The sequence below is a fragment of the Paenochrobactrum sp. BZR 201-1 genome, from assembly GCF_044987585.2.
Classification (GTDB): Bacteria; Pseudomonadota; Alphaproteobacteria; order Rhizobiales; family Rhizobiaceae; genus Paenochrobactrum; species Paenochrobactrum pullorum.
In genome coordinates, this window is the sequence record NZ_JBJDRZ020000019.1 from 57,296 (window position 1) to 107,921 (window position 50,626).

42 protein-coding genes and 3 tRNA genes (1 of these 45 only partly in view) are annotated in these 50,626 nt (G+C 47.3%); 17 read left to right on the forward strand and 28 right to left on the reverse strand.

All coding sequences use genetic code 11. The features are described 5' to 3' along the window. Nucleotides 1-371: the start of a methyltransferase domain-containing protein gene (locus ACI0FR_RS12160; RefSeq protein WP_404907861.1), read on the reverse strand. The gene continues 466 nt to the left of window position 1, outside the view; 371 of the gene's 837 nt are visible here — the first part of the coding sequence; it begins with the start codon at nucleotides 369-371; its stop codon lies beyond the left edge, outside the window. A 48-nt stretch (nucleotides 372-419) separates the two neighbouring features. Then, nucleotides 420-1,427 (reverse strand): UDP-glucose 4-epimerase GalE, encoded by a 1,008-nt coding sequence (gene galE / locus ACI0FR_RS12165; RefSeq protein ID WP_404907863.1) that lies wholly within the window; start codon nucleotides 1,425-1,427, stop codon nucleotides 420-422. A 163-nt stretch (nucleotides 1,428-1,590) separates the two neighbouring features. Here galE and mazG point away from each other — a divergent pair, with 163 nt between their 5' ends. The 3 genes from mazG (at nucleotide 1,591) to ACI0FR_RS12180 (ending at nucleotide 3,280) form a co-directional block, all read left to right on the forward strand. After that, nucleotides 1,591-2,415 (forward strand): nucleoside triphosphate pyrophosphohydrolase, encoded by an 825-nt coding sequence (mazG, locus tag ACI0FR_RS12170; protein WP_404907922.1) that lies wholly within the window; start codon nucleotides 1,591-1,593, stop codon nucleotides 2,413-2,415. A gap of 74 nt (nucleotides 2,416-2,489) precedes the next feature. Beyond that, the gene (locus tag ACI0FR_RS12175; RefSeq protein WP_374832854.1) at nucleotides 2,490-2,933 is read left to right on the forward strand and encodes a universal stress protein; all 444 of its coding nucleotides are present in this window, start codon (nucleotides 2,490-2,492) and stop codon (nucleotides 2,931-2,933) included. A gap of 270 nt (nucleotides 2,934-3,203) precedes the next feature. Next, nucleotides 3,204-3,280: transfer RNA gene (locus ACI0FR_RS12180), tRNA-Asp, on the forward strand. A 205-nt stretch (nucleotides 3,281-3,485) separates the two neighbouring features. Here ACI0FR_RS12180 and ACI0FR_RS12185 read toward each other — a convergent pair. The 4 genes from ACI0FR_RS12185 to ACI0FR_RS12200 all read right to left on the reverse strand — a co-directional run bounded on the left by ACI0FR_RS12185 (nucleotide 3,486) and on the right by ACI0FR_RS12200 (nucleotide 7,281). Then, entirely contained in the window at nucleotides 3,486-4,100 is a 615-nt protein-coding gene (locus ACI0FR_RS12185; protein ID WP_404907867.1) for an ABC-type transport auxiliary lipoprotein family protein, read from the reverse strand. Then, a complete protein-coding gene (locus tag ACI0FR_RS12190; RefSeq protein WP_374832858.1) occupies nucleotides 4,097-5,092 on the reverse strand; it encodes an MlaD family protein in 996 nt (331 codons plus the stop codon). Before ACI0FR_RS12190 ends, ACI0FR_RS12185 begins: the two co-directional genes overlap by 4 nt. A 3-nt stretch (nucleotides 5,093-5,095) precedes the next feature. Beyond that, nucleotides 5,096-5,977 (reverse strand): ABC transporter ATP-binding protein, encoded by an 882-nt coding sequence (locus ACI0FR_RS12195; RefSeq protein ID WP_404907869.1) that lies wholly within the window; start codon nucleotides 5,975-5,977, stop codon nucleotides 5,096-5,098. Nucleotides 5,978-6,105: 128 nt separating this feature from the next. After that, nucleotides 6,106-7,281, reverse strand: coding sequence for an ABC transporter permease (locus ACI0FR_RS12200; protein ID WP_404907871.1), 1,176 nt, complete (start codon nucleotides 7,279-7,281; stop codon nucleotides 6,106-6,108). Between the two features lie 494 nt (nucleotides 7,282-7,775). Between ACI0FR_RS12200 and ACI0FR_RS12205 the strand changes: the two genes are divergently transcribed. Together ACI0FR_RS12205 and ACI0FR_RS12210 are read left to right on the forward strand one after the other, a co-directional pair. Beyond that, the gene (locus ACI0FR_RS12205; protein WP_404907876.1) at nucleotides 7,776-10,079 is read left to right on the forward strand and encodes an NADP-dependent malic enzyme; all 2,304 of its coding nucleotides are present in this window, start codon (nucleotides 7,776-7,778) and stop codon (nucleotides 10,077-10,079) included. A gap of 95 nt (nucleotides 10,080-10,174) precedes the next feature. Next, nucleotides 10,175-10,996, forward strand: coding sequence for a hypothetical protein (locus ACI0FR_RS12210; RefSeq protein ID WP_404907879.1), 822 nt, complete (start codon nucleotides 10,175-10,177; stop codon nucleotides 10,994-10,996). Here the strand turns inward: ACI0FR_RS12210 and gltX are convergent. The 5 genes from gltX to gor form a co-directional block, all read right to left on the reverse strand. Next, complete coding sequence (gene gltX, locus ACI0FR_RS12215) at nucleotides 10,920-12,293, reverse strand: glutamate--tRNA ligase (RefSeq protein ID WP_404907881.1); 1,374 nt, start codon at nucleotides 12,291-12,293, stop codon at nucleotides 10,920-10,922. The genes ACI0FR_RS12210 and gltX overlap by 77 nt on opposite strands. A gap of 5 nt (nucleotides 12,294-12,298) precedes the next feature. Further along, nucleotides 12,299-13,960: an NAD+ synthase gene (locus tag ACI0FR_RS12220; RefSeq protein ID WP_374832986.1), complete on the reverse strand. Its 1,662-nt coding sequence runs from the start codon at nucleotides 13,958-13,960 to the stop codon at nucleotides 12,299-12,301. A gap of 107 nt (nucleotides 13,961-14,067) precedes the next feature. Next, the gene (locus tag ACI0FR_RS12225; RefSeq protein ID WP_404907883.1) at nucleotides 14,068-14,421 is read right to left on the reverse strand and encodes a diacylglycerol kinase; all 354 of its coding nucleotides are present in this window, start codon (nucleotides 14,419-14,421) and stop codon (nucleotides 14,068-14,070) included. A 154-nt stretch (nucleotides 14,422-14,575) separates the two neighbouring features. Continuing rightward, nucleotides 14,576-15,955, reverse strand: coding sequence for a class II 3-deoxy-7-phosphoheptulonate synthase (locus ACI0FR_RS12230; protein ID WP_374832872.1), 1,380 nt, complete (start codon nucleotides 15,953-15,955; stop codon nucleotides 14,576-14,578). Between the two features lie 169 nt (nucleotides 15,956-16,124). Further along, a complete protein-coding gene (gene gor / locus ACI0FR_RS12235; RefSeq protein WP_404907925.1) occupies nucleotides 16,125-17,516 on the reverse strand; it encodes a glutathione-disulfide reductase in 1,392 nt (463 codons plus the stop codon). Nucleotides 17,517-17,846: 330 nt separating this feature from the next. Between gor and ACI0FR_RS12240 the strand changes: the two genes are divergently transcribed. Together ACI0FR_RS12240 and ACI0FR_RS12245 are read left to right on the forward strand one after the other, a co-directional pair. Next, on the forward strand, nucleotides 17,847-18,344 hold the full coding sequence (locus ACI0FR_RS12240) for an NUDIX hydrolase (protein WP_374832876.1): 498 nt from the start codon (nucleotides 17,847-17,849) through the stop codon (nucleotides 18,342-18,344). Between the two features lie 724 nt (nucleotides 18,345-19,068). After that, on the forward strand, nucleotides 19,069-22,869 hold the full coding sequence (locus tag ACI0FR_RS12245; protein ID WP_404907886.1) for a vitamin B12-dependent ribonucleotide reductase: 3,801 nt from the start codon (nucleotides 19,069-19,071) through the stop codon (nucleotides 22,867-22,869). A 120-nt stretch (nucleotides 22,870-22,989) separates the two neighbouring features. On the opposite strand, the gene ilvA is transcribed toward ACI0FR_RS12245, so the two are convergent. The 8 genes from ilvA to ACI0FR_RS12285 form a co-directional block, all read right to left on the reverse strand. Beyond that, nucleotides 22,990-24,246 carry a threonine ammonia-lyase IlvA gene (gene ilvA / locus ACI0FR_RS12250; protein ID WP_404907888.1) on the reverse strand — a complete coding sequence of 419 codons (1,257 nt, stop codon included), beginning with the start codon at nucleotides 24,244-24,246 and terminating at the stop codon, nucleotides 22,990-22,992. A gap of 167 nt (nucleotides 24,247-24,413) precedes the next feature. Next, on the reverse strand, nucleotides 24,414-27,908 hold the full coding sequence (dnaE, locus tag ACI0FR_RS12255; RefSeq protein WP_404907891.1) for a DNA polymerase III subunit alpha: 3,495 nt from the start codon (nucleotides 27,906-27,908) through the stop codon (nucleotides 24,414-24,416). A gap of 568 nt (nucleotides 27,909-28,476) precedes the next feature. Then, nucleotides 28,477-29,160, reverse strand: coding sequence for an ABC transporter ATP-binding protein (locus ACI0FR_RS12260; protein ID WP_374832882.1), 684 nt, complete (start codon nucleotides 29,158-29,160; stop codon nucleotides 28,477-28,479). Next, nucleotides 29,160-30,473 (reverse strand): lipoprotein-releasing ABC transporter permease subunit, encoded by a 1,314-nt coding sequence (locus ACI0FR_RS12265; protein ID WP_374832884.1) that lies wholly within the window; start codon nucleotides 30,471-30,473, stop codon nucleotides 29,160-29,162. The genes ACI0FR_RS12260 and ACI0FR_RS12265 overlap by 1 nt, the downstream gene beginning before the upstream one ends. Further along, entirely contained in the window at nucleotides 30,473-31,798 is a 1,326-nt protein-coding gene (proS, locus tag ACI0FR_RS12270; protein WP_374832886.1) for a proline--tRNA ligase, read from the reverse strand. Before proS ends, ACI0FR_RS12265 begins: the two co-directional genes overlap by 1 nt. Nucleotides 31,799-32,119: 321 nt before the next feature. Then, entirely contained in the window at nucleotides 32,120-34,099 is a 1,980-nt protein-coding gene (gene thrS / locus ACI0FR_RS12275) for a threonine--tRNA ligase (RefSeq protein WP_374832888.1), read from the reverse strand. Between the two features lie 160 nt (nucleotides 34,100-34,259). Beyond that, nucleotides 34,260-34,637, reverse strand: a complete 378-nt coding sequence (yidD, locus tag ACI0FR_RS12280) for a membrane protein insertion efficiency factor YidD (RefSeq protein WP_374832890.1) — start codon at nucleotides 34,635-34,637, stop codon at nucleotides 34,260-34,262. After that, nucleotides 34,637-35,086 carry an iron-sulfur cluster assembly scaffold protein gene (locus tag ACI0FR_RS12285; RefSeq protein WP_404907895.1) on the reverse strand — a complete coding sequence of 150 codons (450 nt, stop codon included), beginning with the start codon at nucleotides 35,084-35,086 and terminating at the stop codon, nucleotides 34,637-34,639. Before ACI0FR_RS12285 ends, yidD begins: the two co-directional genes overlap by 1 nt. A gap of 362 nt (nucleotides 35,087-35,448) precedes the next feature. Between ACI0FR_RS12285 and folE the strand changes: the two genes are divergently transcribed. The 5 genes from folE to ACI0FR_RS12310 all read left to right on the forward strand — a co-directional run bounded on the left by folE (nucleotide 35,449) and on the right by ACI0FR_RS12310 (nucleotide 38,985). Continuing rightward, on the forward strand, nucleotides 35,449-36,033 hold the full coding sequence (folE, locus tag ACI0FR_RS12290) for a GTP cyclohydrolase I FolE (protein ID WP_374832990.1): 585 nt from the start codon (nucleotides 35,449-35,451) through the stop codon (nucleotides 36,031-36,033). A gap of 24 nt (nucleotides 36,034-36,057) precedes the next feature. After that, a complete protein-coding gene (gene hisI / locus ACI0FR_RS12295) occupies nucleotides 36,058-36,474 on the forward strand; it encodes a phosphoribosyl-AMP cyclohydrolase (RefSeq protein WP_404907896.1) in 417 nt (138 codons plus the stop codon). Between the two features lie 349 nt (nucleotides 36,475-36,823). Further along, nucleotides 36,824-36,908, forward strand: a tRNA-Leu gene (locus ACI0FR_RS12300). A gap of 466 nt (nucleotides 36,909-37,374) precedes the next feature. Then, on the forward strand, nucleotides 37,375-37,626 hold the full coding sequence (locus tag ACI0FR_RS12305) for a hypothetical protein (protein WP_374832896.1): 252 nt from the start codon (nucleotides 37,375-37,377) through the stop codon (nucleotides 37,624-37,626). A gap of 84 nt (nucleotides 37,627-37,710) precedes the next feature. Then, nucleotides 37,711-38,985, forward strand: a complete 1,275-nt coding sequence (locus tag ACI0FR_RS12310; protein WP_404907898.1) for a Y-family DNA polymerase — start codon at nucleotides 37,711-37,713, stop codon at nucleotides 38,983-38,985. A 326-nt stretch (nucleotides 38,986-39,311) separates the two neighbouring features. Here the strand turns inward: ACI0FR_RS12310 and ACI0FR_RS12315 are convergent, their stop codons facing one another. After that, on the reverse strand, nucleotides 39,312-39,914 hold the full coding sequence (locus ACI0FR_RS12315; RefSeq protein ID WP_374832900.1) for a nitroreductase family protein: 603 nt from the start codon (nucleotides 39,912-39,914) through the stop codon (nucleotides 39,312-39,314). A 301-nt stretch (nucleotides 39,915-40,215) separates the two neighbouring features. On the opposite strand from ACI0FR_RS12315, the gene ACI0FR_RS12320 reads away from it, so the two are divergent. Both ACI0FR_RS12320 and ACI0FR_RS12325 read left to right on the forward strand, forming a co-directional pair. Then, on the forward strand, nucleotides 40,216-40,464 hold the full coding sequence (locus ACI0FR_RS12320; RefSeq protein ID WP_374832902.1) for a hypothetical protein: 249 nt from the start codon (nucleotides 40,216-40,218) through the stop codon (nucleotides 40,462-40,464). 172 nt (nucleotides 40,465-40,636) lie between these two features. After that, on the forward strand, nucleotides 40,637-41,110 hold the full coding sequence (locus tag ACI0FR_RS12325; protein WP_404907900.1) for a GNAT family N-acetyltransferase: 474 nt from the start codon (nucleotides 40,637-40,639) through the stop codon (nucleotides 41,108-41,110). Nucleotides 41,111-41,227: 117 nt separating this feature from the next. Here the strand turns inward: ACI0FR_RS12325 and ACI0FR_RS12330 are convergent, their stop codons facing one another. The 5 genes from ACI0FR_RS12330 to ACI0FR_RS12350 form a co-directional block, all read right to left on the reverse strand. After that, on the reverse strand, nucleotides 41,228-42,283 hold the full coding sequence (locus ACI0FR_RS12330; RefSeq protein WP_374832906.1) for a linear amide C-N hydrolase: 1,056 nt from the start codon (nucleotides 42,281-42,283) through the stop codon (nucleotides 41,228-41,230). Between the two features lie 112 nt (nucleotides 42,284-42,395). Then, the gene (locus ACI0FR_RS12335) at nucleotides 42,396-42,737 is read right to left on the reverse strand and encodes a DUF6616 family protein (protein ID WP_374832908.1); all 342 of its coding nucleotides are present in this window, start codon (nucleotides 42,735-42,737) and stop codon (nucleotides 42,396-42,398) included. Between the two features lie 26 nt (nucleotides 42,738-42,763). After that, on the reverse strand, nucleotides 42,764-43,534 hold the full coding sequence (locus tag ACI0FR_RS12340) for a DNA alkylation repair protein (protein WP_404907904.1): 771 nt from the start codon (nucleotides 43,532-43,534) through the stop codon (nucleotides 42,764-42,766). Next, nucleotides 43,531-44,028 (reverse strand): MarR family winged helix-turn-helix transcriptional regulator, encoded by a 498-nt coding sequence (locus ACI0FR_RS12345; protein ID WP_404907907.1) that lies wholly within the window; start codon nucleotides 44,026-44,028, stop codon nucleotides 43,531-43,533. Before ACI0FR_RS12345 ends, ACI0FR_RS12340 begins: the two co-directional genes overlap by 4 nt. A 111-nt stretch (nucleotides 44,029-44,139) precedes the next feature. Then, nucleotides 44,140-44,724 carry a nitroreductase family protein gene (locus ACI0FR_RS12350; protein WP_374832914.1) on the reverse strand — a complete coding sequence of 195 codons (585 nt, stop codon included), beginning with the start codon at nucleotides 44,722-44,724 and terminating at the stop codon, nucleotides 44,140-44,142. 294 nt (nucleotides 44,725-45,018) lie between these two features. Between ACI0FR_RS12350 and ACI0FR_RS12355 the strand changes: the two genes are divergently transcribed. The 3 genes from ACI0FR_RS12355 to ACI0FR_RS12365 all read left to right on the forward strand — a co-directional run bounded on the left by ACI0FR_RS12355 (nucleotide 45,019) and on the right by ACI0FR_RS12365 (nucleotide 47,734). Then, the gene (locus tag ACI0FR_RS12355; protein WP_374832916.1) at nucleotides 45,019-46,032 is read left to right on the forward strand and encodes a hypothetical protein; all 1,014 of its coding nucleotides are present in this window, start codon (nucleotides 45,019-45,021) and stop codon (nucleotides 46,030-46,032) included. Nucleotides 46,033-46,092: 60 nt separating this feature from the next. After that, the gene (locus ACI0FR_RS12360; RefSeq protein WP_404907927.1) at nucleotides 46,093-46,815 is read left to right on the forward strand and encodes a competence/damage-inducible protein A; all 723 of its coding nucleotides are present in this window, start codon (nucleotides 46,093-46,095) and stop codon (nucleotides 46,813-46,815) included. A 70-nt stretch (nucleotides 46,816-46,885) separates the two neighbouring features. Next, nucleotides 46,886-47,734, forward strand: coding sequence for a universal stress protein (locus ACI0FR_RS12365; RefSeq protein ID WP_374832918.1), 849 nt, complete (start codon nucleotides 46,886-46,888; stop codon nucleotides 47,732-47,734). Between the two features lie 171 nt (nucleotides 47,735-47,905). Here ACI0FR_RS12365 and ACI0FR_RS12370 read toward each other — a convergent pair whose 3' ends face one another. From ACI0FR_RS12370 to ACI0FR_RS12380, 3 genes are all read right to left on the reverse strand, one after another. Continuing rightward, nucleotides 47,906-49,294 carry a TolC family outer membrane protein gene (locus ACI0FR_RS12370; protein ID WP_374832920.1) on the reverse strand — a complete coding sequence of 463 codons (1,389 nt, stop codon included), beginning with the start codon at nucleotides 49,292-49,294 and terminating at the stop codon, nucleotides 47,906-47,908. Between the two features lie 139 nt (nucleotides 49,295-49,433). Beyond that, nucleotides 49,434-50,096 (reverse strand): protein-L-isoaspartate O-methyltransferase family protein, encoded by a 663-nt coding sequence (locus ACI0FR_RS12375; protein WP_374832922.1) that lies wholly within the window; start codon nucleotides 50,094-50,096, stop codon nucleotides 49,434-49,436. 319 nt (nucleotides 50,097-50,415) lie between these two features. Further along, nucleotides 50,416-50,490 (reverse strand) — tRNA-Asn (locus ACI0FR_RS12380). Nucleotides 50,491-50,626 lie beyond the last annotated feature (136 nt).

The window sequence follows — 50,626 nt, forward strand, 5'->3', positions numbered from 1 at the left end:
GTGCCACAACCAAGATCAAGCATACGCTCAAACTGGCAATCTTCGTCCAACTTCAAAAGTACTTCACGCAATTGCAGCGGCACATCATAACCAAGCTGATCGACCAAAATCGTATCAAACATATCTGCATGCTGATCAAACAACGTTGCCACATAAGCATCCGGCGCTTTAGGCGGCACATCCCCTTTGCCCATACTGGCAAGTCTGACAGCAGCACCGGCATGATCAGAAGGATCGATTTGCAAAACTTCCTTATAAGCTAAGCTGGCAGCTTCAAAATCACCGGCTTTTTCAAGGCTTAACGCGCGCTCATAAGCTTCTTCCAAGGCTTCTTCATCAAAAGCTGCCGGTGTTTCATTATTCAAAGTCATTCTTTTTCCTTCGGCGAGCAAGTAGCGCATCAGCACACTTACAGCTTTTTATTGATATCCGTTTGGATTTTTACACTGCCAGTTCCACATGTCCTGACACATATCATTGAGTGTTTTTTGCGCCGACCAGTTCAATATCTCTTTTGCCCGTGCTGGATCGGCATAATATTCAGCAATATCACCAGCTCGACGCTGAGCAATCTCGTAAGGAACCGATTTTCCAGTCACTTTTTCATAAGCCCTGATTACTTCAAAAACACTATATCCCTGCCCTGTACCCAGATTGAGTGTCAAACATTGCGGCTCATCCAACATTTTCAAGGCTCGCACATGACCTTTAGCCACATCTTCCACATGGATATAATCACGCACACCCGTGCCGTCATGGGTCGGATAATCATTACCCCATATGGTCAATTTTTCACGTTTGCCGCTTACAACTTGCGCAATTAATGGCATCAGATTATTAGGCACACCTTTCGGATTTTCACCTATTAACCCGCTTTCATGCGCACCAACAGGATTGAAATAACGTAAAATAGCAATTTGCCAACTCGGATTACCACGATAAATATCGCGTAAAATATCTTCCACCATCAGTTTGCTGCGCCCATAAGTATTGGCGGGCAGCAACCGGTGATCCTCGGTAAATGGCAACTGCTCCGGCTCGCCATAAACTGTTGCCGATGAACTAAATACAATCCTTTTGACATCCACCGCACGCATAGCTTCCAGCAAACGAATAGTGCCGACTACGTTGCAATCATAATAATGCAACGGTTTTTGCGTTGATTCCGTCACAGATTTAAGGCCGGCAAAATGCATCACTGCATCACATTTATGACGCTTTAAAACTTGCTCCAGAAATATACGGTCACGCACATCACCTGCTTCGCGAAACAGCTTCCGTCCTGTAATTTCTTCCACCCGACGCAGAATTTCCGGATAACTATTATCAAAATTATCAACGACCACGACATCATAGCCAGCCTGCAACAGCTCAACACATGTGTGCGATCCGATATAACCGGCACCTCCGGTCACCATAACAGCCATGTTTCTGCCTTCCTGAAATGCCTTATCCGCTGCGCCTTCATATTATATCGGTCAATCTCACAAAATTGAAAGGAATGATCAAAAAATAGATGAGGCAACGCTCAACCATGATAGACATATTGAGAATCGCATAGCATCGCAACGGATAGATTTGGAGACTATTTTGCAACCTTCCGGCAAAATTGAAAGACTGCTTGAAATCATGGCAGCACTTCGCAATCCTGAAACTGGCTGCCCTTGGGATGTAGAGCAAAGCTATGAAACTATTGCTCCTTATACTTTGGAAGAAGTCTATGAAGTGCTGGATGCTATCGAGCGTCAGGACAAAGATGATTTACGCGAAGAATTAGGCGATTTGCTGTTGCAAGTCGTGTTCCATGCGCGCATCGCCGAGGAAGAAGGCGCATTTGACTTTGAAGATGTCGTACATGCCATCACCCATAAAATGATCCGTCGCCATCCGCATGTGTTTGGCGATGAAGAAGCCCGTAATGCCGGTATGGCTAAAGGGGCTTGGGGGCGCATTAAGCAGGAAGAAAAAGCCGAACGTGAACAGCGCCGTGCTAACGCGGGATTGCCTACGTTGGGGAAGAACGGTTATCTCGATGATATTCCACGTGCTTTTCCTGCATTATTGCGCGCTTTAAAGCTCCAATTAAAGGCTGCCAAAGTTGGCTTTGACTGGAGCGAGCCGGAACCGATTCTCGCAAAGATCGAAGAAGAAATAGCAGAACTCAAACAAGCGAAACTATCGGCTGATCAGAAGCATATTGAAGAAGAATATGGTGATTTGCTCTTTGCTATGGTCAATCTGGGACGACATATGAATATCGACCCGGAAATTGCTCTGATGCGTGCCAATGATAAGTTTCTCAACCGGTTCCACTATATCGAGAAAAGCCTCAAGCAAAACGGTTCATCACCGGAACAATCCAATTTGGAAGAAATGGAAACGCTCTGGCAAAAAGCCAAAGCAAGCGGTTTGTGATGGTTTCTTGATCACAATCAATGCATCTGCGGCTCCAGCATTTAATATCCAAATATCACACCAAAGGGGATTTCATGTTCAAGCATATTCTAGTCGCAGCCGATGGCTCCGAAACCTCCATCAAAAGCATCAAATATGCTGTTGAACTGGCCAAAAAACATGAAAGCAAGCTCACGGTTCTGACCGTCAGCATTCCCTATTCCCTCTCAAGTTTCACGGTAGCATGGCAAAATGCACCAATCGACAGCGATGATTACGACAAAACCATCGAAGAAGCCGCCTCCCGCATTCTGCAAGAGGCAAATGATATTGCCACTGTTTCCGGCGTTGTGATGGCTACGCGTCATATTTCGGAAGTGTCTGCCGCCACAGCGATTGTCGACACTGCCGATCAATTGGATTGTGATCTGATCATCATGGCCTCACACGGACGACGCGGCGTCGTAAGAAGGCTTTTAGGCAGCCAGACCAACGAAGTTTTACAAATGAGCCGGATACCAGTGCTGGTCTATCGCTGATAGAAAATAAGATTCGTACTATTTTTCATATATTTATCTTCGGTTTTTGATATTTTGATGCGACTGATTATATCCGCCGCATCATTTTTCTAACGATCCAAAGCCGATAATCGTTTTTTTAAATTTTAGCCTGTGGGTAATGAAAACTTTTGTCATATTCTGCAAAATACAGCATTGACGAATGCAATATATAACATTAAACAACCACTCATGTTCAGCAGCAATGCTAAACAGCTAAGGCCTTCAAATAGAAAGCCTCTTTTAAAATGCGCGGGTGTAGCTCAGTTGGTTAGAGTGCCGGCCTGTCACGCCGGAGGTCGCGGGTTCGAGCCCCGTCACTCGCGCCATTTTAAAAACAACAGTTGAGAATTCTCCTGCATTTCCTTCCGGTCTTTAAACTACCCATTCATGGTTATGACTTTGATAATCATTGCTCTGCTTTGGTAAAAACGCCTTTGCATGATGATCTTTTAAAATAATATTTTTTGACTTTAGAAATAAAAAGCCACCCATTAAGGGTGGCTTTTAACTGAGCAAAATTGAACGCTTAACTCACATCACAAGGAAAGACCAGCTGACGATTTCAGCTGCGGTTTTCTCAAATGCTTGGTCCAAAGCAGCAAGATAAGCATTATTACCGCTACCACGAACCTGCACGACATTACGGAATACTTTCGTTGATCGTATATGTCCGTTCTTATCATCCATAACCCGTACAGCAAGCTCAACGACTGCCGTTTGCGGTGATGTGGATGCACGAATGCCGAATTCACGAATATCTGTCAGTATCTGATAATTGATCGCCAGACCATCACCCGGACGCCCTACGCCACCGAGCAAGCCGGTATTTTCGTAAGCCTGCACAAGACGCGACTGGATAATATTCGGCAGACGATCCCCCCATTGGGCACCGCTCAGATATGCAATTGATCCCGATGCCGGATTGACCACAATATTCTGACTATCTAGTGCCTTGAGTGCGGCAGGAGCTGCCACCAAGATTTGTACAGATTTACGGCTTTTTGCTGTAACTGCGGAGTTTGGCGCACTCAAACTATAGGTATCAAGCGGCGCGGTGGTGCCGCAGGATGCCATTAAACCGGCAAGTCCAGCAATCATCAAGCCAAAACGGGCTCGCTTCAGGAGCTTGACATCAAATTGACTCATCGACGTGATCTCCCGTCATATTGCGGCACATTACCCTGACCGCCAAAGATAATACGTTGCGGATTCTTCTCAAGATCGGTGATGGCCTGCTCGATACGCTGGATCGCACGTCTGCTCTCATTGACCGCAGTCTCCACATCACGCAATCCCTGCCCCGAGAAACGCTGTATATTATCGGTAATCGGTGCCATACGATTATTAAGATTATCGGAGGTTTTACGGATTGATTCGAGCGTTGCATTAAGCTGTGCAACAACACCGTTTTTATCATCAGCAGACAACATATTATCTGCTTTTTGCATAATATCTTCCACACGCATCGAAGCATTATTCAGTCGTGACATCATTTCACGCGCATCCTTGATCATCAGCTGAATGTCTTCTGCATTTGAACCAAGTTTCTCAACAATGTCGGAATTTTTGGCCAAAGCATCTGTGAAGGTGCGCGTGTTTTTCACTGTATCTGTCAGTGGCTCACGTACATCGCGGATAAAACCTTCCAAAGCACCGATAGCACTGTTGGCACGGGCAAAAATATCCTGTGCCGTGGCAAGCAAATTGTTCACAATCGACGGATCGGCATTGATACGGGCAACATAGCCCCCTTCATTAGCTGTGGTCAGCAAATTCGGCTCATCCAGACGGCCACCTTTAAGCTCGACATAAGCCTGTCCGGTCAAACCCTGGAAGCCAAGAGTTGCAACCGTTGAACGCGTGATCGGCGTTGTTGCATTCACCTGCGTCAACACAATCACCATATCAGGATTGGTTTCATCCAGATGGAGACGGCGTACATCGCCGACTTTAATCCCGTTGAACAGCACCTGACTGCCCTGCGCAAGGCCTGTGACAGAGCCCGGAATTCTGATTTCGAGCGGCAGTGAATCGCGTGCCTCACCATAGCGCGCAATCCAATACACAAATCCGAAAGCAATGAGGCTGACGATCAGTGTAAAAACGCCCACCAGAACGTAATTGGCTTTCGTTTCCATAATTTACCCTGCCTGCGAGCGGAAAGTGCCGGGTCTGCGCCGGCTCGGTGCGGAAAGATCAATCTGCCGCGCCCGCTTGCCACGAAAATAAGATTTAACCCAAGGATCATCAAACTCCAGCATTTCTTCCATACTGCCGCTGACGAGTACTTTTTTATTGCCCAATACCGCTATCCGGTCACAAATTGCAAACAAACTGTCAAGATCGTGGGTCACCATATAAACGGTCAATCCCATCGTATCGCGCAAATTAGCGATCAGATCATCAAATTCTGCTGCACCAATCGGATCAAGTCCGGAAGTCGGCTCATCAAGAAACACCACATCCGGATCAAGCGCCAAAGAACGGGCCAAAGCTGCACGTTTGATCATACCGCCGGAAAGTTCAGACGGAAACTTTTCGGCCGTATCAGGTTTCAGCCCCACCAAATCAATTTTCAATCTGGCCAGCTCATCCATCAGCTTTGGCGAAAGATCGAGATATTCGCGCATTGGTACCTGAATATTTTCCAAGACATTCAGCGCAGAAAACAGCGCACCATGCTGGAACAATACCCCCATACGCATATCAACGGCCATTTTTGAACGTTCATTCAAACCATCAAGATTTTGTCCGAACACTTCGATTTTGCCGGTTTTCTTAGGGGTCAGGCCTAAGATTGCACGCATCAAAACAGATTTTCCGGAACCTGACGGCCCGATAAAACCCAAGACTTCACCGGGGTAAATATCAAGATTGAGCTTGTCCAGCACAGTGTTTTTGCCAAAAGCCACAGTGACATCACGAACAGAAATAATCGGTTCATGTTCATTATTGCCCATTGTCTCATGCTCACCGTTGCTCAAGACATGTGCTTTCTGGTTATCTTGATACTGCTGCTCCATATATACTCTTTAACTCAATCTGACGTATTTTACGAATATCAATAATATTCTAAAATGATTATTCTTTAGACCTGTGATCATTTAGTCATGGCAATGATTGTTATAACCACTTTTATTGCTGTACCTCATTAAAAATCAATCGCAGCATAGAACATTGCAAACAAACCATCGATCACAATCACCACAAAAATGGATTTGACCACCGAAGCTGTTACACGCCGACCCAAAGATTCTGCACTGCCGCCAACTTTCAAACCTTCGACTGAAGCCATAATACCGATAATCATCGCCATGAACGGCGCTTTGATCAATCCTGCAAAATAAGTATTCAATGCTACCGCATCATGCAGACGCGCAATAAATGCCTCTGGTGAAATATTGGAATAAAACCATGCAACGCCACCGGCACCCAAAAGGGCTGCCACATCGGCCAGAATAGTCAACAATGGCAACACAATCACCAAAGCGACCAAACGCGGAAAAACCAATACACCGACAGGGTTGAGCCCCATAACCTTCAAAGCGTCAGTTTCCTCACGCATTTTCATCGAACCGATTTCTGCGGTAATCGCACTGCCTGACCGGCCGGCAATCATAATGGCCGTCAGCAAAACCCCCAGTTCGCGCAATACCAAAATACCGACAAGGTCAACGACAAAGATTTCAGCACCGAAATAACGTAACTGGAACGCGCCCTGCTGCGCAATAATTGCTCCGACAATCATCGACATCAACATGACGATGGGTATTGCACCCACGCCCATCCGGTGCATTTGATGCACGATTGCCGGCATACTGATACCAGTACCGCGCCCCTGCTTCATTTGCGACCCGCGAATAGTGGATCCTAAAATATACATCGACATTTTAAAGTCTTTGTACATCGAGAAGACACCTTCGCCGATTGCGGCAAAAAATGTCGTCAAGAAGAAGTCTTTTTTGTCTTTTTTGCGCTGCGTAACAGGTTCGACTGCCTTGCCGACCTCTTGCATCAATGGCTGCCAACTAGCCTTCAAGCCGATGATCTCAACCTGAACATCAGTCCGCTCAAATGATTGACGCAGACGCTCGATCAACCAAGCACCTGCTGTATCCAACCCCTGCACATCGCTCATATCAATCTGGATGAAACCGGAACGATGCGAACGCTCAAGCTTGCGCATCTGCATATCGATCTGGTTGACACAATGCGTCGTCCAACGACCGCTCAAGCAAAGCAGTTCGCCGTTTTCCTGTTTCGTGACGCTGATTTGGGGGGCGGCACGCATTTGTTTTTTTGCATCACTTACAGTGTCGGTCAACATGCAGCTTTCTATATACGAGTCGCACAAACCTTAACAGCCTATTAAAATTGGCTTTATTTCGATCAATATACAACCGTTTAGTTAAGCGCATTTAGCAGACGAATGACAGAAAAGCGATAATCCTATAATAAAGATATTATTATAACATCTGGATGCTTGCTGCATGTCGATTTAAGCTTTAATGCAGAAGGAGAAGTTTGCCAATGATACCGGAGCACTCCTGATGCCACCGCCTGCGCCATATCATCATAAGCCAGCCACATATCTTGATATGTGTTTAAAAGCGGGCGCATTCAGCGGCGACAAATCATCACCTTTAAGTGACATGAATATTCGTTAAAGGTGATTATCAATTCTGGCTCTAATCACCAAACCAATCCCTGATATATTGCTTTGACCGTAACAGAGGAAAATACTGTCAAGGCAGAAAGCGGAAAAATCACGCTGATGAAACAGGATGGCTGCCAGAGTAATATTATGAAAGCGAGACGAACATGACGACTAAAACCCCTTCGGGCCGTTCAGATTTCGACGAAGCAGCGCTTTATTTCCATCGCTACCCGAAGCCGGGCAAACTGGAAATTCAAGCGACCAAACCTTTAGGCAACCAGCGTGACCTTGCACTCGCTTATTCGCCAGGTGTTGCAGCGCCTTGCCTTGCCATTCAGGAAGATCCGGCATTGGCTGCCGATTTTACTGCTCGTGCTAATCTTGTGGCAGTCGTCTCCAACGGTACCGCGGTTTTAGGCCTCGGCAATATCGGCCCGCTTGCTTCCAAACCAGTGATGGAAGGTAAAGCAGTTCTCTTCAAAAAATTTGCTGATATTGATGTTTTCGATATCGAAATTGATGCTCTCAAAGTCGAGCAAATGGTTGATACCATTAGCGCGCTGGAGCCGACCTTCGGCGGTATCAATCTCGAAGACATCAAAGCACCGGAATGTTTTGAAGTTGAAGAGCAGCTTCGTGAAAAGATGAATATTCCAGTATTCCATGACGATCAGCACGGCACGGCGATTATAGTTGCAGCCGCTGTCATGAATGGTCTGGAACTTGCCGGTAAAAAATTGAGCGATGTCAAAATCGTCACCTCCGGTGCGGGTGCTGCCGCAATCGCGTGTCTTAACCTTCTCGTCTCGATGGGTGCAAAACGCGAAAATATCTGGGTCAATGATATTGATGGTCTGGTTTACGACGGTCGCAACACATTGATGGATCGCTGGAAATCCGTTTATGCGCAAAAAACCGACCATCGCGCATTGGCAGATGTCATTGGTGGCGCAGATGTATTCCTCGGCCTTTCCGCCGCTGGCGTTCTCAAGCCTGAACTCTTGAGCCAGATGGCACCAAATCCGCTCATCATGGCACTGGCCAATCCGACACCCGAAATTATGCCGGAAGCTGCACGCGCTGTTCGCGCCGATGCAATCATCTGCACCGGTCGCTCCGACTATCCAAATCAGGTCAATAACGTTCTTTGTTTCCCTTACATCTTCCGCGGTGCATTGGATGTTGGCGCAACCGCCATCAACGAAGAAATGAAGATGGCAACTGTGATGGCGATTGCTGGTCTGGCACGTGAAGAAGTGTCGGATGTTGCAGCCAAAGCCTATTCGGGCGATACGCCAAGCTTCGGCCCTGACTATATCATTCCATCACCATTTGACCCTCGCCTCATTTTGCGCATTGCACCAGCCGTTGCAAAAGCTGCAATGGACACCGGCGTTGCCACTCGCCCAATTGAAGATATGGAAGCTTATATTGATAAGCTTAACCGTTATGTCTTCCGCTCCGGTCTTATTATGAAACCGGTTTTTGCCGCATCCCGTTCGGCCAGCAAAAAGCGTGTTATTTATGCTAATGGTGAAGATGAACGTGTGCTGCGTGCAGCACAAGTGGTGTTGGAAGAAGGCATTGCTATTCCAACCCTTATTGGCCGCCCAAGTGTAATCGAAACACGCTTGAAACGTTTTGCCCTCAAAATCCGTCCCGGAGTTGATTTTGAAATCATCAACCCGGAAGATGATCCGCGCTACCGTGACTATGTCGAGCTGATGCACAAGCTGACTGGTCGCCAAGGCATCACACCGGAAGCGGCGCGTGCGCTGGTTCGCACCAACCCGACTGTGATTGCGGCTTTGGCAGTGGTGCGTGATGAAGCCGATGCGCTTATCTGTGGCTTGGAAGGTCGTTTTGAACGCCAGCTAACATTGGTTAAACAGATATTGGGCATTGAAGCACCATTGCGTGATCTTTCAACGCTCAGCCTGCTGATTTCTCCGCGTCAGACTTTATTCTTCACCGACACCTATGTGAATATTGATCCGACCGCAGAAGAAATCGCCGAAATGACTATTCTGGCTGCGAAAGAAATTCGCCGCTTTGGTATTGAACCGAAGGCGGCACTTCTCTCGCATTCCAACTTCGGCTCGCGCGATTCCGAAAGTGCAGCCAAAATGCGCAAAGCCTGCAACATCTTACAACAGATTTCGCCCGAACTTGAAGTTGATGGCGAAATGCATGGCGATGCGGCTCTGTCGCAAATCCAGCGTGATCGTGTCTTCCCGAATTCACGCCTCAAAGGCGAAGCCAACTTGCTGGTGTTCCCGAATTTGGATGCTGCCAACATCACCATGAATGTGGTGAAGATGATGACAGATGCACTGCATGTCGGCCCGATCCTGCTGGGTGCAGCCCGTCCGGCGCATATTCTGACCCCATCGGTAACCTCGCGCGGTATCGTCAACATGACAGCTTTGGCTGTTGTGGAAGCTTCACAACGTGCAGTTCAAAAATAAACTCAAGGTTGCAAAATGCAACTATTAGTAGTTAGTTAACTATAATATGCAAATATTCCCCCAGATTTCATTCATCGTTCTGGGGGAATATCGACGTGCAATATACTTCACGACTTTCAGTACGCATTTTTACTTTTTTTATATTTTTGACATTAACCTTGATTTTAGCTGGCTGTTCACAAACAAGCCAACCTAATAGCTGCACGGCAGATCAAAAAAACAAACTAATCAAAGAATATAATTTACTCAGCTATCAAATAATTAAAAAACGAAGTGAACTTATCACTGCGCATGAGAATATATTAAACTCCAATTGCCGAAGATCACCATTTTCTACTCGCGGGAAATCTAAATTCTGTGACTGGCAAGTTGCGAAAATTGCTGCACTTCAGTCAGATATGCAAACATTGCAAAATCAGGCAGAGATCTATCACGCCGTGATCAATGGCAACTCAATTACACATCCTTCATTACGTGATGACGGATGCACTATTCGCGATAGCCATCGATATAAGCAGAAAATCAATGCTTCACGAAAAACAGATAAAACATCGGCTCGAGCAAAAGCTGCAAAATATTCAAAGCTGAACAACGCGGAAAATTCCGTTAAAGAATTGTCTGGAAAACTAGAAAGACACCCGTTGGAGGATGAGGAATATAAGGTCTACACACCGCCGGCATCGGTGAAAATTACCCATGAAATAATGCCGGAAACACTGGATAAAAAAGACAGCGAGCTAAAAAACGAACCGGTTAAAGCTTTGTCCTTTTCACCGGTTTCACAGGAGCTAAAAAACGTGGCAGCAGGGGCAGAGCGCCCCTATCAGCCCGATCCAAAAATTAGGGTAGTCGGTTCAAAGTTCTTTCCCGACCAAGAAGCGGTAACATCTCAGCCAGTTCCGGACCAGACTCCTTAAGTGTCAATGCCAAACGCAAGGGCATGAACAAAGATTTGCCCTTGCGTCCTGTGGCAGCCTGCACTTGCTTCGTCCATGTTTTCCATGTGGTATTGTCCCATGGTTCAGCTGGCAAAAGTGCAAAAGCTTCACGAACAAAATCACGGTCTTCGTCAGAAAGTTCGGGCTTGTCGCGCAAATCGCCAAACACAATCGGCCACCAAAGAGCCGCATCGGCCACACGTTCCAGATTGCCGCGAACCAGCAGCCAGAAACTTTCGGCTTTGTCACCTTGAATGCCCTGCTCTGCCAAACGGTCAGCAACATCGGCATAGCTATATTGATGGATCAATGCACGATTTAATGCATCCAAATCAGACGGATCAAACTTGGCAGCAGATTTGGATGTAGCCGCGGCATCAACTTTTGTCGCAAGCTCCGCCATTGTTGCAACAGGTACCACATTTTCAGAGGTACCAATCAGCACAGCCAAAGATGCAACCGCCATAGGCTCATAACCACTGTCACGTAGGCTCCCGATAGACAATGCACCACTGCGCTTCGACAGCCCCTCACCTGAAACGGTGGTCAGCAGATTATGATGCCCAAACACTGGCGGCTTTGCACCAAGCGCTTCAAAAATTGCAATCTGCACACCGGTATTGGTGACATGGTCATCGCCGCGAATAATATGGGTGATGCCCATATCAATATCATCAACTACGGATGGCAGCGTATAAAGATAAGTTCCATCCTCGCGCACCAGCACCGGATCAGACATTGAAGCCAGATCGACAGTTTGTGGGCCACGCACCAGATCATCCCAATGCACTTCGGTACGCTGGGTTTCAAATGGATTTTCAGCAAAATTTGGCAGCAGGAAGCGCCAATGCGGCTTGCGGCCTTCAGCTTCAAAAGCCGCTTTTTCTTCTTCCGTAAGTTTCAGTGCTTCACGACCATAAACCGGCGGTAGGCGACGGGTCAGGCGAATTTTACGGCGACGCTCCAGCTCTTCTGCTGTTTCATAGCAATCATAAAGTAGCCCTGCTTCTTTCAGTTTATCAACTGCCCGCTGATAAACATCAAAACGCTTTGACTGATATTCAACGCGCGAAGGTTTGATACCCAGCCAATCAAGATCGGTAGCGATGGCTTCCGAATATTCTTGTTTGGAGCGTTCAACATCGGTATCGTCATAACGTAAAACATAATTGCCGCCATTTTTAAGGGCAAACAACCAGTTAAACAAAGCAGGACGGGTATTGCCGATATGGATATATCCCGTTGGTGACGGAGCAAAACGCACTGTAACAGTCATCTGATTTACTTTTCTAAAATGTCTCTATAGCGATTGGTGATCGGATAACGCCGATCACGACCAAAATTTTTCGTGGTAATTTTTACCCCCGGTGCAGATTGTCGGCGTTTATATTCAGCAATATACACCAAATGCTCAATGCGTTTAACCACAGCCCGATCATGCCCGCGCGCAACGATTTCGCTTACACTCATGTCACCCTCAACGAGACATTGCAGCATGTCATCCAGTTCCGGATATGGTGGCAGGCTGTCCTGATCAGTTTGATTTTCACGCAGTTCTGCGGTTGGCACCTTGGTGATGATATTGGCCGGTATCACCTCGCCTGCATGCCCCAAGGATGTGGCAGGAACATGCTTGTTTCGCCATTCACACAAAGCATAGACGCGGGTTTTATAAACATCCTTTATCGGATTGAAACCGCCATTCATGTCACCGTATAGCGTCGCATAACCAACAGCCATTTCCGACTTATTACCGGTGGTCATCACCATTGAGCCAAACTTATTCGACAGTGCCATCAAAATGGTACCGCGCGCGCGGCTTTGCAGGTTTTCCTCCGTAACATCGCTTTCTGTTCCAGCAAAGAGCGGAGAAAGCGCGCTTAAGAAACCTTCAACCGGTTCGGCAATCGGCACAATATCATAACGGCAGCCCAACGCCTTGGCGCAATCGGCAGCATCTTTTAAGGATTCTTCCGTGGTATAACGATAGGGAAGCATAATACCGCGCACACGATCAGCCCCAAGCGCATCAACTGCAATGGCAGCACAAATGGCTGAATCGACACCACCGGAAAGCCCGAGGATCACATCCTTGAAACCATTTTTATTGACGTAATCGCGCAAGCCCAGCATACAAGCTGTGTAATCAGCTTCCAAATCATCCGGCAGCGTTGCAATGTTATTGCTTGTACAAACCCAGCCATCTTCGCCGCGTGCCCATTCTGTCACGGTTATTTGCTCTTCAAACTGCGGCATTTGCAATACTAGCGAGCGATCAGCATTGAAGATAAACGAGCCGCCATCATAAACCAGCTCATCTTGTCCACCAACCTGATTGGCATAAATCAGTGGCAGACCGGTCTCGATCACCTGGCGCAACACAACCTGATGACGCATTTCTAATTTATCACGCTGATAAGGCGAACCATTGGGCACCAGCAGCAGTTCTGCGCCACTTTCACACAAGGTTTCGGCCACGCCGAGATCACCCCAAATATCCTCGCAAATCGGAATACCAATGCGGATACCGCGGAAATTGACCGGCCCCGGCAGTTCACCACTGGCAAAAACGCGTTCTTCGTCAAATTCGTCGTAATTAGGCAAATCAACCTTAAACCGTTCGGCAATGATTTCGCCACCATCCAACACAACAACCGCATTATAAAGTTTGCCATCACGCAAAAGCGGCATGCCAATGATAACACCAGCGCCTTGATCGGCGGTATCTGCGGCAAGTTCTTTAACCGCCTTCTCACAAGCAGCAACAAAGCTTGGGCGCAACACCAAATCTTCCGGCGAATAGCCACTGATGAACATTTCAGTAAACAGCACAAGATCAGCACCGGCAGAGACAGCTTGTGCCCGTGCAGCACGCGCTTTTGCCAAATTTCCGGCAATATCACCCAAAACAGGATTGAGCTGTGCAATCGCAATTCGCATCATGGCAGGATTCTCATCAATGTGACTCATGAGAAAGCTTTACCCTGCGCGTGCTATGGATGCAATTGTCAGCAACCGCCATTAGCCCAAAAGACGATATGTGCCGTCTTTCAGTTCAACCAATAGGTATTGATCAACACATAGCCCCAAATGGTTGCTGCAGCGATAATCACAATCAGCACAGCCAGCGAACCGGCATCTTTGGCAATCTGGATATTCTTGTTAAAATCGGTAGTGACAGCATCGCAGGCAGCTTCAATAGCTGTATTGATAATTTCAACCAGCAACACCAAAACCACAGCGCCAATCAATACCAAAAAACTTAAAAAACTTGGCGCCAGAAAAAACGCCACTGGTAAAGCGATCAACAATAAAACCAATTCCTGTTGCACAGCCTTTTCATGGCGCGCCATATGGCTCAGTGCTCTGATTGAATTGATAAAGGCCAGATAAATACGACGCATTGCTCATCCGTTTTGCGAAATTTAAACTGGTCTTTAGCCGAAAGAACCCGATCAAGCCAAGTTGATAATCTGGGTTTGAAGCGAATATGTCAGGAAACCAAGATTTTTACATAGAAAAAAGGCGGAAAACTCATTTTCCGCCTTTCCAGATATTTTAAGCAGTTGCTGCTCTGGCAACCGGATTGGCGTCGCGTTCATTTTTCAGAAGCTCTGCGAGCAAGAATGCCAGTTCAATGGCCTGATCTGCATTGAGGCGCGGGTCGCAATGGGTGTGATAGCGGTCAGACAGATCATCAGCAGAAATCGCGCGCGCACCACCGGTGCATTCAGTTACATTCTTACCGGTCATTTCGATATGAATACCACCCGGATGAGTACCTTCTGCCTGATGGATGGCAAAGAAGTTTTCCACTTCTTTGAGAACACGATCAAACGGACGGGTCTTGTAACCGCCGGCACTGATTGTATTGCCATGCATCGGATCACAAGACCAAACAACCTTGCGGCCTTCACGCTCGACAGCACGGATAAGGTTTGGCAAATGGTCACCCACTTTATCATAACCAAAACGGGCAATCAGTGTCAGACGACCAGCTTCGTTTTCCGGATTGAGAAGATCAATCAGACGCAACAAATCATCCGGCTGCAAGGAAGGCCCGCATTTCAGACCGAGCGGGTTTTTAATGCCGCGGCAATATTCAATATGGGCATGATCGGCCTGACGGGTACGATCACCAATCCAGATCATATGGCCGGATGTGCCATACCAATCACCGGAGGTAGAATCGACACGGGTCAATGCTTCTTCATAGCCCAGAAGCAGTGCTTCATGGCTGGTATAGAAATCAGTTTCACGAAGGTTACGCTGAGCATCGGCATTAATACCGATAGCCTTCATGAAGTTCATCGTATCAGAAATACGATTAGCCAGAGCCGCATAACGCTCGCCTTGCGGGCTGTTGCCGACAAAACCAAGCATCCATTGATGTACGTTTTCCAGATTGGCATAACCGCCTTGTGCGAAAGCACGAAGCAGGTTGAGTGTCGCAGCTGACTGGCGGTATGCCATGTCCTGACGCATTGGATCAGGGATACGCGATGCACTGTCAAAACCGATACCATTGATAATGTCGCCGCGGTATGAAGGCAGCTCAACATCATTCAATGTTTCGAAATCGGATGAACGCGGCTTGGCAAATTGACCGGCAATACGGCCAACTTTTACAACCGGCTTGGAAGCACCAAAAGTAAGCACGACAGCCATTTGCAAAAAGACGCGGAAAAAGTCACGGATATTATCCGCGCCATGTTCAGCAAAACTTTCTGCGCAATCGCCACCCTGCAATAGAAATGCACGTCCCTCGGCAACATCTGCCAACTGGTCTTTTAGCTTACGTGCTTCGCCTGCAAAAACTAAGGGTGGATAACTACGAAGACGGTTTTCGACATCAGCCAAAGCCTGTGCATCCGGATAAGACGGCACTTGCTTGATTGGCATGTTTCTCCAGGAATGTGGGGTCCAGTTCTTCGTCATGTTAACACCTGTTATAAAAATTCGTAAACTTTTACGAACTCAAGTCCTCCTTTCACGAAAGCCCGAAGCTCTTCTCCGGGCGCGCGTGATTGTGCTGATATAGTCTAAAGACACAACATATACCAGCGCAATTCGTAACAGCTTGATATTTTGAGGCGTGAGCTTTGCCTTAAATACGTTTGCCGTTTACTACCCGATAAGTCGGGCTATACATGGTAACAAACTCTTCGGCGGCTGACGGGTGTACAGCCATAGTACGATCAAAATCATCCTTTGAAGCTCCCGCTTTCAAAGCAATGCCGATGAGCTGCGCCATTTCACCGGCATCCGACCCCAAAATATGAGCGCCGAGCACTTTGCGGCTCTTACCATCCACCACCAGCTTCATCAGCATTTTATCAGCGCGCCCCGACAAAGTGTTCTTCATCGGACGGAAATGCGCGCGGTAAATTTCAACCTCTTCGCAATGCTTGATCGCCTCGTCTTCCGACATGCCCACTGTGCCGATTTCCGGCTGCGAAAAAACAACCGTCGGGATCAATTCATGATCCGGCCGTGTCGGATTGTCCTTATAGACCGTCTCAAGGAAACACATCGCTTCATGAATGGCGACAGGTGTCAGCTGAACACGGTCAGTCACATCGCCCACAGCATAAATATGTGGCTGCGTTGTGCTTGAATATTCATCAACAATCACCGCACCATGATCACCCTTGGCTAACTTCACGCCAGCTTTATCAAGGCCGATGCCCTCGCTATTGGGCAGGCGGCCAATCGCAAGCATTGCCTGATCGACACTCAGTGTTTCGCCATTAGACAATTCAACAGCCAAGCGATCACCTTCTTTGCGTACCGCATCGAAGACGGTTTCCGTCACAATGCGGATGCCTTTGGCAGTCATTGCCTCAGCCAAAAGGACACGCAGATCATGATCGAAGCGCGAAAGAATTTCTTTGCCGCGATAAACAAGCGTTGTTTCAACACCTAACCCATGGAAGATATTGGCAAATTCGACCGCAATATATCCGCCACCCGCAATCACAATGGATTTCGGCAGTTCGGCCAAATCAAAAGCTTCATCGGAGCTGATGCAATATTCATGCCCCGGCATTGATGTGTTACCGTTTACACGCCCACCGGTCGCAACCAAAATACGCTCAGCCGTCACACGCTGACCGGTGCTTTTCAGCTCAATCGTATGTGCATCAACCAGTACTGCCCGGCTTTCGAAAATATCGACTTTGGAGCCTTCCAAGCCTTTACGATAAAGACCTTCCAGACGGGTGATCTCTTTTTCCTTGGCATCCACAAGCTTGCGCCAATCAAATGTGCTTTTTCCCACGCTCCAGCCATAGCCGACAGCATCTTCAAAGCTTTCAGCAAATTGTGAGGCATAAACATAGAGTTTTTTCGGCACGCAACCGCGTATCACGCAGGTACCGCCCATGCGATATTCTTCTGCAAGACCAACCCGCTTGCCCATAGCCCCTGCCAATCGCCCTGCCCGCACACCGCCGGAACCGCCGCCGATAACAAACAGATCATAATCATAGGTCGCCATAGTCAAACTCCACATTTTTTTGCTCATTGCTGCATATATAATAATGTTGCATTCAGCAAATTACATCACCAGCCTTTTTTGTTGTCAAAACGCGGACTTCCGCCACCGCCCACCGTTATAATTTAGCCATATTAATGACTTAACTGTAATAATATCTGATTTGAAGATATTATTCTTCGATGATATTCGCATTCATTAAAAGGTCGTGATGCAATTGCATATTCATTTGCAATAGCGGAAAATCGGCCAGTCAGGTTACAGTAACGGAACGAGCAGACTATTGTTATTTTAGCGAATCGTCCCACTATAAAAATAAAGAGAATATTCGCCATGAACATATTTGCTCCCGATAGTGTGGTTACCCAAAAAAAAATAATGCTGCCAAATGGCCGCTTGCAACAAGTGGCGGCTTTGGTATGGCGCATTGAAAATGGTGAATTGCAATTGCTCACCATTACCAGCCGTGGCACAGGTCGCTGGATCATACCTAAGGGCTGGCCGCAAACAGGGCGCACTTTAGCTCGCACCGCCATGCGCGAGGCTTTTGAAGAAGCCGGCATTCGCGGCGTGATTGATCCCATCCCTGTCGGCACTTATGATTATCAAAAATATGATATGCCACCCGAAGCTATCAGCAGCTTTACAGTTGCTGTTTATGCCGTTGCTTTCACTGAACAGCTGGATAAATGGCCGGAGCGTGGCGAACGCATATTAGATTGGGTTTCGCCAGACGTGGCAGCTGATCGGGTTGAAGAGCCGGAATTGAAGAAATTGATCCTTGGTTTTGCGCCACAATTATCGCCCTCGATCACCTCAGGCGAACAATAATAACAGTAGGATTATATCAATGAAGCTGGTTGAACCAGCTTCATTTCCGGCTTTGTCTGATTTGCAAGGTCGTGGCCGCCATTTTTTATTTTCTCCCCACTATCCACATTTTTTCGATTACCTATCCACAATATCTAGTGCGCGTTAGTTTAATTTAAACCAATGCTTGACCCTTGGCGCCGAGTCATCTTTATAAAGAAGTAGTTGGGTATCCAGTGATTTGCCGGGCGTATTCATCTTCCGGCCGTTCTTTCACAGACATAAATAATTTCAATCGAAAATAGGTGCCCAAAAGTGCTGTTCTCGAAATGATATTTCATGTCTGCATTTTGTCATGCAGATGAAAAACTTTCTTTGCATGAGCATAATTTGATGTAAGAACACGCTGGACACGCTACATCTTGTGTGCGTAAACTAATTAGACACAATTTGATGTAATAATCAGTGTCGAGTCATTTTCCGCATACCGTGTATGGCTTATTATGAAAACCGTTTGCAACCGCATCTGCATTCAAACGTTTTTCACAATGAGAATGCGCTTCTCTCGTTTTTTCAACGGAGAACGTTCAGCAAAATTCTATGGTTACAACTTGCAAAAGTGGTAACCGACAGCAGTTCAAAACCTTGAATTTCACAGGAAGCATTGAAGCTCCTGTATCAACCGCATGACACACAAGCCACACTATATATAGCGCTGTGGCACACAAGAAGTTGGATGGGACAGATGAAGATCGAACGTCGTTTTACCAAAGAAGGCCAGTCGGCATATGCAGAAATAGTATTTCGCACGGCCACCAGTGAGATCAAAAACCCTGATGGTTCGGTTGTGTTCCGTCTTGAAAACATCAATGTTCCGGCGCAGTTCAGTCAGGTTGCTGCCGACATTCTGGCACAAAAATATTTCCGCAAAGCCGGTGTTCCTGCCAAGCTCAAAAAAGTTGAAGAAAACTCCGTCCCTTCATGGTTGTGGCGCTCGGTTGCTGATGAAACCGCTTTGGCCCAATTGCCGGAATCAGAGCGCTACGGCTCCGAAATGGATGCTTGTCAGGTTTTCGATCGCCTGGCTGGCACATGGACCTATTGGGGCTGGAAAGGCGGCTATTTCAACTCTGAAGAAGACGCTTTGGCATTCCGTGATGAACTGGCTTACATGCTGGCAACCCAACGCGTGGCGCCAAACTCACCACAATGGTTCAACACCGGTCTGCATTGGGCTTATGGCATCGATGGTCCGGGTCAGGGTCACTATTATGTCGATTGGAAAACCGGCAAACTGACCAAGTCAAAATCCGCTTACGAACATCCGCAGCCGCATGCTTGCTTCATTCAGTCCGTTGCCGATGATCTCGTCAATGAAGGCGGTATCATGGATCTTTGGGTTCGTGAAGCACGTCTGTTCAAATATGGCTCCGGCACCGGTTCCAACTTCTCACATTTGCGCGGTGCAGGTGAAAGCCTCTCCGGCGGCGGTCGTTCATCCGGTCTGATGAGCTTCCTCAAAATCGGCGACCGTGCAGCGGGAGCGATCAAATCAGGCGGCACCACACGTCGTGCAGCCAAAATGGTTGTCGTTGATGTCGACCATCCGGATATTGAAGAATATATCGACTGGAAAGTGAAAGAAGAGCAGAAAGTTGCGGCTCTCGTCACCGGTTCCAAGATCGTCAAACAGCACCTTTCCGCCATTATGAAAGCCTGCATCAATTGCGAGGCTGACAATAATGATTGTTTTGATCCGGCCAAAAACCCTGCTTTGAAGCGCGAAATCAAGCTGGCCAAGAAAAATCATGTACCTGAAAACTATATCGGTCGCGTCATACAGTTTGCGCGGCAGGGTTACACGGACATTCAGTTCAAGACCTATGATACGGATTGGGATTCAGAAGCTTATCTGACCGTTTCCGGTCAGAACTCCAACAACTCCGTATCCTTACAAGACGGCTTCTTGCAAGCTGTTGAAAATGACGGTGACTGGAACCTGACTGCACGCAAAGACGGCAGCACCATCAAAACCCTCAAGGCACGCGAATTGTGGGATAAAATCGGCTATGCTGCATGGGCATCGGCTGATCCGGGTCTGCATTACAACACCACCATGAATGATTGGCACACCTGCCCTGCCGAAGGTCCGATCCGCGCATCCAACCCTTGCTCGGAATATATGTTCCTTGATGATACAGCCTGTAATCTGGCTTCCATCAACTTGCTGACCTATCGTAATGCAGACGGCACATTCGACATCAATGCCTATGAACACACAGCCCGCCTGTGGACCATTGTGCTTGAAATTTCGGTAATGATGGCGCAGTTCCCGTCCAAGGAAATTGCTACCCGTTCTTATGAATATCGCACATTGGGCTTGGGCTTTGCCAATATTGGCGGGCTTTTGATGACCTCCGGTATTCCTTATGATTCAGACGAAGGTCGCGCTATTTGCGGCGCCTTGACAGCAATCATGACCGGTATTTCTTACGCAACCTCGGCTGAAATGGCGAAAGAACTGGGTGCATTCCCGTCTTATGAACCAAATGCTGAAAATATGCTGCGCGTTATCCGCAACCATCGTTTGGCAGCCCATGGCGAAACAGAAGGCTATGAAGGCCTCTCCGTCAATCCGGTTGCCCTTATTGCACAAGATTGCCCTGAACAGGCACTGATTACCCATGCACGTGCTGCTTGGGACAAAGCTTTGGAATTGGGCGAAAAACACGGCTACCGCAATGCGCAAGCCACCGTTATTGCACCAACAGGTACCATTGGTCTGGTGATGGATTGCGACACCACCGGTATTGAACCTGACTTTGCTTTGGTGAAGTTCAAAAAGCTTGCCGGCGGCGGTTACTTCAAAATCATCAACCGTGCAGTGCCGGAAGCTTTGCGCACCCTCGGCTATGCTGAAAACCAGATCGCTGAAATAGAAGCATATGCAGTCGGTCACGGCAATCTCAATCAGGCACCGGGCGTCAATCCTTCCACCTTGCGCGCCAAAGGCTTTACCGATGAGAAGATTGCCGCGCTCAATGCAGCTTTGGCCAGCGCTTTCGACATCAAATTTGCCTTTAACAAATGGACACTCGGCGAAGATTTCTGCAAAGATGTTTTGAAGCTTACTGATGAACAACTCAATGATTTCTCCTTTGAAATCCTGCCTGCAATGGGCTTTTCCAAGAGCGATATTGAAGCCGCCAATGTTCATATTTGTGGAGCGATGACACTTGAAGGCGCGCCTTTCCTCAAGGAAGAGCACTATCCTGTTTTCGATTGCGCTAATGCTTGCGGTAAAATCGGCAAGCGTTACCTGTCGGTTGAAAGTCACATCCGCATGATGGCTGCCGCCCAGCCTTTCATCTCCGGTGCGATTTCCAAAACCATCAACATGCCGAATGAAGCAACCGTGGAAGATTGCAAGAATGCTTACATGCTTTCATGGAAGCTGGCATTGAAAGCCAACGCGCTTTACCGTGATGGTTCCAAGCTGTCACAGCCATTGAATGCATCGCTGATTGCAGATGAAGACGACGAAGATGATGCACTGGAAAACCTGATTGAAGCACCGGCAGCAGCACGTGCTGTTCAGGTCACAGAACGCATCATTGAAAAAGTAGTCGAAAAGGTTGTGCATCAACGCGATAAAATGCCGAACCGCCGTCAGGGTTACACCCAGAAGGCGCTGGTTGGCGGCCATAAGGTTTACCTGCGCACCGGTGAATTTGGTGATGGTCGTTTGGGTGAAATCTTTATAGATATGCATAAAGAAGGTGCAGCCTTCCGTGCAATGATGAATAATTTTGCCATCGCAGTTTCGCTCGGCCTGCAATATGGCGTACCGCTTGAAGAATATGTGGAAGCTTTCACTTTCACCAAATTCGAGCCTGCCGGTATTGTTCAGGGCAATGATGCGATTAAAAACGCAACATCCATTCTCGATTACCTGTTCCGTGAACTGGCGGTTTCCTATCTCGGACGCCATGATCTGGCGCATGTTGATACATCAGATTTTGGCAATACCGCTTTGGGCAAAGGCATCAAAGAAGGTAAAACCAATCTGCTGGCCACCGGCTGGACACGCGGTTACAAGCCCACACTGGTGAGCGGTGACAGCAATCCATCGGGTGCCAAAGGTTCGGCTGGCACACAGACAACCCAGACTTCAAATGTAACAACGCTGAAAACCACCACGACAACCGCCTCTGCAACGTCGCGCACGACAACAGTAGGTCTGGTCAGTGATGGTGCTACAGCTTTCAAGCGTGACTATGAAGAACACGCAATTCCGGCCGTTGAAACTACACCGGAACAGCCGTCAGCAACAGAACTGTTCTCCGATAAAGCAGCGGCTGATGCTGCGGCTGCAAAAGCTGAAAGTGTAAGCTCGGCCAAGAAACTGGAAGCTGACCGCCGGATGAAATCTATGATGCAGGGCTATACCGGTGACAGCTGTACCGAGTGCCAGAATTTCACCATGGTTCGCAACGGCACCTGCCTGAAATGCGACACTTGCGGCGCGACGAGCGGTTGCAGCTAATAGGTTTAGCTTAAAAACACAAAAACCGGCTGATGCAAATCAGCCGGTTTTTTATTGCTCAATAAAAAGCGCACCATGATTTTAAAACCACGATGCGTTTAAACTTAATGACTTCGTTCCTTAGATAATAAAATCAGACAGAACCTGATTGTCGGTAATATCTTGATAAGCCCAACCAGATGCATCGAATTTCTCAATCAGCCTGTCGAAATTTTCGGCATCTTTGGTTTCGATACCAATCAACACCGAACCAAAGTTACGCGCAGATTTTTTCAAATATTCAAAACGCGCCACGTCATCATCAGGCCCAAGCAGATCCAAAAATGTACGCAAAGCGCCCGGACGTTGCGGAAAACGGAAGATGAAATATTTCTTCAACCCTTTGTAGCGCATGGCGCGTTCGCGCACATCCGGCAGGCGTTCAAAGTCAAAATTACCGCCTGAAACGACAATGACGATCTTTTTGCCGCGAAGCTCTGCCTTATCAAAACCTTTCAGCGCATCAATGCCGAGCGCGCCTGCCGGCTCCAGCACCACACCTTCCACATTGAGCATTTCAATCATGGTGGCGCATAACCGGTTTTCCGGCACAGTCATCACCTGATCAACGCTAAACTGCTGCAAATATTTGAAGTTTTCTGCACCCAGTTCTGCAACGGCCGCACCATCAACAAAATTATCAACCTTTTTAAGCTTGATGCGTTCACCCGCAATCAAGCTTGCTTTGAGGCTTGAGGCACCATCAGGCTCAACGAAATAAAATTCCGTCGGCCAACCAAGATCGCGCAAATAATGGGTCACACCGGCAGACAAACCACCGCCACCAACAGGCAGCAGCACCATATCCGGTCTGGTGCCTTCGGGCAGTTGTGCCGCAATTTCATAAGCCACACTTGCTTGTCCTTCGATGATGGCAGCATCATCAAATGGCGGCACCATCACGCCGTTATTTTCACGCGCATAGGCTTGCGAAGCTGCATAACATTCATCAAAAATGTCGCCAACCAATACGATATTGATAAATTCTCCACCAAAAGTGCGCGTTTTATCAATCTTCTGCTGTGGTGTCGTCACCGGCATGAAAACCACGCCCTTGCGGCCAAAATGGCGGCAAACAAAAGCAAAACCCTGTGCATGATTGCCAGCAGAGGCACATACAAAAACCGCGCTTTCATCCACCTTATTGAGAGCAGCACTAATGAAATTAAATGCGCCGCGAATCTTGTAAGAACGAACCGGTGTTAAATCTTCACGCTTGAGCCAAATTTCCGCGCCATATTTTTTCGACAAGAAATCATTTAGCTGTAACGGGGTTTCCGGAAACAATGCACGCATCGCTTCCACTGCTTGGGAGACAGATTGTGTGAAGGCAGACATTTAAAAAATCATTTTCTGTTTATGACAAGATGCCACAGTCATAGTACCTTCTGGTACATTTTCCAATAATTAAAGCATGTTTCGCAAAACTTTGAATGCGTTTTGCGAAATATATGCAAATTTGAATTGAGTTTCAAACTGTTACAAAGCGATAAACCGACTTTCAACTAGTGAATCAACTCAACATCTACTACGCCTTGAATTGACTTCATCGCACTGGCAACCTGCGGGCTCACCCGATAACGATGCGGCAATTCGATTTCAATTTCACGCTGACCGTCTTCTTTGATGACAATGAAACTTACCTGCCCGTCCCCACGGGTGTTGAAATGTGGCTGAATATGTTTAAGCGCTTCGGCACTACGTAAATAGAGACGCAATGCTTTTTGCATCCGGCACGCTTCGTCTTCCAACGAAACCACTGTTTGAATGCGCAAGCCCACGCCTTCCGGCCGGTCTTCCGCGGCCACCGTAATCACCACAGATTTACCGGTTTCGAGCAAATCGCGATATTGTGCCAAACCTTCAGAAAACAGCACCGCCTCATATTGCCCGGAGGCATCCGACAAGGCCACAATACCCATCTTGTTGCCGGTGCGGGTTTTACGCTCCTGCTTGGTGGTAATGGTACCTGCAAGCCGTCCGGCATTGGCACCCTTTTTGACAGCCGCCGAGAAATCAGCCCAGTTTTGGACGCGCATTCTGGCCAGCACTTCGTTATATTCATCAAGCGGATGCGCCGACAAATAAAAGCCTACCGCCTGAAACTCACGATGCAATTTTTCAGCCGGCAGCCAAGGGGCAGCAGAAGGCAATTGCAATTTTTCTTTTGGTGCGCCACTCAGTCCAAAAATATCCGACTGGCCACTTAAAGCATTTTCTTGTGTGCGCTGTGCATAGCCGGTCACGCGATCCATACCGGCACTTAAAGCAGCGCGATCATGACCAAAACAATCCAACGCTCCGGCATTGATCAAGCTTTCCCAAACGCGGCGATTGACCAGTTTCGGATCAATCCGCTCGCAGAAATCTTCCAAGTCTTCAAATGGTTTATCACCGCGCACTTCGGCAATGTGATCAACCGCTGCCTCACCAACACCTTTAATTGCAGCGAGTGAATAAAAAATTTTATTTTCGCCCACTTCAAACGGACGATATGATGTCTGCACAGATGGCAGCACCACCTCGATGCCAAGGCGCTTTGCTTCACGGCGGAAATCGTTGAGCTTGTCCGTATTGGACATATCATAAGTCATCGAAGCAGCGAGAAACTCAACCGGATGATGCGCCTTCATATAGGCTGTTTGATACGACACAATCGCATAAGCAGCCGCGTGCGATTTGTTAAAACCATAATCGGCAAATTTAGCAAGAAGATCAAAAATCGTATTGGCCTGCGCCTTGCCAACGCCGCCTTCCATCGCACCATCCACGAAACGGACGCGCTGCTTGTCCATTTCCTCACGTATTTTCTTACCCATCGCACGGCGCAGCAAATCCGCTTCACCGAGCGAATAGCCCGACAGAACCTGCGCGATCTGCATCACCTGCTCCTGATAAACGATAACGCCCTGCGTTTCTTTTACCAGATAGTCAATTTTCGGATGGATAGAGGCGATTTCTTCTTCGCCATGTTTGCGCGCATTATAGGTCGGAATATTTTCCATGGGCCCCGGACGGTAAAGCGCCACAAGCGCAATCACATCCTCGATACGGTCAGGGCGCATACCAATCAGCGCCTTACGCATCCCCGCACTTTCCACCTGAAATACGCCAACCGTTTCACCAAGCGAAAGCATGTCATAAGTTGGCTTGTCATCAAGCCGCAGGTGAGACAAATCAATCTCGATGCCTTTGCGCGCCACCAGTTTGACCGCTGTTTCCAAAACGGTCAGGGTTTTCAGCCCCAAGAAGTCGAACTTAACGAGACCGGCCTGCTCCACCCATTTCATGTTGAACTGGGTGACCGGCATATCGGAACGTGGATCGCGATACATCGGCACCAGCTCGGAAAGCGGGCGGTCACCAATCACAATACCGGCAGCGTGGGTGGAAGCGTGGCGATAAAGCCCTTCAAGTTTGAGCGACATATCAAGCAAACGGCCAACAACCGGTTCCTGCTCGCGCTCTTCATTGATTTTTGGCTCGGTTTCAATCGCCTGCCCCAGCGAAACCGGATTGGCAGGATTGGACGGCACCAATTTACATAGGCGGTCAACCTGACCATATGGCATTTCCAGCACACGTCCAACGTCGCGCAACACCGCGCGCGCCTGAAGTGTTCCGAAAGTGATGATCTGCGCTACCTGCTCGCGGCCATATTTGCGTTGCACATAACGGATGACCTCTTCGCGCCGATCCTGACAAAAGTCGATATCAAAGTCCGGCATCGACACACGATCCGGATTAAGAAAGCGCTCAAAAAGCAAGGAAAAACGTAACGGATCAACGTCGGTAATGGTGAGCGCATAAGCTACCAAAGACCCCGCACCCGAACCACGACCAGGCCCCACCGGAATGCCTTGTGATTTTGCCCATTTGATAAAGTCGGCAACAATCAGGAAGTAGCCCGGAAACTTCATCCGCTGGATGATGCCGATTTCATATTCCAAGCGCTCGTCATAGTCTTTTTCACTATAACCTTCAGCAAGACCTGCCGTTTCAAGACGGAATTTCAAGCCTTCGCGTGCTTGACGCGCGAGTTCATCGGCTTCTGCCTGCAAAGCTTGTTTGGGGTCATCAGACTCACCCGTAAAGCGCGGCAAAATCGGTGCACGCGTCTGCGTAAAATAGGAGCAGCGCTGCGCAATCTCGATGGTATTTTCAATCGCTTCCGGCAAATCAGCAAAAAGTTTTGCCATTTCACCCTGCGATTTCAAATAATTATCCGCAGTCAACCGGCGGCGATCATCATTGGAAATGATCTGCCCTTCAGCAATCGCCAGCAAAGCATCATGCGCTTCAAAATCTTCCGATTTTAAGAAAAAAGCTTCGTTTGTTGCCACGAGTGGCAATTCGTATTTATAAGCAAGCGCAACAGTTTTGGCTTCCAAAACTTTGTCATAATTGGCAAATCTTTGTAGCTCGACATAAAGCCGGTTGCCGAAATGCTCTTTCAGGAAAGCCAAACGCTGCTCGGCTCTCTCTTCACGATCCGCACTGATCGATTTGCCGATTGGCCCCAATGGGCCGCCGGTGAGCAGGATAATGCCCTCAGATAGTTCTGCCAACCATTCCGAGCGGATATGTACCGGATCGCCATCAGCGGTTTCCAGATATGACCGGCTGACAAGGCGCACCATATTGGCATAGCCTTCTTCAGTACTGGCATAAAGAACGACAGGCGCCAAATCCAACACATCACGACGGTTCGCAGTACGGCTATTTTCAACATGATCGCCAAAACAGATATCAACCTGACATCCAATAATCGGCTGCACACCATCTTTGGAGGCTTTTTGCGCAAATTCAAGCGCACCAAAGAGGTTATTTGTATCGGTTACCGCAATCGCCGGTGCATCATCGGCAATCGCATGTTTGATAATTTTTCCAATCTGCAATGCACCTTCAAGCAGCGAATAAGCAGAGTGGACACGTAAATGCACAAATTTTGGTGCCTGAGCATTGATTACAGCTGGCAGATCATGTTGTGCATCAGTCATATATACATTCCCGGATCTTCATTGAAGCAGCAAAATATCACGCTTTGCAATTGCTTCATCAGTCATTTGACGCACCCTATCACGAGCACTTTTAAAAAGGCAGAGAAATCGCATCTTAATGACGACTCTGCCTCCAACCTGACAATGACTGTCGGGGAATAAATATTGAAAGTCCAGCCTCATCAATCATGAGAACGCTATCAGATTAAGCGATCCCATTTTATCAACAGACGGACAGTTTAGCCGAGACTATATTGCGCTGATCCAAATTGCGAATGTCGCAATGAACAGACTGACAGAAATAAAAGACATCACATCCTGAATAAGATCCGTCATCGGGAAACTCCATTGTTTGTTCTCTTATGTTTTTAATTTGTTCCATTATTGTTCCAAAGTCAAGCACTTTGTACCATGTATGTTCTACTCATAGTTTATGATTTATGAAATTTTCTCTGAAAGCATTATGGTGGGAAAAGAGCGTTTTATAGCTGCAAACCATGACAGGCATAAAAAAAAGAGGGCTTAAAAGCCCTCTTCAGTTTGCCAAAAATATAAGTAAAATAATGGCTTAAACGTCGATGACTTTGCCATCCTGCAAGGTCACACGGCGATCCATCCGGCGTGCCAGTTCATGGTTATGTGTGGCAATCAATGCAGACAAACCTGACTGACGCACCAATGCTTCCAGCGCCTCAAACACATAAGATGATGTATGCGGATCAAGATTGCCGGTTGGCTCATCTGCCAGCAAAACAAGCGGCGCATTGGCAACGGCGCGGGCAATCGCCACACGCTGCTGTTCACCACCCGACAATTCAGCCGGACGATGCGATGCACGTTTACCGACTTTCATATAATCCAGAAGCTGTTGCGCACGACTTTCTGCTGCTGCCTTTGGCAAACCACGGATCAATTGCGGCATCATCACATTTTCAAGTGCTGAAAATTCCGGCAGCAAATGATGGAATTGATAAACAAAGCCAATGTCATTACGGCGAATGGCCGTACGCTCACCCTCGCCCAATTCGCTGCAGGAGCGGCCATTGAGAAACACATCACCATGATCGGGACGTTCCAGCAAGCCTGCCGTGTGTAAAAGTGTGGATTTACCTGCACCCGATGGCGCAACGAGTGCCACCATCTCCCCGCGTTTCAGACTAAATTCAGCATCTTTCAAAATAACCAGTTCACGGTCAATTTCTTTATAGGCACGACTGACACCGGAAAGGCGTAAAATCGGTTCCGCAGCCATTATTCGTACCTCAGAGCTTCAACAGGATCGAGCTTGGCTGCGCGCCATGCCGGAAAAATGGTTGCGATGAAAGACAATACCAGTGCCATGATAATAACCGTGAGCGTTTCGCCCAAATCCATCTTGGCCGGAAGCTGGCTCAAGAAGTAAAGCTCCGGGCTGAACAATGTGGTGCCGGAGATCCATGAGAAAAACTGGCGGATCGATTCCACATTCAATGTAACAACCACACCGAGAATCACACCAGCCAATGTGCCGGTAAAGCCGATAGCAGCGCCGGTCATCAGGAAAATGCGCATCACGGAACCGCGGGTAGCACCCATAGTGCGTAAAATTGCAATATCGCGCCCTTTATCCTTCACCAGCATGATGAGGCCGGAAATAATATTCAAGGCTGCCACCAATACGATCAGTGTCAGAATCATGAACATCACATTGCGTTCAACCTGAAGGGCTGAAAAGAAGGTCTGGTTGCGCTGTCGCCAATCGGTCAACAGCAGCTGTCTTGCTGCCACTTCTTCCACCGGCCCTTTTAATTCGTCAACTTTATCCGGATTATCGATAAAGATTTCCAAGGATTGTACACGACCTTCCTGATTGAAGAAAAGCTGTGCTTCATTCAAGGGCATCAAGACAATCGAGGCATCATATTCCGACATGCCGATTTCAAAAATCGCAGCTATATCATAAGATTTCACGCGCGGGTTCACACCAAAAGGTGTCACATCCCCGTCAGGTGATATCACCTTGAGACTGTCGCCAATGGTCAGCCCCAGATTTTGCGCCATACGCGTACCGATAGCCACACTGCCACCGTCATCAAAGCCTTGCAAAGTACCCTGACGGATATTTTCAGCAACCAGTTCCAGCTTATCAATATCTTCTTCACGAAGACCGCGCACCAAAGCACCGGTTCCGGCACCAATATTGCCCTGCACCAGTGCCTGCCCTTCCACTACAGGAATGGCAAAGGTAACCCCTTTGATATCATCCACACGCTTGATCAGATCAGCATAATCTTCCAGTGGCTGATCTATTGGCTGCATGATCAAATGACCATTGATACCGAGAATACGGGTCATCAATTCGCTTCGAAAACCATTCATGACCGCCATAACGATAATGAGGGTCGCCACCCCCAGCATGATGCCGGTGAAAGAAAAACCGGCAATCACCGAGATGAAAGTCTCGCGGCGGCGCGCTCGCAAATAGCGCCAAGCGATCATGCGTTCAAACACCGAAAACGGTTTCGAATCCAAACTGGATGCTTTTTTCTCGACGCGTTTGGCAGAAGCTGCCGCCGTTTTTGTCATTATCGGCCTGCCAGGAAATTAATCGCTGCTTCAACAGAAAGGGTCTGTCTTTCGCCGGTTGCACGGGTTTTAATTTCAACTTCACCATTGGCAACACTGCGCGGGCCTGCAATCACCTGATACGGCAAGCCAATCAAATCCATGGTTGCAAATTTCACGCCTGCACGCTCGTCGCGGTCATCCAGCAACGGATCAAGACCGGCATTGATCAATGCTTCGTAAATCTTGGAAGAAGCGGCATCACAAGCCTCGTCACCCGGCTTCATGTTGACAATACCAACATCAAACGGAGCGATAGCTTTTGGCCAGATGATACCATCATCATCATGCGAGGCTTCAATGGTCGCAGCGACAACACGTGACGGGCCGATACCATAAGAACCCATCGAAACCAGATGTTCTTTACCATCAGGGCCTTGAACCTTAGCGCCCATTGGCTCGGAATACTTGGTGCCGAAATGGAAGATATGGCCAACTTCGATACCGCGTGCAGCTACCTGTTTGCCAGCTTCCACTTTTGCCCAATCAGCTTCGTCATGCATTTCTTCGGTGGCCGCATATGGTGTCGTCCACTTATCAACAATGGCTGCCATTGCTGCATCATCAAAGAAGTTGATGTCGGCGCCCGGCACTTCCAGATCAAGATAGGCGCGATCACAGAAAACCTGACTTTCGCCGGTTTCAGCCAGAATAATAAATTCATGGCTAAGATCACCGCCGATAGGGCCGGTGTCAGCGCGCATCGGCACAACCTGCACACCAATGCGGGAGAATGTGCGCAAATAGGATACAAACATACGATAATAAGCCGCTTTTGCGCCTTCGTAGTCGATATCGAAAGAATAAGCATCCTTCATCAGGAATTCGCGTGAGCGCATTACACCAAAACGCGGGCGCACCTCGTCGCGGAACTTCCACTGAATGTGATAAAGATTAAGCGGTAAATCTTTATATGAACGCACATAAGAGCGGAAAATGTCGGTGACCATTTCTTCATTGGTCGGGCCAAAGAGCATTTCCCGTTCAGAGCGGTCCTTAATGCGCAGCATTTCCTTGCCGTAAGCGTCATAGCGACCACTTTCACGCCAAAGATCAGCAGACTGAATGGTCGGCATCAAAATTTCATTACCGCCGGCGCGGTTCTGCTCTTCGCGGATAATCGCATTAACTTTGTTAAGGACTTTCAAACCCAGAGGCAACCAGGCATAGATACCGGCAGACTGCTGACGGATCATACCAGCGCGCAGCATCAAACGGTGCGAGACGATTTCCGCCTCTTTAGGTGTTTCCTTAAGAATGGGCAAAAAGAACTGCGAAAGACGCATTAAAACCACCAATCAGAGAATAGCCCGTTCGGCAAAGAATCAGGCAAAAAACTATATAAAGCTCTTAATTTCATAGCCACATCTGCAGATAATGGGAACCCGAAGAGTAAGCTTTGTTACCATTGTTGCACTTTGAAAAAGCTTTAAAGTCAATTCGGCACCAAATCATGGCAAAGAGTAAAGCCCGACCAAATAGTTGCGTAACATTTTTTGTAGCCGCTTGTTTTGCAGCCACAACAAAAAAACACGGCACCAACCAGACTTTCAAAGTCTGACCAATGCCGTGATTGCATATCAATTATTTAAAGCCAAACGCCTTAATCAGACGTTTTCGTTTTTCAAACGCACCAAATCAGGTGGTGTTGCCTCTTTAACCAGTGATGCAACAGCTTCATCAAGGCTCATGGACGACTGGTCACGTGAACCAAGACGGCGGATATTGACGGTGCGCTCTTCCGCTTCACGATTACCGCAAACCAGAATAACCGGCACTTTCTGCAGTGAATGTTCACGAACCTTATAATTGATCTTCTCATTGCGAAGATCGGTCGTGACCTGCAAACCGGCAGCTTTCAGCGTTGCAGCCACATCGCGCGCATAATCATCTGCATCGGATGTAATCGTTGCCACAACCACCTGAATTGGCGCGAACCACAAAGGCATATGACCGGCAAAATTTTCGATCAAGATACCAAGGAAACGCTCCATTGAGCCGCAAATCGCGCGGTGAATCATCACCGGCTGCTTCTTCTCGGAATCATTACCGATATAGAAAGCACCGAAACGTTCCGGCAAATTGAAGTCGACCTGTGTTGTTCCGCATTGCCATTCACGACCAATCGCATCACGCAGCGTATATTCGAATTTCGGACCGTAGAACGCGCCCTCGCCTTCGAAGATCGACGTTTTAATTTCCGGAGACTGTTCTTTAATTGTCTCCAGAACTTCCATCATCACACCTTCGGCGCGATCCCAAAGCTCATCCGAGCCGACACGCTTTTCAGGACGCGTCGACAATTTGATCGTTATGCCTTCAAAGCCAAAGTCTTTATAGACAGACAAGATCAGGTCATTGATACGAAGGCATTCTGCCGCCAACTGTTCATCAGTACAGAACACATGCGCGTCATCTTGCGTAAAGCCGCGAACACGCATCAAGCCATGCAGAGCGCCTGATGGTTCATAACGATGCACATTACCAAACTCAGCCAAACGAATTGGCAGATCGCGATAGGATTTCAAACCATGTTTGAAAATCATCACGTGACCCGGGCAATTCATTGGCTTCAACGCAAAGACGCGGTCATCATCAGTGTCATCACCGGCAACAGTTACCTTGAACATATTGTCGCGATACCAGCCCCAGTGACCTGATGTTTCCCAAAGGGATTTATCAAGCACCTGCGGTGCATTAACTTCCTGATAGCCGTGATTGTCCAGACGACGACGCATATAACTGACGAGTGTCTGGAACATGCGCCAGCCTTTAGCATGCCAGAACACAACGCCCGGCCCCTCTTCCTGAAAATGGAACAAATCCATTTCACGTCCCAGACGGCGATGGTCGCGCTTTTCAGCCTCTTCAAGCATTGTCAGATAGGCTTGAAGGTCTTTGTCGCTGGCAAAGGCTGTACCGTAAATACGCGTCAGCATCGGATTATTGCTGTCACCACGCCAATAAGCACCAGCGACTTTCATCAGCTTGAAAGCATTACCCACCTGACCGGTAGATGCCATATGAGGACCACGGCAAAGATCAAACCAATCACCCTGATAATAAATATTCAGGTTCTGATCTTCCGGAATAGCGTCAATCAGCTCAACCTTATAGCTCTCGCCTTTGTCGGCAAAAACTTGCTTGGCTTTATCGCGCGACCAGACTTCCTTGCTGAAGGCTTTATTGCGACCGATAATCTCGCGCATTTTCTTTTCAATCACCGGCAGATCATCCGGTGTGAAAGGTTCGTTACGCGCAAAATCGTAATAAAAGCCGTTTTCGATCACAGGGCCGATGGTAACCTGTGTACCGGGAAACAGTTCCTGCACAGCTTCTGCGAGGATATGAGCACAATCATGCCGAATAAGCTCAAGCGCGCGCGGGTCTTCGCGGGTCAGAATTTCCACATCACCAGAAGCGCCGAGCGGATCGCTCAGATCACGGATGGTGCCATCCATGACATAGGCCACAGCTTTTTTCGCCAGTGATTTGGAGATTGATTCTGCCAGCTCCGCGCCGGTCATGGCACTGTCATATTCACGTGACGAGCCATCAGGGAATTTTAACGAAACAACATTCGACATAATTTTGTCCTTATCCAGTCCCGCCAACGATTGCGGGTGGTTGTCTTCATTGAATTGATTATTTTGATTGCAAACTAGATTTTTCAAGAAAATTCTAAAGTTTACAGTCTGCACAAGCTCATAAATGTTTTTGCAGCCAAGGTAAAGCTTTCAAGCTGCATCAAGCTTTGGTTTTGCGGGCGATAAGCCAATAGCGCCACGGCTTATACCAGCGATAACTCTCCGGAATTGCCTGCGGCACCGGATCAAAACCATCAGTACCAAAAGGTCCGCAACGCATTACGCGAAAAAGCCCCATCCAGCCGCCGCTCCACAAACCATACCGCGCAATGGCTTCATAGGTATATTCCGAGCATGTCGGCAAATGGCGGCAGGAATTGCCGATAAAGCCCGATAATGTCAGTTGATAAAGCCGGACGAAACCGGTGCCAAACAACCGCCCCGGCGTTTTTCTCCATGCACCATTGAAATTGCGCCCCATATAGGGCTTACGCTCTGCCTTGGCTTTGGGCGCATGATCATGACCGCAGCCGCACATCAGCCAGCCTGCCCCACATGTTCGCCCTGCTCAATTTGTGTCAGGCAATCCACCACCGCGTCAAACACCAATAATGTTGACGCATGGCGCGCCCGATAATCACGCACAGGCGCAAAATATTTAAAATCGCCAAAACGTCCCTTCGGCGCATCACCGTTATTTTTCAGCATTTCATACATGCACTCACGTAAAGTTTTCAGCTCTTCCGGTGTCGCACCAATGATTGTGCGCGCCATAACCGAAGCCGTTGCCTGCCCTAAAGCGCAGGCTTTTACATCTTGCCCATAATTACTGACAATTCCATCAATCACGTCCATATCTACGATGATGGTCGATCCGCATAATCTGGAATGCGCCTTGGCGCTTGCCTGCGGGTGTTCCAGGCGCTCGGTCTTGGAAATACTACCGGCAAACTCCAAAATCCGCTGATTATAGAGATCGTCAATCATGGCTCAATCTGTCTCGCAAATCCGATAAGGCACACATGATAATAAACATGCCCTTTTTTTGATGCTGTTTCCATACTATATAATCATCTGATAAAGCTTGCGCCATAGTTTAAGCCAGCATAGCGATAATTGTCGTGCAATCTTTAAGTATTTCAGCTAATAGCTGTTAAGCTTGCGATAGCCAGACCAAACAAATACTCTTTTATTTAAAAGAGACAAAAATCCTTCCAATACACACCTGCAATCTATCAGGTTTAATATGTATTGCCGTTCAACTCGTCTCCTCCGCGAAGGAGACTACGGGAGATACTAAAATGGATCATCCATGCGACAACAAGATTGAAGCCGCTGTAAATAGTGACATGATGGCAGCTGTAAAGCGCCCGTCACAACAAGAAGCCGAAGCAGCAGTACGTACCTTATTGCTCTGGGCTGGCGAAAATCCCGATCGTGAAGGCCTGCTGGAAACGCCAAAGCGCGTCGCCAAATCCTATAAAGAACTTTTTGCCGGTTATGGAGAAAATCCGGAAGACATTCTCGGCACCACTTTCGAGGAAGTCGGCGGCTATGATGATCTGGTATTGGTGAAAGACATTAGTTTCCACTCTCACTGCGAGCATCATATGGTGCCGATCATCGGCAAGGCACATGTGGCCTATCTGCCGGATGGCGAAGTTGTCGGCCTTTCCAAAATTGCCCGCACGGTCGAAGTCTTTGCCCGCCGCCTGCAAACACAGGAAAATATCACCGCCCAAATCGCTAACACAATCCAGACGATTTTAAAGCCACGTGGCGTCGCTGTTTTATTGGAAGCAGAACATATGTGCATGGCCATGCGCGGCATCCGCAAGCAAGGCTCCAGCACCATCACCACCACCTTCACCGGTGAGTTCCGCGATAATGTCAACGAACAGGTTCGCTTTATGAGCCTGATCCGCGCATCTTGATTACAAAAGTTTGAAGAGAACCGCATGAGCGTTGAATTTTTGTCCCAGAGCGAATGCACAAAACACGAAATTGAAGAAGGTTCCATTTTCGCTCCCCGTTTTGACAGTAACGGCCTGATCACCGCAGTTGTCTGCGATGCGCGTGACAACGCTATTTTGATGGTCGCTCATATGAACGCGCAAGCACTCAGGCTGACACTGGAAACAGGTATTGCCCATTACTGGTCGCGCTCGCGCCAGCAATTATGGAAAAAGGGCGAAACATCCGGAAATTTACAAACGGTTGTTTCGCTTAGCACTGATTGCGATCAAGACGCACTCTGTCTTCATGTGGAGGTAGCGGGCAATGGCCCTACCTGCCACACGGAAAGACACTCGTGTTTTTACAGGCAAGTCAGTCTCGTTGATGGCGAAACCCGTTTAACAATCAAATCAGAGTAATTTTTTTAAAGACCTCACCCCACCGGTGAGGTCTTTTTTCTATGTAAGTACCTCAACGAGATTCGGGCGCATGAATCCAATTCAGCGAAAAATCAACCTGACAGTGTCCCGCAATTATCTCCACAACTTACAAAACAACTATTGTGGAAAATCTGTTTCTTTTCTCGCACATGCCAGATCGGATCAGAAGGCCGGAAATACTGGCTTTTTGCTGCATTGAATCATGAAAAACGTAATTGCAGCAATGTTTTACGAAAATAATTATGATAATTTTATTATAGGGCTTGTGCAGTCATAAGTGATTTGCTAAATCGCCTTCACCGAAGCAGTTCGGTTTCTACCACACAGTGCGGTCGTGGCGGAATTGGTAGACGCGCAGCGTTGAGGTCGCTGTGGGGCAACCCGTGGAAGTTCGAGTCTTCTCGACCGCACCATTCTCTCCTTACGAGGATTGAGATTTAATTAACAAATTCAATTCGTTAGTTTAAAGTTATATTTTTACAATTCCTCACCATACCGCCAAAAACCTCCATTGATTTTATTATGGAACTTAAATTAAGCCATCACCCTTTCACCCTGCAATAACCGGCAAACGCTACCGGCCAAATGTCGCAAACGCGCCTCCAATTGAAACGGCTACGATTGATATAAGCATCATCGCACCACTCCGCGTTTAAACCACTTCCTGATTCCTTCCCCCTCTTTAACCGAGTGTCCAGTACGTCAAGCTTTTGGTGGCTTGGGCGCGCCAGACCGCTCGCCATATTGTTTTTGAAACATCACAGACAATGAAAACATTAGTGTATTTCGTGTTTTCCACACCCTACCACAAGGAACATATGCCTAGATATTGACAAATATTCCTATTTCGTTCACCTTAGAACAAAAGGAGTACGAGTCATGAGCAGCAATGTCCAAACAGCCGAAAAGTTCATTGTAATCCCCTATCGTAAAAATCGCCGTAACTTAGTCGCCGCAGAAATGAGACCAACACAAACCGCAGAGAGTGCGACAAGGATTGCTGGGCTCATGGCAGAACGCTTTGCCGGCGTTGTTGCTTATGCAGTCACGGTAGACACAGAAACAGGCGATATGAATAACCCACGCCTGCTCGCCTCTTATGGCGAAGTTCCAGCACAACAAGAAGACTAACAACCAATTCACATTTTGTAGACATGAACTTGCGCATTTTGTTGCGTGAGATTGATGTAACTCGCCTTAGTTTAGGAAAAAGTTATGCGTAAGCCGGAAACGATTGAACGGCTATATCTGGACTTTGACGGCTTCTTTGCCAGCGTTGAGCAACAATGCGACAAACGTCTGCGTGGCAAGCCCATCGGAGTTGTGCCTTTTGCTGGCACAGACCGGACAGCCGTGATTGCATGCTCAAAGGAAGCCAAAGCGCGCGGCGTGAAGAACGTTATGAAAATCAAAGACGCCATGCAAATTTGCCCCGATCTGATTCTGGTGCCACAAAAGCCTGATCTGTACCGCCGCGCGCATAATGCCCTGCTCTGCGAGATAGAAACTATTATTCCCATTGATGCAGCCAAAAGCATTGATGAGCTGACTTGTGTGCTGGATGAAAATGGTCGTCAAAATCCTGAAGCTCTAGCGCAAGCAATCAAGACACATCTTGCAGAAACAATCGGCCCATACATCACCTGCTCAATAGGATTTGGAGCTAACAGGCACTTGGCCAAGATGGCATGCAAGGCTGGCAAGGAGGCAACCAAACGAGCAGGTAACTCTGGCAACGGCTTAGCCGTCTGGCACCCTCACCTGATGCCTGCCCCACTTTTTGAGGTGCAACTGGAAGACATTCCGGCAGTCGGTCGCAACATGGCACAAAGATTATACCGCCATAATATCTATACGACTGAGGCACTTTATAACCTTCAGCCGAAACACATGCGAAAAATCTGGAACAATGTCACCGGCGAGCGCCTTTGGTATGCTCTGCACGGTTACGACATTCAGACACAGCCGCAAAAACGCGGCATGTTCGGCCACGGTCGTGTGCTGCCGCCTGAAGCCAGAAGCATCAACGGTGCCTATGAGATTTCAAGGCTACTGCTCACCAAAGCTGCCAGACGGTTAAGGCGCGAGAACTATTATGCCAATGGCTTATCGCTTTGGCTATCCATCCGTGATGACGGATGGTTTCGCAATATCAAAATTCCGACCGTCAATGACGATCAAGCCATCCTGTCTGCCTTACGAGAACTATGGGACATGGTGCACCGTGATTTTCCACGCGGCCTCACCATTTTGCGTGTCAGCGTGACGCTTTACGATCTAAGCTCTGCCGATGCACGTCAGATGGATATGTTGAACAATGACGATATGATGCGCCAGAAATGGGAGAAAGCCAGCACAGCCATCGATAGCTTAAACAATCGCTATTCCAAAACCATGGTTAGTATGGGCGAATGGAAACCACCGGCAGGCGGCCATGTTGGCGGCAAGATAAGCTATGTGCGCATCCCATCGCCTGAAGATTTTTGGTGATCAAATGACGCGTCTTTATGGATTAAGCCACAATGACCTCTACTCTTTTTCATCAGGGAAATGACCTATCCCTTTGGATTATTAAAAAACAAAACAACGCTAAAAAACTTAAATACAAGATGGATAAAAATCCCATAATATAGACGCCTACAAATTTAAACTTGGAAAAAATAATAAAGCCCCGCATAAAGCGAGGCTTTAAATATTTTATCTGCAAATGATCTGAAAAATTAGAATAGCCGACAATTGTTTACCAACAAATTTTTCATTGATTATTAGCATCAGCCTTCTTTCATTATATTATGAAAGCTAAACTCTTTTATATATTATCCAAACACCTTGAAACGGGCAGAATCATCAATAAATGTTTTTTCCGCAAATGGTGCTTCATTGGAACCAAAAGGCATTTGGGCGATTAGTTTCCATGAGGATGGAATATCCCAAGTTTTTGCCACTTCATTATCGATCAGTGGGTTATAATGCTGAAGACTGGCACCGATTCCAGCTTCGGCAAGAGCTGTCCAAACAGCAAATTGAGCCATACCTGCAGAGTGCTGTGAAAAGATCGGGAAATTATCGGCATAAAGCGGAAAGCTTTCCTGAAGCTTCTTAACGGCATCCTGATCTTCATAAAATAAAATAGTACCTGCACCAGCTGCAAAACTGTTCATTTTGGCTTCAGTTGTCGCAAAAGCATCAGCAGGTACAAGTTTACGCAATGTTTCTTTGGTAATCGACCAGAGTTTTTCACTCTGCTCCCCAAACAAAATAACAGCACGTGATGTTTGTGAATTAAAGGATGATGGAGCCAATTTGATTGCTTTTTGAGCCAAATTTATAACTTCATCTTGAGAGATCGGCAGGTTTTTACCCAAGGCATATTGCGTGCGTCTTTTGCTGATCAGCTCAATTGTAGTGCTGGTTGTCATAAGATCGGTACCTTTACATTTCATCTATATTTTATTGACCGCCTGACCTCAATTTCGACCGGGCTTAAAATCTTGCACTGTACATAAGTGACTAATTGTGAATTGACTAGATTGAAGAACCGAACGGTGTGTTAATCACATGAATACAATCATTAAGGCTTGCACGAATCAAACCGAGCTTCGTGTCTGTATAGCTGCCTCTAGCGTATGAAGTTTGTGCCGTTAACCGGTTCCAATCAAAATTCAATTGACTTTTCTGCATCAAAGAACAAATAAAGAACGGTCAATAAGGTCTCAATCAATGACAACTGAAACAGCTTCTGAAAAATACATCATCATTCCATATCGCAAAAACAAACAAAAACTTGTTGCCGCTGAAATGCGGCCAGCGCAATCTGCTGTCAGTGCTGAAAGAATTGCTGCTGCAATGGCAGAGCGTTTTGCAGGTGTTGTAGCCTATGCCGTTACGATTGATGAAGAAACCGGTGACATGATGGAGCCGCGGTTACTCGCCTCTTTTGGCGAAGTACCGGCTGAACAGGATGATTAAACTTCTCACAGGATTCTGCCTGGAGCAGGCCTCCCAAAAGTGGGCACCGGTTTTGGGATAAAGACATGCGTAAAAACAAAACGCTAGAGCGAGCACAGTGGATATGATTAAGTGCGACACGCTCTAGTTTAGGCTATCTGCAAGTAATCATTTAGAAAAAGGCAAGCTTTGCATGGTGATTAGCATCGTTACGACTAAGGAAAGGCCCGAGCTGGCACAAATCACCGGCGCATGGCGATGGGAGGCTTTCTTCAGTGATACGGATGTTTCTCTTCAAGATGTTGTCGCGATAGATGTCGCATGTACAACCGAAGCGAATATTTTACCAACCGTCTGGGTTCTGTTAAAGGATGAACAGGCCATTGGTATGATTACACTTTGCCTTGATGATTTGGAAAACAGACCTGAACTTAATCCTTGGCTGGCAGGACTTTACATTGTCCCGCAATATCGAGGCCAAGGTCATGCTTTACAGTTGATTGCACATCTTGAAGCAGAGGCCGCAAAAGCAGCCATCGAACGTTTATCGCTCTATACCGACGGATCCGTCGGACTTTATTCAAAAGCCGGTTGGAATATAATTGAAACCTTTGATGAAAAGGGGGGGACTTATTCCATCATGCAAAAACAGTTTAATTTGAGCTGATTGAATTTTCAGCTTACATAATATGCAAAAAAGGCGGGAAATCTGGAAGCGGTCACTATAACAACCGCCCCTTTATTTTCCCGCCTTTTTTGACATTCCGTTAGTTTATTTGGCAGTTTATTCCGCTTGTTCAAAAACGAATGGTTCGGCATCAACGAATTTATCGGATACTTCACCAACCATAATACGCCCCATGTCCACCCCTAGATCAAGTTTGCGGACTTTTGCACCTTCCGAAAAATCCAGCTTTTTCAAATCCACCCAAAATACATTGGGGGCTGTGGCTGATTCTGCTTGAAATTGCAGCGATTTTTGATCTGCCACAATGCGCCAGCGCGTTGTTGAAAGATTGGGTGCATCCGGAAGGCTGACGCCATAAGGCACAGACGCATTGCGCACCACACTGAAAACCGCGGCTGAAGCAATACGCGGATCATCTGTTTGTGTGACGGCATTCACATAAAATCCGGCACGAACAAAGCGGTCTTCAGAGCGGCCGCTCCCCGGCAAAAAGTTCAAAGAATTAATCTTTGACCAATATTCTTTGTTGGCAAGCTGGAAATCATATGCAGGATCATTGGTGACCGCCTGATATGCCCGGTCATGGTGGATATTCAATTTACCATCGATCCATTCCAGAATGGCACTATCGCCGCTCGAATCGGAAAGTGTCAGATGTAGAGGTGCCAGACTGCCGGGGCGCCCCGGAACTTCACCACTAACGACCTGAATCGGGTTTTGACGGGTATAATCAATGGCTTCTTTAACACTTGCAAATTGATCCAGATAAAACTGAGCCCAAATTGCCAGCGACATACGCGGTGTTTTTTTGTCATCAGCGGGATATTGTGATGCATTCAACCAGAGAAGGCTGGCATTAAGACCTGCTTCATTCATGCCGTCTACGGTTGAAATATCATAGCCGGAAACAGCAAGGCTTCCATATTTGGATGTCCATTTAACCGAACGTTCACCAGCCTGCCCCCCACGCTCCATACCTTTCGGGAAAACCCAGAAATTGCTGATCATGGGGTCTTTAAAATCCATACTGCGGCCGGTCAATACGCGCCCTGCTTCACCGTGATAAACCACGCGTGTGCAAGCCTGCACTTCAGCGGTCATTAGAGCCGCAATTGCCGTTAAAGCAGCTGCAAATTTGGTATAGCGATACATAGTAACCACCTATTCATTGAAGGACTGGTTTCAGTTAAATTGCAGTATAAACAATAACAACTTTATATTATTTGAAAATAATGATCACTATCATGTTTTAAATATTTTATCGTCAATTGAGTGCGATCAATTGTTGCAAATGATCATTAAAATCACCGCCTTCGCCACCCGCATTAATGGTGTCAAAATAAGTATGCCAACCGGACTGGGCAATACCATTAACCAATGCATCGAGTGCCACATTATCGTTGCAGCGCCATATTGCATAAAAACTATTTTTGCTTGAAGAAAGTTTGGTTTGATCAATAGTGCCCAAAGAAATCGCTTCCACACCGAGAGCCGCCAAAGCTGGCATCGCTGCGCCAACCTGATTTAAAAAATACAAGCGTTCCTCAGATGATAAATTCAGCCATGCTTGTTTGGGGCTGTAGAGCTCAGCAAGATAATGCGCCATTATTTTTTCCTTTGAAATTTAAATACTCAGTTTCGAATCGAGCGCATTGCACGTTTACAAATGCGTTGGGTTGCCTTTGAGGGCAAATTTTCCATCCACCGCAAACATAAGTCCTGAACCCAATCAGCACGATCTTTCGATGCATCATTAAGCCAGTTTGCAACCGAATCCTGCACATAAGGAGAAGGATCAGCTTTGAGCGCCTCCAGTAAAGGCATAACTATTTGTGGATTTTGTTTTAAAATGCCGATATGGGCGCACCATACTCCACGCGGGCGCAGAGATTCAGTTGCGAAACGACGAATATATTCGCTGCTATTTTGTGTCCAAGGCTGTAATAAGTTGACCGCTTGTACGATGTCTTTAGCCAAGTCATCACGAACAGCCATCCACGACCATTCACGCACCCCAAAATGGCGATCATCAGCCAGTGGTTTAATCGCGTCCAAACGTTGCGGCAGCGTTAAATCCGTTTGCTGTCCGATCATAAAGCATACCCATCCACGAACCGTATCAGAAGGGTGCTTTGAAAGTTTTTCGATAAACACAGTGCCATATTCGGCTAAAATGAAAGTCGCCATCAAACGCATTCGCCTGGAGATACCTGCATCTGCCTGTGCTTTTATCTCCGCAAGTTTTTTTTCGCTGAGATCAGGTAAGACATGCTGAACCAGTTCTCTAAAATCCACTGCCAGACATTCGGTCAGATTTGTGGTTTCGACACCATGGTTCAAAGCATACAAACGTTGCGGCGTGATATCTTTTACGCCGCACGATTTATTTTTTGTTTCGCTCATGATGAATCACCATCTAAATTTTTACGAATACGCTGTAAGAAACCATCTAATGTTTTTCGCTCTTCATGAGAAAAGCCGGCAAACAAAGCTGAAATCCATCGTGTGTGTTCGTTAAAAAGTTCGTGCGCTATTTGGCCGCCCTGCTCTGTCAGCATGATCGTGATTTTGCGCCTGTCATCCGGGCTGGGGCACCGTTTGATGAATTGATCGCGCTCCAAGCCATCAAGAAGCCCCGTAATTGTTGCGCGCGTGACACCTGCCCGCTCTGCCAATTCAAATGGCGACAAACCATTGAGCTGTCCGTTTAGCAAAAACAGCAGCACAAATTTCCCCTCAGAAAGACGATATGGCGCAAGACGCGCTGCGCAATCTTTGTCGATCGCACCAGCCAATGCCAACAACTCAAAACAAGCATACAGATTATCGGTCTGCATTTGGCCGCGCCGCTCTGTCTCTTCAATAAGCGCCAGATGTTTTTGTTCTAAATTTTTCATAAGCCGACATATAATATGGCGCCTAACTAAAATCAAATAAAAAAAGAACAAATCCGGAAGTTTATAAAACACCGGATTTGATCCCATTCAAACACTTAAAAAACGCTGAACTTACTCGCTCCACGGCCCTTGATATTCACTCACCTTGGCTGTCATATCTGCCCGCGGACGTTCAGGGACATCGACCTGCGATGTACCGATATGAATAAAACCTGCGACACGCTCATTTGGAGCAAGACCTAGAATTTTAAGCCCCTCTTCATCACGAGAGTACCAATTGGTGATCCAATTGGTACCAAATCCCAGCGCATTGGCTGCGTGGCATAAATTCATTGCCGCAGCTCCGGCAGACAAGAACATTTCCCATTCCGGAATACGCGGATGTTCAACCGGTGAAGACACAACACCAACAACCAAAGGTGCGCGATCAAACCGTTTCAGCTCCTGCTCTTTACGGCCATCTGTTAACGGGCCTTCAAGCGCTTCCGCGCGCTCTGCCAATAATTGGCCCACTTTTTGGCGTGCATCGCCCCGATAGATAATGAAGCGCCATGGCGTCAAACGTCCGTGATCCGGCACACGCGCAGCAAGTTTTAAAATCAACTGCAGCTGATCTTCATCAGGCCCGGGTGCAGAAAGCGCAGAAATGGGCGTCGAGTGACGCTTGGAAAGAAATTCAATAACCGGCTCTTGCATTTACAGACCTCATTCAACAGTTCATTCAACGGCTGGCAACTGCGAAAGCAGCCGCTTTTCCATTCTGATGGCGAATAAAACGAATGGTTTGTCGCTTGCCATTCATTTGACAGAGATAAGTTTCATTTTACACCAAAATGATAGAATTCTTTTTTAAGGCTTCGGTATTTTAAAACAAGCAGAAGCTTCGTTTTTTCCGACCATTTTATGAGTTTTGTCATCAACAAATAAAATAAATCAGAAAAAGACAATTCAGGCCTTGAAAAGGCCGTCAGACTGGTTTCAAAAATAGATATGTCATATCAACTGTTCCGTTTTTCTTTTGCTAATTTTTCGGTGCGCCTTGGTGCAAGCCTTTGTGCTGCGTTAATGGCCGTAACTGCCGGCACAGCGCCCCTGATGGCCCAAGAATTAAACATCCAGCCGAAGCTGCCGGATTTGTCACATATTCTGCCGCCAAGTACAGACCTGAAGCCGCTGCCTTTTTCCACGATGAGCGAACCGGAGAAAGAATATCCCGAGCTCGTTTTAAAGGCGAAATTAACCGATGAGTCGCCAGATATTACCAACGGATTGATTTGGCGGGTTTTTTCACCTGATGCTGGCGATGATGGCCAGTTGCCGCTGATTGCAACAGCAAAAGGCGGAACAGTAACATTTACACTACCTAAAGCCAGCTATCTGGTTCATGTTGCTTACGGACGTGCGGGCGCCACAAAACGCATTACCATGCAGAATGAAGCACGCCATGAAACCATGGTGCTTGAAGCCGGCGGCCTTAAACTGAATGCCGTTTTGCCTGAAGGCAAAAAACCGATTGCCGATCTCTTGCGTTTTTCCATTTATGGTGATGATGACACCTCCAACGACAGGTCGCTGATCCTGCCTGATGTAAAACCGGATGTAATTACACGTTTAAATGCCGGCACCTATCATGTGGTTTCCAATTATGGCGCTGCAAATGCTGTCATTCGCGCGGATATTCGCGTTGAAGCCGGTAAATTGACAGAAGCAACAGTTGAGCATCGTGCAGCCAATATCACGCTGAAACTGGTACGTGAAAAAGGTGGTGAAGCACTGGCTGACACCTCATGGTCTGTTCTCAACGCCTCCGGCGATGGTGTGCGTGAAAGTGTTGGTGCCTATGCTTCCATGGTTTTGTCGGAAGGCGAATATATCGCTATCGCAAAAAATAAAGACCGGATCTATCAACGTGACTTCAAAGTGGTTTCCGGCCAAAATGACGAAGTTGACGTGATTGCCAGCGCCGAATTTGAAGCCAATAATGGTACGATCGATAATGAATGATATTTCAGACAGGACATAGCCGTGACAACTGCGCATCAGGATGAAACCGTCAAAGCTGCCATGCTTGCCATTGGTGATGAATTATTATCAGGGCGCACCAAAGATAAAAATATCGGTTATCTAGCTGAAATAATGACCGAAATCGGTATTGATCTGAGCGAAGTGCGTATCGTTCCCGATGATGAAGCGCGTATTGTTGCCGCCATCAATGAATTGCGGCAGCAATATCATTATGTTTTCACCTCAGGTGGTATCGGTCCTACCCACGATGATATTACCGCCGATGCGATTTCAAAAGCTTTTGGCGTTGCATGCATTTATGATGAAAAAGCTCTGCAAATGTTGGCGGAAAATTATAAAAGCCGCGGCCTTGAGTTTACCGAAACCCGAAAACGTATGGCACGGATGCCGCAAGGCGCTGTGCATATCGACAATCCGGTTTCGACTGCGCCTGGTTTTAATATTGGCAATGTCTATGTGATGGCCGGAGTGCCTTCCGTATTTGAAACCATGCTGCATAATGTTGTCCCGACATTGCAAACCGGCAAAAAACTGTTGTCGAAAAGTGTCGATTGTCCGTTTGGTGAAGGTGTTATCGGCATCCCCCTTTCACAAATTCAAGAAAATCACGCGGATACAATTATCGGCTCTTATCCGAGTTTTAAAAACGGTAGTTTTTCAACGCAACTCGTTGTGCGTGGTCATGAGCAAGGCGCTATTGATGCAGCCGTGCGAGAAATTCAGTCAATGCTTGACGATTTATTGGCAAAACAAGTGCAATAATTTTTATCATTTTTATACCAAAATCTGAAATCTGTGCTTATATATAATAAGTACATCAGGAGGTCGAAGAATGTCCTATAAGACCGTACTCGCCTATATCAGAAGCGAATCTGAACTACCGCGAATTTTATCTGCTGTTGAGTTGGTTGTTGCCAAACATCCGGACGCCCATATTGTCGGGCTCTACTCTATTCCGGCAGCTGCAGTTTATGCCGATATTAACGGATTTATTGATCCGGGCATGTTCGAGATGCATGATAAGCATCACGATGAAAACGCCCTAAAAATCAAAAAATCCTTTGATGCCGCCATGAAGAACGGCACCAATAGTTATGAATTCCAGATTATCAAATCCGATACCGGAACCGGCGCACAAGGTGCAACCCAGATTGCCTGTGGTGCAGACTTGATTATTACCGGCCAAACAGATCTTGATGATCCTGATATCGCCAATGATGCAATTGATACATTGGTGTTCGACAGTGGCCGCCCTGTCCTTATGGTGCCTCTCAAACCTGTTAATCCGATCAAGGCGCTTGACCGCATTGCCATTGCCTATAATGGCAAAAGAGAAGGCTCGCGCGCTGCAATGGATGCGCTGCCATTATTAAAAACCGCTGAAAGGGTCGAATTGCTCTGGATTGATCCTCCGCTTGATGATCAGGGACAAGGTATTATCCCTCAGGCGCAAGAGCTGGCAAAAGCACTCAACCGTCACGGCGTTGATATCAGCATACAAACACTGACATCATCCGGCCGCTCGGCCATGGAAACCTTGCAAGAATATTTGCAAGCGACCAATACGGATATGATGGTGATGGGCGCTTACAGCCATTCACGGCTGCGTGAACTGGTTTTTGGCGGCATGACAAAATCTGTCCTCGGCAATATGCCCGCACTGACATTATTCTCTCGTTAAACCAATTGAACAATCAAAATAACACCGGAACACCATTTGCTCCGGTGTTATCTAAAAAACTGCATCGAACAAAAAAGCGCATCTCTAAATCGAGATGCGCTTTTTATCTGTAAAATATTTTAAAAAGCTATTTAATTTCAAATAAATAACTTTATTTCTTAATGTTTTAACTTACCGACCATCCGGTGTACGCAAGCCAATCCATTTATCTTTAACAGCTTCATAATGCTGCTCTGGCTTATATTCTGCTACCTGAAGGCTCAGATGACGAGCAGTCATGCGACCGGAAGCATTAAGAATTGCATAGCTGGCAACAACCAGATCATGTTGTGCCTTAACCTGCGCAATTTGCACATCGGTCAGATCATTCTGCGCCTTCAACACATCAAGCGTTGTTCGCTGACCAACATTCCGCTCTTCAATCACGCCTTCAAGCGCCAATTGTGCAGCAGAAATACCGGTACGTGTTGAAACCACATTGGCTTTTGCAGCTTCATATTGCGCCCAAGCTGAGCCGATACCCTGGCGAACCTGATCGCGGATGACATCAACTTCAATACGTGCTTGACCGAGCTTCTCTTTGTTCTGACGAACCAATGCAGACGTACGGCCACCCTGATAAATCGGAATAGTTACCCCCAAACCGATAGAAGCACTGTTTCCATCGGTAATGCTGCTATTGGTACCACCTGCATAAGTGTCAGTACGCGATGCCCCGGCGTTCAAATTAACACCTGGCAGCAAGGCACCTTCAGCCGATTTAACATCATAACCAGCAGCGTCAACTGCATATTGAGTTGCCAGGATGCCCGGATGCGTATCATTGGCAATTGCCAGTGAGGCGGCAGGATTGCGCGGCAACAACTTGTCGGCCGGCGATGCAGCAGAAAGTTTATCCGGCTCGGTACCAATAACTTCTCGATATGCTGCTTCTGCAGACTTCACATTGGCCTTGGCAGCGTTCAAAGATGCAACAGCATTAGCACGGCTTGCTTCCGCCTGAGCAACATCGGTACGTGTCCCTTCACCAACATCAAGACGGGCACGCGCGGCACGAACCTGTTCGTTCATCGCGGCCAGATTACGCTCATAAAGCGCTGCAATCTGACGAGCCTGATAAACATCCATATAAACGGTAACAGCACCATAGAGACTGTTCATCTCTTCGTTTTTAAGCTTCTCACGGGTTGCGAAAACCATCGATTCAGCAAACGCTACTTTGTTTTGGGTTTGAAACCCGTCAAAGAGCATCTGATTAAGCTCAACACCTACCTTTCCAACGGTTGCGTAGGTATTGCCCAGTGAATTGTGGCTACGCGAGCGAGCGACATTATAAGAGCCGTTAACTGTCGGACGGTAGCCGGATTTAGCAACAGCGACACCTTCGTCGGTCGCCCGCAATCCGGCGCGAGCAGAGTTAAGCTTGGCATTATTATGATATGCCTTTGTCAAGGCGCCTGTCAGCGTATCTGACCAGGCTGAACCGGACATCAATACGGAACCGGCTAATAATGCAGCTGTCAAAATGTTCTTGCGCGCCTTGTGCACCGTAAACCTCATCTCATTAAGTCAAATATCTACCGAACCAACTAGTTCGGTAACGTATCAATAACCATAAAACCGTTTCATTTCTAGCGCCCAAGACAACAGATCAACAAACAATCTCAGCAAGGTTGCAGATTTGCTTCAATCTTTTGGTTCAAAATGTAAATTCGGCTTTACGAGCAAATTCACGAAGCGGTTTTACCGACAAATTAAATGCATCACGACAAGAAACAACAGCATTTTCCTTGGTATAAACCCGTGCAATACCGAGGTTTCCTTGTCCTTCAACTGTTACCAGCCTACCGCCATCCTTAAGCTGGTCTTTCAGTGTTTGCGGCACAAAATCCGCGGCACCTTCGATCAGGATGACATCATAAGGTGCTTGCGCACTATGACCAAGGCCAAGTTCGCCGGACACGATCACAACATTGTCATAACCAAGAGAGCTCAAAACCGAGCCCGCCCGATCTGACAAATCAGAATCACTTTCCAGCGCAATGACCGAGCCTGCAAGCTGTGAAAGAATTGCAGCCGCATAACCACTGCCCGCTCCCACATCCAAGACCAGATCACTTGGCTTAATCTCTGCCAACTGAATGAGTTTTGCAAGAGGTGACGGCTCCATCAGATAACGAGAAGCATCATCCTTAAGCTGAATGTCTTCATCAATATATGCAAGCTCTTTACGATTTTCCGGAACAAATGCCTCACGAGGCACTGTCAGAAACGCGTCCAGAAGCGCCAGATCAGTGACATCAGTGGTGCGGATCTGGTTATCGACCATTTTGGTACGAAGGTTTTGAAAATCAGCCAACATGGCCTCGCCTTTCAGTTACTCGCTGCTCACACGCAGTATCGGTTAGCAAGCACATTGAGAGAGATACGACATTATCAATGCCCTGAGCCCCCTCAACGATATGCAATTGGATATTCACATGTGATGTCGCAAAAAAACTCTGTCCAGTCAATCAATAGACCGCGTGACGAAACAGCACTTAGTCAGATTGATTCTGTTGAAGGTAACTTAAAGACCAAAAAAGAACACAGGAAACGATCAATGCAAAAACATGCACTGTGGCTGATGCAGATTTTATCTGTTGATGAAATCTGAAGAACGATTTGCTTTTGAAGAAGAGTGGCTCCCCGGGCCGGATTCGAACCAGCGACCAACCGGTTAACAGCCGGTTGCTCTACCACTGAGCTACCGGGGAACAGTGCTCTATAAGCAATATGCTTACGTTTTAACTGAAAATCAACTGCTCTTCTTGACAAGAAGAGTGGCTCCCCGGGCCGGATTCGAACCAGCGACCAACCGGTTAACAGCCGGTTGCTCTACCACTGAGCTAC

Excerpts from the sequence above, each read along its gene's own strand:
- ACI0FR_RS12340 (WP_404907904.1), bottom strand. The coding sequence starts at position 43,534 with ATGAGCGAAACAAAAAATAAATCGTGCGGCGTAAAAGATATCACGCCG.
- ACI0FR_RS12350 (WP_374832914.1), bottom strand. The coding sequence starts at position 44,724 with ATGCAAGAGCCGGTTATTGAATTTCTTTCCAAGCGTCACTCGACGCCC.
- ACI0FR_RS12285 (WP_404907895.1), bottom strand. The coding sequence starts at position 35,086 with ATGATTGACGATCTCTATAATCAGCGGATTTTGGAGTTTGCCGGTAGT.
- ACI0FR_RS12240 (WP_374832876.1), top strand. The coding sequence starts at position 17,847 with ATGAACATATTTGCTCCCGATAGTGTGGTTACCCAAAAAAAAATAATG.
- hisI (WP_404907896.1), top strand. The coding sequence starts at position 36,058 with ATGAGCGTTGAATTTTTGTCCCAGAGCGAATGCACAAAACACGAAATT.
- ACI0FR_RS12355 (WP_374832916.1), top strand. The coding sequence starts at position 45,019 with ATGTCATATCAACTGTTCCGTTTTTCTTTTGCTAATTTTTCGGTGCGC.
- ACI0FR_RS12310 (WP_404907898.1), top strand. The coding sequence starts at position 37,711 with ATGCGTAAGCCGGAAACGATTGAACGGCTATATCTGGACTTTGACGGC.
- ACI0FR_RS12375 (WP_374832922.1), bottom strand. The coding sequence starts at position 50,096 with ATGTTGGCTGATTTTCAAAACCTTCGTACCAAAATGGTCGATAACCAG.
- galE (WP_404907863.1), bottom strand. The coding sequence starts at position 1,427 with ATGGCTGTTATGGTGACCGGAGGTGCCGGTTATATCGGATCGCACACA.
- ACI0FR_RS12245 (WP_404907886.1), top strand. The coding sequence starts at position 19,069 with ATGAAGATCGAACGTCGTTTTACCAAAGAAGGCCAGTCGGCATATGCA.
- ACI0FR_RS12325 (WP_404907900.1), top strand. The coding sequence starts at position 40,637 with ATGGTGATTAGCATCGTTACGACTAAGGAAAGGCCCGAGCTGGCACAA.
- ACI0FR_RS12185 (WP_404907867.1), bottom strand. The coding sequence starts at position 4,100 with ATGAGTCAATTTGATGTCAAGCTCCTGAAGCGAGCCCGTTTTGGCTTG.
- ACI0FR_RS12330 (WP_374832906.1), bottom strand. The coding sequence starts at position 42,283 with ATGTATCGCTATACCAAATTTGCAGCTGCTTTAACGGCAATTGCGGCT.
- ACI0FR_RS12360 (WP_404907927.1), top strand. The coding sequence starts at position 46,093 with ATGCTTGCCATTGGTGATGAATTATTATCAGGGCGCACCAAAGATAAA.
- ACI0FR_RS12220 (WP_374832986.1), bottom strand. The coding sequence starts at position 13,960 with ATGATGCGAATTGCGATTGCACAGCTCAATCCTGTTTTGGGTGATATT.
- yidD (WP_374832890.1), bottom strand. The coding sequence starts at position 34,637 with ATGTGCGGCTGCGGTCATGATCATGCGCCCAAAGCCAAGGCAGAGCGT.
- ilvA (WP_404907888.1), bottom strand. The coding sequence starts at position 24,246 with ATGTCTGCCTTCACACAATCTGTCTCCCAAGCAGTGGAAGCGATGCGT.
- gltX (WP_404907881.1), bottom strand. The coding sequence starts at position 12,293 with ATGACTGTTACAGTGCGTTTTGCTCCGTCACCAACGGGATATATCCAT.
- ACI0FR_RS12225 (WP_404907883.1), bottom strand. The coding sequence starts at position 14,421 with ATGCGTCGTATTTATCTGGCCTTTATCAATTCAATCAGAGCACTGAGC.
- ACI0FR_RS12230 (WP_374832872.1), bottom strand. The coding sequence starts at position 15,955 with ATGACGAAGAACTGGACCCCACATTCCTGGAGAAACATGCCAATCAAG.
- gor (WP_404907925.1), bottom strand. The coding sequence starts at position 17,516 with ATGGCGACCTATGATTATGATCTGTTTGTTATCGGCGGCGGTTCCGGC.
- ACI0FR_RS12370 (WP_374832920.1), bottom strand. The coding sequence starts at position 49,294 with ATGAGGTTTACGGTGCACAAGGCGCGCAAGAACATTTTGACAGCTGCA.
- ACI0FR_RS12260 (WP_374832882.1), bottom strand. The coding sequence starts at position 29,160 with ATGGCTGCGGAACCGATTTTACGCCTTTCCGGTGTCAGTCGTGCCTAT.
- dnaE (WP_404907891.1), bottom strand. The coding sequence starts at position 27,908 with ATGACTGATGCACAACATGATCTGCCAGCTGTAATCAATGCTCAGGCA.
- ACI0FR_RS12205 (WP_404907876.1), top strand. The coding sequence starts at position 7,776 with ATGACGACTAAAACCCCTTCGGGCCGTTCAGATTTCGACGAAGCAGCG.
- ACI0FR_RS12315 (WP_374832900.1), bottom strand. The coding sequence starts at position 39,914 with ATGACAACCAGCACTACAATTGAGCTGATCAGCAAAAGACGCACGCAA.
- folE (WP_374832990.1), top strand. The coding sequence starts at position 35,449 with ATGATGGCAGCTGTAAAGCGCCCGTCACAACAAGAAGCCGAAGCAGCA.
- ACI0FR_RS12305 (WP_374832896.1), top strand. The coding sequence starts at position 37,375 with ATGAGCAGCAATGTCCAAACAGCCGAAAAGTTCATTGTAATCCCCTAT.
- ACI0FR_RS12195 (WP_404907869.1), bottom strand. The coding sequence starts at position 5,977 with ATGGAGCAGCAGTATCAAGATAACCAGAAAGCACATGTCTTGAGCAAC.
- ACI0FR_RS12320 (WP_374832902.1), top strand. The coding sequence starts at position 40,216 with ATGACAACTGAAACAGCTTCTGAAAAATACATCATCATTCCATATCGC.
- ACI0FR_RS12265 (WP_374832884.1), bottom strand. The coding sequence starts at position 30,473 with ATGACAAAAACGGCGGCAGCTTCTGCCAAACGCGTCGAGAAAAAAGCA.
- ACI0FR_RS12190 (WP_374832858.1), bottom strand. The coding sequence starts at position 5,092 with ATGGAAACGAAAGCCAATTACGTTCTGGTGGGCGTTTTTACACTGATC.
- ACI0FR_RS12200 (WP_404907871.1), bottom strand. The coding sequence starts at position 7,281 with ATGTTGACCGACACTGTAAGTGATGCAAAAAAACAAATGCGTGCCGCC.
- ACI0FR_RS12345 (WP_404907907.1), bottom strand. The coding sequence starts at position 44,028 with ATGAAAAATTTAGAACAAAAACATCTGGCGCTTATTGAAGAGACAGAG.
- ACI0FR_RS12175 (WP_374832854.1), top strand. The coding sequence starts at position 2,490 with ATGTTCAAGCATATTCTAGTCGCAGCCGATGGCTCCGAAACCTCCATC.
- thrS (WP_374832888.1), bottom strand. The coding sequence starts at position 34,099 with ATGTCGAATGTTGTTTCGTTAAAATTCCCTGATGGCTCGTCACGTGAA.
- proS (WP_374832886.1), bottom strand. The coding sequence starts at position 31,798 with ATGCGTCTTTCGCAGTTCTTTTTGCCCATTCTTAAGGAAACACCTAAA.
- ACI0FR_RS12365 (WP_374832918.1), top strand. The coding sequence starts at position 46,886 with ATGTCCTATAAGACCGTACTCGCCTATATCAGAAGCGAATCTGAACTA.
- ACI0FR_RS12335 (WP_374832908.1), bottom strand. The coding sequence starts at position 42,737 with ATGGCGCATTATCTTGCTGAGCTCTACAGCCCCAAACAAGCATGGCTG.